The organism is Thalassotalea hakodatensis, from assembly GCF_030295995.1.
Classification (GTDB): Bacteria; Pseudomonadota; Gammaproteobacteria; order Enterobacterales; family Alteromonadaceae; genus Thalassotalea_C; species Thalassotalea_C hakodatensis.
The window spans coordinates 3863987-3919770 of the sequence record NZ_AP027365.1; the positions used below are offsets into that span (position 1 = coordinate 3863987).

The following is a 55784-nucleotide window of genomic DNA, read 5'->3' on the forward strand; positions in this document are numbered from 1 at the left end:
GCAGACGATGAACATTTAGCACGAAAAACCATTCAGTATTTATTGCAAAACCAAGCTGACATCGGCGATATTTATTTTGCTGAAAACGGAAATCAAGTCATTGAATTAGCGAAAAAGCATCACCCTGATATTATTTTCCTTGATATTCAAATGCCAGGAAAAAGCGGCTTACAAGCCGCAGAATTACTTGAAATAGATGCTGTTATTGTCTTTGCAACGGCGTTTGATCAATATGCTATTAGTGCCTTTGAACTAAACGCAATAGACTATTTACTTAAACCTTTTGATGATGACCGATTTTATCAGGCATTAGATAAAGCAAAGCGACAGGTTGCGAATAATCAAGTGAGTAACCTAGCGAATATTAATGAACTCATTATTCACTTAAAACAACAAGCAGACTCCCCTTTTAAAACGCAATTGGTGGTTAAAGATCCAGGTAGAATTCGTTTAATTGATGTTGACGATATTGAATATATTCAAGGCGCTGGCAATTATGCTGATATTCATTTAATCAATGGTGATCACCTATTACACCGAGCAACGTTAACAATGTTAGAAACACAACTAAACCCAAAAGAGTTTATTCGTATTCATCGTTCTTCAATTGTAAACCGTCAGTGCGTTCGTACATTAACGGCAACAGAGACTGGCGACTATTTAGTGCAATTAAACAGTAAATCGCAACTAACCTTAAGTCGGCGTAATAAAAATAAGTTAGACACGTTACTTAACCTAAACTCTGTTTAATAAAAACAACTTTAGTTTTTTTCATCCACTTAGGATCATCGTCATTGGAAATAGACTAAGTAAAAGGCAATCAAAAAAAGGGGCAACTATGTTGCCCCAAAATTCACTCATTGATTATTGATTTACAACCATATTGTCAACAAGCTACCTCACAAATTCAAGAATTCAGCTGTCCAAAGAGAATTTCTCCACTGCTCTTGATGCTATGCCACTGCTGTTCGTATTTGAATAATTAATACAACGCTACATAACAACCCTATAGTGACAAGTTATGCATTTTTTGCGAATAATTATTAAGCATAATTTATAACCTATTGCATATAAAGGGCTTTTTATAATGCTTATGCAACATGTTAATTAACGTTAAGCTAAAAATTTATCTAAAAAACAATGTTGATAAACGATGATCGCGGCTTATATTTACCCCAAATTGATTAATCGATAATCTCTTGTAAGAAAAAACTAACTAGCGACGTCATACTTATGAGAAGCGAAAAAAGGAGAATGTCGTTGAATAACAAAAACCAAAATGCCGCCATTGCCAAACTGGCAGATGAACATGGACGCTTGGTGTTTCATACAGCTTATCGCTTACTGGGTAACAGTCACTCGGCTGAAGACGTTACTCAGGAGGTATTTATTAAACTGTTTAAGAAACCAACCAATGCCTTCGACAGTATTAAAAATTGGCCGGCTTATCTGAGAACAATGGCTTCATCAGCGGCGATAGATCAACTAAGGCGTCGACAAAGGCTAGCGGAAGAGTCTATGGATTATTCCACTAATGATGAAGTGCCGTTACTTGATAAAACACAGCACAATGCAGACCCTTATCGAGAAATTGCTTTATCTAGGGATATCGAACAATTTAGCAGTGCATTAGCTGAGTTAACAGCGCAAGATGCACATGTGTTTTGTTTAAGGCACATAGAAGAATTTTCATATCAAGAAATTGCCGAACAACTAGGTATTTCAAATAGCTTAGTAGGCGTTACTTTACATCGCGCTCAGCAAAAGCTCTCACAATTGGTGGGAGAGTCACAATTTTTAGGAGCAGGTTATGAAATCACAGGATAATTTAAGCCCAGAGCTAAAGCATTATATTGCTTCAATAAAAGCACGTTCACCGTCTTCTATTGAAGATGAAAAAATGCAGCTAAACCTAGAAGCAGTCATTAAAGAAAATAGCGAAATAGCTGAAGCTAGTTCAATGAGAAAAGGTAATATATTAAGTAAAATCAAACAAAAACTATCACAAATATCATTGGTTCCCCTCGGCGGAGCTGTAGCAACATTAACGCTAGGCGTGATCACGTTATTACTATTAAGTGGACCTCCACGCGTCGCTTTTGCCTCTGTGGTTCAACAATTAGAGAAAATCACAAGCATGCGCTTTGTGTCCGAAATGAAGGCTTTTGACTCAGTATTCTCTCGATTTAAGGTTTATTACCGTGAACCTGGTTTAATACGTGTTGAAAGTATTCCACTGACCGAAGGTGGGGAAAATGCCAGAACCATCAATGTGATCAATACCAAGAAGGGCCAAGGGGTAATATTTCTTCCTGGGCCAAAGTTTGCTACGCCATTCAGTTTTGACCCAAAACAAGCTGAAGATTCTTCCAAGAATGATCCCCTGTATTGGTTTAACGCAATAAAACAATACAAAGGTGATGTTACAGAACTCGGTGAACAGGTCATTAATAATAAAACGGCAACAGGTCTGGCGTTCAAGGAATCTGGCACACACGTTACATTATGGATTGATCCTAGTACCCAACTTCCTATAAAAATCATTGTAAGTACTGCGACTGAAAATAATAAAACGGCATTTCAAATGGAAGCCGATGTGGAATTTAATCTGCCACTAAATGATGAGTTATTCTCACTTGAGATTGGTGAAAATTACCAGCAAAGAAGTCAAGAAGACTAGGCTTGTTAACAGCGCCCCTAAAAAATAACGTTTTTGGGGCGCTTTTTTATAATGCTTTTGCAACGTATTTAGCTAATGCTAAGCTCGACGTCAGTCCAGGAGAATCAATACCAAATAAATTAACCACGCCAGGAAAGCCGTGTATTGCAGATGTTTGTACGTAAAAGTCTTTAAACCCTTGATGTTCAGACTGCAACTTAGGACGTATTCCCGCATAAGAAGGTTGAAGCTTACTTCTTATGACAGCTGGAAAATATTCTTTTATCGCGTGATAAAACTTCTCTTGTAAATTTGGTGCTATTGTATAACTAAGCGCGGAAACATATTCAGTATCAGGACCAAACTTTAATTGCCCAGCAATATCTAACGATGCATGTATGCCTAAGCCATGATGTTGTGGTACAGGATAAACCAGACGGCTGAAAGGGCTTTTACCGCTATAACTAAAATAATGCCCTCGACACCAATGTATTTCAGGTATTTTATTTATAGGAAAATTAACAATATTGCTAGCAACATCAGTAGCATGCAAACCTGCACTATTGATAATTACCGGAGCAAGCACATGGGTTATCTCATTAACGCTTCTTAAGGTCAGTTGATAATTTTCATTTACTCTTTCAATAGCTAATAAATTGGTACAGGCTACATAAATACCGTCATTCTTTTCAAAATCAAATAAAAGACTTTGCATAAATTGATGCGTATCGATAATTCCCGTTGACGGAGACAATAGTGCCTTTGTAGCACGTATATTCGGCTCTAATTGCTTTGCTTGATTGGCCGTTTGCCATGCAAGGTCATCTACATTATTTTTACGGGCTTGTTGCCATACTTTTGCTAATACCGCTTCTTCGTTTTTCCCTGTTGCTACAAGTAATTTTCCCACACGTTTTACAGGCACACAAAAGCGATCACAGTGTTCGTATAATAAATGCTTACCCTCAACGCAAAGTTTTGCTTTTAAACTATCTTCAGGATAGTAAATGCCTGCATGGATCACTTCACTATTTCTGCTACTAGTTTCTTCACCAAATGATGTGTTTTTTTCAATAAGCAACACATGTTTAAACCGTTGACTAAGTTCCCTAGCAATCGCTAAACCTACCACGCCAGCACCGATAATCACCGCATCAAATCTTTCCATAAACTCAGCTCTGTCACTTATTTTATTATTGCTAGCTATTCCCTTATTTTAGTTTAAGTTCTACTAAAAATTCAGTTAATATGAATATCGCACCGCAATGTTTAAGCCGTAAGCTATGGCAGAACACACATTAAACGAGAAAATCATGTATAAATTATTCTTTGGGGCTATGTTACTATTCGCTAGCCACTCTAGTTATGCCTTAGGTAAGCTAGGACATCAGCTAGTATGTCAGCTTGCATATGAGCAACTTTCCACATCGACACAACATTCTGTCACAGCATTATTAGACCAAGTATCAAAGCAAGATCGATTAGCTATTAATCAATACCTAAGAAAAAAGAACGATACACCTTTAACATTTGCTAACGCCTGTACTTGGGCCGATGCCATTAAGCGTTTGCCTGAATATGATAAATATAAATCTTGGCACTATATTAACGTCGCCAGAAACAGCAAAGAAATTACCAAAAGCACCTGTCAAAAAAACTGCATAACGCGTGCAATTAAGATCCACAGCGAATTATTAATGGCTCATAAAACCAATGAGCAAAGTGCGAAAGCGCTAATGTTTTTAGGACACTGGTTAGGTGATATCCATCAACCTTTTCATGTCAGCTTTGCGAGTGATTTAGGCGGAAATCGTATAAAAGTTACGCCATTTAAAGGCAGATGCAATAACATACATTGGTATTGGGATGAGTGTCTGTTGTATCCGTCGCCACGCTCTAAAAAAGCACTAACAACATACTGGTTAAGTCGCCTTAACACGCTTATGCCAAACAACATAAAAAAGCAATGGCAACTATCAAACGAATTCGACTGGGCCAATGAATCATTAGCCATAGTGACCAGTAAAGAAATTGGCTATTGTCAGTTTCATGATGGGCATTGCCAACAGAATAACAATGTACCTTTTGTGATCACTGAACAATATCATTTAGCTCAACAGCAACAGTTAGCAACACGTATGGCGCAGGCAGCGACACGCTTAGCTGCACGACTAACTGATGTACTTAACACAAAAAACAGTTGATTTTTTAACCACTTCACACATACTAGATCGACGTTAATTCTGTCAATTACAGGGATGTTTATGCTTACACAACTTGAACAAAGTAAACAACGTTGGGGCGGACAAAATCAAACCATTGATAATTGGCTGCAGGAACGTCAAGCAGTGCTAGTGGCGTACTGTGATCTAATAGATTTGCAAAATAGTGATTCTATCGCGCAGAAAACACCGGAAAAAAGAAAAATTCAACGCTTTTGTCAATTATTGATGGACTACATATCAGCCAGTCACTTTGAAATTTTTCATGATGTGATAGAGCAATGCCAAAAAAAAGGGCCTGCAGATAAACAGAAAGCCGAAAAAATTTTTCCTACACTGAATAAATCGACAGACTTAGCACTTGCCTTTAATGATCAGTTTGCAGAAGCAACAAACATTAAATTGCCTGATAACTTTGATTTGCAACTTTCTACATTAGGTAGAGCGATGGAAGACAGGTTTAATCAAGAAGATCAATTACTCGCAATGCTGCATCGGTATTAGCTTTCAACGATTAGGGCATGTTTAATAGCAATTGAATTAAAAATTCGATCCACTTAGCACTTCATTAGCGCGCTTAGAACAAGTTGAATAATTATTGACAAAAACTAAAAAGCTTGGCGTTTGCCAAGCTTTTTTATCACTAACTTACTTTGACTTAGTGATCGTGGCCGTGACCTTCGCCACTTTCTGCATTTGCTTCTTTTTCTGCAGCCGCTTCTTCTGCTGTTTTAAAGTCGATTAATTCAACAACAAAATTAAGTACTGAGTTAGCAGGAATTTGAGGGGGTCTACCTTGAGGTCCATAGGCCAATTCACTTGGAATCGTAAAGTTATATTTAGCGCCTTTAGACATTAATTGAACACCTTCTGTCCAGCCAGGGATAACGCCGTTTAATGGAAACTCAATCGGCGCATTACGTTTGTATGAACTGTCAAATTCAGTACCGTCCATTAACGTACCTTGATAATGCACTTTTACCACATCTGTTGCGTTCGGTTTATCGCCTTCACCTTCCTCAACAACTTTGTACTGTAATCCAGACTCAGTCACTACTACGCCTTCTTTTTCTGCGTTTTCAGCTAAGTACGCTGCGCCTTTTTCTAGTGCTTCACTTGCTTGCTTTTCAGTAACGGCTTGTTGTTTTTCACGCATCGTTTTTTCTAGGTTCATCATTAACGCTTGAACTTCTTCTTGTTCAATTGCTGACTTACCAGCAAGGCTATCTTCTATGCCACGTAAAATTAACGATTGATCTAACGTTAACCCTAACGTTTCTTGTTGTTCTAAATTTCGCTGAGTGAACATACCAATTGAGGTACCTAACGCATAAGCTTGTTTTTGCACTTCAGTATCTAATACGACTGGTGCTTGCTCTTCTTTTTTCGCTTCTTGACACCCTACCACTGAAATTAACGCCAGTGCTACAACCGTAGGTTTAAATAGTTTCATTGAATTCTCCATTGATGCGGTTCAAATTAATATACAACCGCAATTATTGCTGTGACATACACATACGTTAAAAAAGAACATATACTAACGATAAATGCAGGTAGAAAAAAGCCCTTAATGAATATAGCCAAATTCTCAATACTATATATGCTGTTATTCGCGCTACTTTTAGCCGGATGCCAACCCGCTAGCGATGAGCCTATCCAACGATGGCAGCACGCAGCTAATGGTGCTTATGCGGCTAATATTTCAGATGACGCAAGCCTGAGTGCCGTCAGTTCAGTGCATCATGGCATTAGTTTATGGGACTTGAAAAACAACGCATTACTTTTTCAATGGTCACAACAACAAGACTCAGCCGACAACTTAGTGCTATCGTTAGATATTGCCCACGATAATAGTCATGTATTAACCGCAAGCCGACAAAATTTCTCGTTATGGAAGGTAAAATCAGGTAAGTCACATGGTTTCTGGCAAATAGATGGTTCCACCATTCGTGATGTTGCTTTATCAAATAATGGTAAAAATATCTTAATTGGAAAAAGCGATGGAACCGTGGTTCATTTTACGCCATCAACAGGTCGCCGCATTGAGTTTCTAGGCCACCAAGAGAAAGTAAATACGGTTGATATGTTACCAAACGGACGTATTGCTTTATCCGGTTCGAATGATTTTGTCGCTTATGTATGGGATACCCAAACTGGACAAGTTATTTACCGTTTTAATCATCCAAGCCGTGTCACTATGGTAGCCATTGACCCATATGGTCGTTACGCTTTTACCGCTGATAGTAAAAAATCAGCCAATCTATGGAACCTTAAAACAGGTAAGCTTATTAGCCAATTACAATATTCAAATAGACAAGAAGTATTTAGCACCGTGCAATTTTCAAAAGATGGTCATTTACTCGTTACTGGCGCTCCGTCACGCAAGGTAAGTATTTGGCGTATAAAAGACGGTGAACGCATAACAAGTTGGCGTGTAACACCAAAAGAAGATAATTATCCGGCTAGTGCCGTTGTGTACAGTGTCGCATTTAGCGATAATAACCATATTATCACCGAATCATCTTCAGGATATGCAGAATTATGGCAAGCCCAGTAGCAGAAGATATAATCAAACAATTAGAACAGAGCATTGAAGCGCTAGAGTCTCGCAATGCTTTTCAAGACGATGTTATAGAACAACTAAGCCAAGAGCTTACCGTGCATCAAGAAGAACTGTCAGCGTTAAAAGAGCAAATAAAGCTTTTAATTAACCGCGTTAAGCATCAACAAGCGCCAACACTGATGAGCCTAGAGGATGAGCCACCGCCCCCTCATTATTAAAGCGATACAGGCTCAACTTTTACACTAGGGCTTAAAAACACCGATGACCTGTTCATTGTTTCTGGTGTCTTTTTCGACGTGTTCTTCAGGTTGACTCATTTGATAGCCACACTTAACACAAGAAACTTTTTCCACATCATGCTCTTTAAACAACGCCATGGTATCTAAGGCATGACATTTGGGACAACTGGCACCCGCTATAAACCTTTTTTTACTCATCTTTCTTTTCACGATTGAGGTAAATTACCTATATTTTACCTTGAATTACACCTACAGGAAAAGCGACAATACGCGGGTTATTCAATAATTAGGTTGTATCATGATCACAGCGATAGAGTTAAGCTTGCACCGAGGGGTAAAAAGTTTAATTGAATCATCAAGTTTTACCATTCATCCAAACCATAAAGTTGGCTTGGTTGGCGCAAATGGCTGTGGTAAATCATCACTTTTTTCAGCCTTTTTAGGCAAGCTTTCACCAGACGCTGGCGACTTAAGCGTTCCTAGTCAATGGAAAATTGCCACGGTAAAACAAGAAACCCCGGCGTTAGATTGTTCAGCATTAGAATATGTTATTGATGGAGACACCGAGTACCGAGCCTTTGAAGCGGAGCTTAATTCAGCGCGCGAGCATAACGATGGCAATAAAGAAGCGACCATTATTAATCAAATTGATAGTATCGGCGGTTACAGTTTACCGGCTCGTGCTGGTGAGCTACTTCACGGTTTAGGCTTTTTACCCGAGCAACTCGCACTGCCAGTTAAAGAGTTTTCTGGTGGTTGGCGAATGCGCTTAAACTTAGCTCAAGCCCTTATTAGCCGTTGTGACTTGTTACTACTTGATGAACCTACCAACCATTTAGACTTAGATGCCGTTATTTGGCTGCAAAATTGGTTAAAGCGATTTGATGGTACCTTGATACTTATTTCCCATGATCGCGACTTCTTAGACGATGTTATTGGGCAAATACTGCACATCGAGCGTCAAAAAGCCAAATTGTACTCAGGTAATTACACCGCTTTTGAACGCCAGCGTGCTGAACAACTCGCTCAACAAGATGCACAATTTCAAAAGCAACAAAAAGAAGTGGAACACCTAACCGCCTTTGTCGATCGTTTTCGTGCTAAGGCAAGTAAAGCAAAACAAGCACAAAGCCGTTTAAAGCGATTACAAAAGCTGCCTGATTTAGCACCCGCACATGTCGATACGCCTTTTAGCTTTAGCTTCAAAAAACCTGACTATATGCCCTATCCACTGCTATCTATTGAGAAGGCAGCGTGTGGCTATGACCAAAATACAATTATTCTTAACGATACGAATATTTCCTTAGTACCTGGTAGTCGAATTGGCTTATTAGGTCGTAACGGTGCAGGTAAGTCGACACTAATTAAATCATTAGCTGGTGATATTGCCTTAGTAAGTGGTGAAAGATATCGTGCTCAAGAGTTACGTATTGGTTATTTCTCGCAACACCAGCTTGAACAACTTCATATGTCTTCTACCGCAATAGAACACATATTACGGGCTAAACCCACCATGACTGATTTAGAGGCCAGAGGTTATCTTGGTCGATTTGGTTTTAGTGGTGACCAAGCACTTGCTGTTGTTAACACCATGTCTGGTGGAGAAAAAGCACGCCTTGTACTGGCGCTTATTGTACTTGAAAAACCGCAATTATTATTGCTGGATGAGCCGACTAACCATTTAGATTTAGAAATGCGACAAGCATTAGTACTCGCATTACAGGATTTTGATGGTGCTATCATTCTTATTGCCCATGATCGTTATTTGCTTGAGTCTTGTGTTGATGAGTTTTATTTAGTTGCTGACGGTAAGGTCACTGAATTTAATGGCGATATTGACGATTATCAAAAATGGTTAACTGATGATAAAAAAACCAATACCAAAACGGCAAAAAGCGAAGCTACCTTCGATAAAAAACAACATAGACAACAACAGGCTGAGTTACGAAAAAAAGCCGCCCCACTTAAAAAGCAAGCACAAACACTTGAAAATAGACTTAGTAACACACAAAACCAATTAGACGATGTAGAGGCAATTCTTGCCGAGAGCGATATTTATCAACCTGAAAATAAACAAAAACTTACAAAACTATTAAAAGAACAAAGTCAGTTAAAGGCTAATATTGAACATTGTGAAATGGAATGGTTAACCCTTGAAGAAGAAATTGAAAAAATAATGGCTGAGCAATAAGCCATCTTAAAAATACATTGCTACACTTACTAGAGTACGTTGAGCCTTGCCGTTACATTTCCGCTCAAGTTAAACACGCTCTGAATAATAACAAACCAGAAAGGATGTTCTATGAAAAAATTTATGTCATTAGTCACAGTCATGATAATTGCTTGTAGTACAAGCTTTAGTGCCAACTCAGCAGATTTAGAAAAAGGTATTTTCGAATTGAACCGCGGCGAATTTAAACGCGCAATGGAAGAGTTTAAACCTTTGGTGGAAACAGGTTACGCACCAGCACAATATCAGATGGCATTGATTTATCAAAACGGTTGGGGATTACCAAAAAACAAAGAAAAAGCACTCGAATTAATGTCAATGGCCGCAGAGCAAAACTATGCGGATGCGCTTTTTTCACTATCGGTAATTTATTCCGAAGGTGAAGTAGTCGAAAAAGATCTAAAGAAGGCATTTCAACTGATGGAAAAAGCCGCTAAAAAAGACATCCCTAGCGCGCAATTTAATGTTGGCGTAATGTACGCTAACGGAACCGGTGTTAATAAAGATTTCTATCAAGCTGCCCAGTGGTATAAAAAAGCAGCGCGGCAAAACTATGTGCTCGCTCAGTTTAATTTAGCCGGCTTATATTTTGAAGGTGATGGTGTAGAACAAAGCTTAGAGCAATCGTACCTTTGGAACTATATAGCAGCTAAAAGTGGTTATGTTCCTGCACAAAAAAGCCGAGATATAGACGAACATAAACTCAGCGTTAAGCAAATTCAAGAAACCAGAGAAAAAGCAGAAGCACTATACGCGAACCTAGTTGAGCAACAAGAGCTCAAAGTAAAAGCACGTGAAGCAAGTAACCAGCTGTTTAACTAACTCATTCATGACTATGTCACCTACACATTAATAATTTGTAGGTGACACACGCCTATTATTTGATCTACGTCATAACATGCTTTTTCCATTAATTTAAAATAGCGTTGAAATCGTTATTTTAGTTAAGGAACACGTGATGAACTTTTTTACCATGTTATTTAATGACCCTATTGTCTACATTTCAATTATTGGCTTAAGTGTGGTACTCGGCATTTGTGGCTTTTATGTCTATTTTTTCATAAAAAATATTGAACAAAATAATTAGATAATTGCAAACAAAGCGTAACTCACAGAAGCATTCTCTTTTTTTATGCTGTTCTTTCAGGGCATCACATCCCAGTTTATTGTGCGTAAAATAGGCAATATAACGCTGCCTTTGCTATACTGTTCCAGTATTATTGTGATGAACGAAACACATTCTAGAAAAGGTTATTGTGATGGAACTATCAGTTAACAATACATCTAATGCGTTGAGTATTATTGAGCGCACACAACAAGAGCGTGAAGAAAAAAGCGAAAAGTTAGCCTCTGGTAAACGCATAACTAGTGCTGCCGATGATGCCGATGATGCCGCTGGCTTACAAATTAGTAGTCGACTGACCTCGCAAGTAAACAACTATCAACAACTCAGCGTTAATGCGCAAGATCAAGTTAACCTCAATAATGTGCAAACCGGTCAACTATCTTCAATTACTGAAAGTTTACAACGTGCGAATGTGTTATCGATTCAATCTGGTAACCCTTTATCTGATAATAACGCGATTCAAGGTGAGCTCGATCAGTTAACAGAACAAATTAATACCCTTGCTGATAAAGCATTAGGTAATGGCAACTTTGTCTCCGGTTTAGACGCAAACAACCCGCAAGCGACGCAACAATCAATAGAATCAGCTTTAGCTACCATTTCTGACAATGCCACAACATTAGAGGCTGAAAATAGTACTCTAGCCGCGCAAGTTAGCACGTACGAAGCGACACAAGTTAATGTAAGTGCAGCCAGATCTCGTATTGAAGATACCGACTATGGGCAAACGAGTAGTGAGCAACAGCAAGTTGATAGCCAACTACAAGCCGCAGTACTCAATAAAAAAGATGAAGAAACACGTAAAGGGTTACTGATAAACCAATTGGTTTAAATGCCGTTCTTACCTTCAAAGTGATCATTTATTTAACACACAGTGGCATAGTATCCGTTGTTATAACTATTTGGGTATAATAGGCCAATTCAGTTACACTACTGTGCCTAGTCATTAATTAACACATTTATGATCATTCCTTTAGATGCTATCGACTCAGACACACTTAATAATATCATTGAAGCATTCATCCTACGTGAAGGCACTGATTATGGTGAGCAAGAAGCAAGTATGCTGGAAAAAATAGCGATGGTAAAAATGCAGCTTCAACAAGGAAGAGCCGTTTTGGTTTATTCTGAGCTACACCAGAACGTTAACATTTTACCGGCAAAACAGTTTAATAAGGTACCTTCTTCATCCGATGATTATTAAATCGCTAGCTGGGATTAGTTAGACACGTCAATACCATCCATCACTAATCCCCAAGTTTGACCTATCGAGTAAAGCTTAAGGTAAATACAACCGGTACAGTATGACTTATACTTGGTAAGCCTGCTAATTCTTGCAATTTATTAATGCCTTTTACAAGGGCAAAATCTTGCGCTTTAATCAAAATAGGCGCTACGCTTGTGACCACAACTTTATTTTTCGCTAAACGGCTAACATTCACCTGTGCATTAATAGTTTGTTTATTATCATGTAACGTCATTTCACCTGTTAAGGTTAACGGTTTGATCTCGCCCATTTTCAGCTTCGAGAGAAATTCAGGCGATATTTTGCTAGTAAACGTTGCCTTGGGAAACATTTTCGTCGCAAATAAATGCTCTCCCATACGTTGATCACGTATCGGTATATTGGTATTGACGCTCGCGAGATCAATAGTTAACTCAACATCACCTTTATTTGAAATTTTGGCAGTCAGTGCGCTAAATGTGTGATTTTCAGCAATATGTTCTTTTTTAATCGAAGTAAAAACTAACGATGATTCATCAGTATTTAGCTGCCAATTAGCCATCGCGGGAAACATCAGTAAACTCGCTAATACGGTAATTATTTTTTTCATATACATAAATCCTTCTTGGTAAATTATCGGCGTGCTTGATGTGGAATAATCACATCTTGCCATGGAATGTCGTTCGACCCCAATGAGATGAAGTCAGGATTTAACAAGCTATCTCGTCTGTTATAAGACAAGGGGTTAAATTCACTATCAAGAATAGTACCACCCGCTTGCTCTAAAATACATTGGCTGGCTCCTGTATCCCATTCACCTGTTGGGCCAATTCTTAAGTAACAGTCTGCACCACCTTCAGCTATCAAACAATTTTTTAATGAGCAACTTCCCAATGCAATATGTTGGTATGAAAAGTCATCGCGTAGATATTGCCCCATGACATTTAATTTTTGTCGACGACTTACCGCCACTTTGATTTCACGCTCATCATCGTACCGTGCCACATTAATTTTTTCAGTACCCTTTACCTGTTCTTTATAAGCACCTGCCCCTTTTTGCCCAAAATAAGTCATTCGGTGATCGGGCGCGTGAATAACACCGATAACAGGTTTACCTTGTTCAATAAGAGCAACATTTACTGCAAAGTCGCCACTTCCGATAATAAATTCACCCGTACCATCAATCGGATCAAGCAACCAATAACGGTTCCAGCCTTTACGTTTATCAAAGGGTAATGCGCCAACTTCTTCAGAGATGATAGGAATGTTAGGTGTTAATCTTGATAGTTCAGCCATCAGTACATCATTCGCTGCAATATCGGCACTTGTTACCGGGCTATTATCTTTTTTCATTTCGGCAGTGAAATCACCTCGAGTATAATGTTTAAGCACTTCTACTCCAGCTTTTTTGCTACTATCAATGGCAATTGCTAATAGTGATTCTAAATTCATCCACCATTCCTTAATTTATCAACGAGTAACATGAGTGCCGCAATACTACGAGCCTCATTGAAATCTTCACGTGCGAGTAAATTACCATAATCGTCAACAGGCCAATGTATTAATTCCATCGGTTCGGGTTCATCACCAGGTAACGTTTGCGGATATAAGTCTTTAGCAATAAATATTTCCATCGTACCGCCAAAGAAAGCCGGTGCCATTGCAACGGTATGCAAAGGTATCAACTGCTTAGCGCCAAACCCCACTTCTTCTTTTAATTCACGATTAGCAGCTTCTATGGCTGTTTCACCCGGATCAATTAACCCCTTTGGAAAACCAAGTTCATAGCTGTGAGTGCCGGCACAATATTCTTTAACTAATAATAAACAGTTATCTTTAGTCAGTGACACTATCATCACTGAGCCTCGCCCAGCACCTTCCATTCGTTCATAAACTCTTTCTGCTCCGTTACTAAAGGTCAGTTCTAACTGCTCTATAGAAAAGAGTAAACTTTTGGCGATTGACGTACGTTTATTAATGTTTGGCAGTTGTTTATTTTTTGACATTATCACCAGAGTTGCCGTTATTATTTGGCAATGACCCTACAAGATTCGATATACTCCTATGATAAAGTGTTTTACTAGGAAAAATCTATGATAGATTGGTCAAAAATATCTACTGTGTTGTTAGATATGGACGGGACGATATTAGATCTGCACTATGACAACCATTTTTGGTTAACACATTTGCCTAAACGCATCAGTGAACAACAAAATATTAGTGTAGAAGAAGCAAAAAATTCGATGCTGGCTCATTACGAAAGAGTATCAGGAACGCTTTCTTGGTATTGCATTGACTATTGGGCAGAGCAAACCAATATGCCAATCAGTGAATTAAAACGCGAAGTTCAGCATTTGATTAACCTTCGTGAAGATGCACACGACTTTCTTACTGCACTTAAACAAACGGGTCGAGAAGTTATATTAGTAACGAACGCTCATCCTGATAGCCTTGCCCTTAAAATAGAGCGTACGCAACTAGACAGATACTTTGATACGCTATATTCAACACATGAATTTGGTGTCACTAAAGAATCACAATCTTTATGGCAAAAATTACAAGCTAAACAACACTTTGATGTAAATACCACGTTATTTGTTGATGACAGCTTACCGATACTCATGTCAGCACAAACATTTGGAATTAAACATATACTCGCAGTGGCAAATCCCGATAGCAAACAACCCGTCAAAAACATTGTTGAATTTCCCGCCGTAACTGACTATCGCACCATGCTTAGCGATATTTACGATACTCCGGTAGTTCGTTAACAATTAAAAGCGCAGTGGAAAACGTCCTTGGCTATCTTTTTTACTTACCATAGGTAAAACTTGCATAATCGCTTTGGGCGTTTTACTGGTGGGAGTTATATGCCCATTGCCATAAGCATAGCCATTTGCACCAATATTTACCGTAAAGGTTAACCCTATATCGTTATCACCGTTAACATTCAATACAGCTTCACCTTGTTGGCAACTCAGCTCACCGGTTAAATCAGCTAACGCTACTTTCTGCGATAATACGGTCACAGCAGCATTGGGCCAAGATACATTCCCCGTCAGCTGCTGACATACTGGTTTAGCCGCTTGAAATTTTTCTATCTTTATTTTGATGTGACGATGGGCTAATACTTCTACTGGTGTTGGAATTTGTTTTGCAATTAGTGCCGCTGGTAAATTCACTTCAACATGGGAAATAATTGGTTGTGAAAATAAACCTGATGCTGAAGCAAAGCCATCTATTGGACTCAAATTAGGATCGCCAAACGTCGCATTAATTTTAGGGTTAAAGCTAAGTAATGAGAGCAAATCTACATGAAGGTTAATTTTTTCTATTCGCGTGCCATTAATAGTAACACTCTCGATTTGTGGCTGCCAAATAGTGCCCTGTATACCAGTCACAGAGATATATGGTGGTAAAGTCACCCAGTTAGCAACAAATGCTGCAGGAAGTTTTACCAACAAAAAACATAAATAAAGAGTAATTAAACCTACTCCTAGAGTTAACCATTTTTTCACTATCACCTTCCCAACTGTAAACGTTTGACCGTTACACTTCCTGAAACACTGTCTTGGCTAATATCTATATTGATCACTTTCACACCATGGTCTTTCGATAAACGTGCCAACCACGTTAATAATTCATTAAAGTTAATGTTATCAACCCAAACCAGTACACCATCTGATTGTGGCTGTAACCGAGCGATTACTATTTGTGCTTGTTGAGCGCTACGATTAACAATACTGGCTAAACTGGCATTATTTGCACTCGCCGGCTTTGTTTGTTGGTATTGTGCAAGACGATCAGTTTCTTCTTCAACCCAAGATAGCAGGGCCTGTTGACGTTCAAGTTTTTGCTCAGCTTTGCTCACACCATTCGTTAAGGGTTGCCACACTAATTGATAAAAAACAAAAACACAAAAAACAGAACCTAAGGCTGCAACAAGCCGTTGCTCTCTTAGTTGTAAATTCACCCACCAATCTTTCATGAGTTTCCTCCGCTTTTTGCTTTAATGCTAATAGCACCTGTAACCGTGGTTCCTTGATTATTTAACGCACCTTGTGAAACCGTAAAGTTAGGTGTTAAAGCAGTATTAAATTTTTCAAAGTCTTGATAGCCTTTTGCCGTTGCTTGCATACGTAACTCTTTGCGTTTTCCGTCATACCTCAAGTTTTCAGGCTTTAATGTAGGCACTTGTGCAAATACTGGTTGAAGTTTCATCAACAATGCGAGAAAGTCGCCGTTGTTGTCAACGCCTTGAATAGTTGAAAGCTGTCTGCGCAATTGCGACTTCACCGTGGCAATACGTACACGTTGTGTTTGAGGGAAAGCGTGTTTGTAACGTTCAATAACTTTTGTTTCTACTGCTGCAATCTGGGAGTTTAACTGCATTAAAGTGATCGCTTTGCCTGCGATATTCAACACTAACGCCAGTAATGCTATACCCGCTACCAACCCCCATGTTTTAGCCAATGAAGAGCGCTCTTTCTTAGCAGCATATTCTCCTTGCAGCATGGTAAAACTTCGCGTATCCAAATGCTGCGCCATTAATGCTAACGGCAACTCTTCTGGAAGATAATTAATGTCTATATTATCCGCTTGATGCGCTATGGGAGAAAAAGCATCAATAGCAATATCATCATCTGCATTTAACCAAATACCAAGCATGTGTGGCCATAACGACTCATCAAGGGTGCAACCTTGCCATTGTCCCTTTCTAATGATCACTTGATTATCTATTGCAATCATTTGCCATCTTTCATCAGCTGGAGGCATTGCTAACACTTCAGGAATCACAAAATCAGCCTGGATAGAGGCGGTAGCTAACTGCGCTAGCCAATGGGTCATTTTATATTTTTCTACGAATGCTAATGGACAATTTCCTTCTGCTGTAGAAAAGTTTGCATAAGCAAAAAACAATGAATCAACATCTTGCGCAACATCATCCTCTATCACGAAAGGCGCAGCTAGTTGCACTGCTTTTTTCGATTTCGCCGGCACATTCAGTAGTTTAAGTGTTACATCACTACTGGGTAATATCACGACGACTTCTCGGTGCGCTGCTTTTGTGCTTAACTCACTTAAATGAGAAATAGTTGCAAGTTCACCGCTTGCAATAATATGTTCTTCAGACTTCGACCAAACCAACCAATGCACTTTGTCGGTATCTTGGCTCGCAAGTCGTATTATTAATTGTTCTGCCATCAATCACGTCCTATCGTGCGACTAATCACGTTTATTTGATTGTCTTCATTTACTTGCATCATTGATTGTAGATAAAAGTAACTTTGGTTAAATGTTGCTACAGCGCTTAGTGTAAAGTATTGGCTGTCAACTACAAACTGTTGTTTCTGTGCTTCGGTTATCTTTAATTTATTCACTTCAGGTAAATTGAAAAAAGCATCAATATTGTCAAAGCCATTAATATCTCTTGCCGATAAAATCTGTTGAGCTTCACTTTTCGAAATGTCGAGCAAAGCTTGCAATAGCTCGGGTTGTTCAGCTGATACAGTATTAATATTAATTTGGTGTAAATTGGTATTAGGTATTACACAAACATAAGGCTTTACGGCAGTGATAACCTCTTTAGTAAAGTGCTCTATAACTCGCAATTCATTCACGCTGGCAAGATAATAATTCGCTGGTAAATACGGAAATTCTTTTGCCGAATAATCGTTATCTTCTGCACCACCAGCACTAACAATACTGGTATCACTGTCTAACCAATCTGATAGCGCATCTGCCATATATTCCGCAGAAAACACATCAACCCCTTCAATATTCAACGCAATAATCAGCGCTTCAAATGCTGCACGCGCTGGAGTTTTTTCACGCGAAGTGTTTTCTGTTACTCGAAGCGCGTTTAAATTTAAACAGGCCTGTAAATCTGAAATTTCTCCAGTAATTTCACCGTAATCAACAGGATAAGTACTTTCTTCTTGTGCCCAAATTTGCGCTAACGTTGTTTTATCTGGAGACTCTTCAAAGCTGGTTTTTAATACTCTTTTAGCAAAAGCTTCTGCCCCCATTGCATACCAATAAGCTTGTTGATTAAAACTTACATTGGTAGATTTTTTTACTGCAATCTGTACTTTAGCCAGCATGTGCGTGGCTATGGTCGCAGCGAGTGCTACCACCAACATTACAGTGATCAGAGCAATACCTTTGTTTAACTTCATTGAGCAGCCCTTTGAGGACCATCAATGACTGCTTGTCCGTTTTCGGTACCTGTTGTTGCATTACTGTCATTGTTAAAGGGTTCAGCAATTATGAGAAATTTGCGTGTTAATTCGCCTAAATCTTCCGTGTCGATAATAAGTGCGATAGCCTCAGGCCATTGGTTTTCAATTAAGCTTTCTCGCCACTTTTTATCAACAAAAAACTGCACTTTAAAATCTGTTACGTCTTTAATAAGGGGTCTGATGATGGGCTCTTCACCAATCACAGGATCAACAAAATTAAAATGCATACGCTCTAATGTATTCTCTTGAATACGATAAGCAATAGGTTGCATGTCTGAGCGAGGTAAGATTAAATTAGGGTTGCTCCAGCCACCTCGAACAAATGCAATTGCCTGTTCACTTAACATCAGATCGCCATTATCAACATAAAAAAAGCCTGTTTGTGGCGCTTCACCTTCAACGCGAACTGAACGTCTAACAATTTGCAATAAATCTCGTTCGATGATGAGCCATGCCCGTTGTATTTCATTAAGCCTATTTTGCTTTTGCTCCGCACCTTCTTTTGTGCGAAGCACGCCATCTAAGATACTAAAACTAGCAATACTAATTACCGCAAAAATTGCTGTCGCTAATAACACTTCAATTAAAGTAAAACCACCAAGGCCACGTTGTTTCATTAACGGTTTTCCTTAGCAACGTATGTTGTCAAGCTCGCTACTGCCGACGTATCTTCTTCATCGCTACGTACTTCAATGGTAATGCTACGCATTTCCTTGTCTGCTGTCGCAACAACTTTTTGTTGCCAATGCCATTGTCTACCAGCTAAATCAACGTTGCCTTTTTTGTTCTTCGGTGGCCATTGCTCATCTAATGTAGCTTCCACCAACTGGTTAGAAGCTACCCACTGAGCCAGCATATTATTTTCGATATGATTTAAACTTGAAAAATGCGTATCCGACGTACTTAATAACGCAACTCCTGCAAGTGCAAACACTGACAAAGCCAGCAGCACCTCAATTAAGGTAAAGCCTGTTATTTTCAGTTTTGTGCGCATCAACAAACCATTAGTCATTAGTTGTTTTGCACCTGTTCTTGCTGTTCAAGAGCAACAGGCGTGTAAAATTTGCCTATCACATTGATGCTGAATGTTTCACTATTTTGCTCTCTTGTAGCAAAAGTTGCTTTAAAAGGAGTAATTTCACCACCCGTTAATAAATACACCTGCGGGATAATTAGTTTTTGTTCTTTTTCAAGTGCATCTTCCATTGCTGACACTTGCTCTTCATCAGGGATGAATAATTCACGATCGACAAGCGTATTTTCTTCTGGCGCTAAGCCATCAAACGATAAGGATATAGTGATATCATCGGCTAAAGTGTAACGCTCAAATGTTTTTTCATTTGGAAGGTTCGTCCACCGAGAACCATCGTAACCGAGAAATTGATAGCTGTTTTCTTCAACATATAACCCTATCTCAATATTATTTAATAGGCCAAAATCTGCGGCTAAATTAAACATGCCGGCAAACCTTGTAGCTTCTTCTGTTACTTGTTGTTCAGATTTATTCGAAAAGAAGTTAAGTTGTACTGCAGCAACCATAAAGCCAATCACCACAATAACCATTAATATTTCAATTAAGGTAAAGCCTTTAATTTGAGAAGAGCGCTGCTGTACTAACATAATATTAAAGGCTTAAGTCATTATTGGTAGTCTGCAAGGTTCCAGTTACCAATATCATCATCAGTAGCTGCTTCACCATCTGGTCCCATAGAAAATACATCCATCTTGCCATGTTCACCTGGATTTAATAGTTGATAATCATTACCCCAAGGGTCTTGCGGTAGACGCTTGATATAACCACCTTCTTGGAACCTACGAGGAACAGGTTCAATAGTCGTTTGTTCAACGAGTGCTTCAAGCCCTTGCTCTGTTGTTGGATAATCATAATTTTGTGAACGATATAACGCTAAGGCTGACTCTAAAGAGCCAATATCAATAACCGCCTTTTGTGACCTGGCAGTATCTTGACTTCCCATTAAGTTAGGCACCACCATGCTGGCAATAATACCGATGATCACTAATACAATCATGACCTCTAATAACGTGAAACCTGAAACTTTTTTCATGAGAATTCCTTCTTAAATTTAACTAAATGCCAATTAATGTGTTCATTTTCAAAATAGGTTGCAGTATCGCCATCACAATAAAAAGTACGATTCCCGCCATTGTCACCATTATCGCCGGTTCAAACGCTTTCAATGAGATATTGATCAAGGCTTCAAACTCTCTGTCTTGATTATCAGCAGCTCGGCCAAGCATATGTTCAAGCTGACCACTTTTTTCACCGCTGGCGATCATATGTAGCATCATCGGCGGAAATAACTGAGTTTGTTCTAATGATAAACGCAAGCTACTACCTTCTCTTACTTTGACCGCGGCTTGTTTCACTTTATCTTTAATGTAAACATTTCCCAGTACTTCGCCTGCAATGCTCATACTTTCCAATAAGGGAACTGCACTAGCAGTTAATATGCTAAGTGTACGAGCAAAGCGAGCGGTGTTTACGCCACGCGCCACCTTACCAATACCAGGTAGACTAAGCAGCTTTTTATGTACTTTATATTTGATATCAGCTCGCTTCATTAACTGTATAGCGAGTAATATCAAAAAAATAAACACCACAAATAAGTAGAAACCAAAGTTCTGCAAAAATTCACTTGTCGCGATTAAAAACTGAGTTGTTTGCGGTAAGTTAGCACCAACATCGTCAAATTGACTGACTATTTGCGGTACAACTGACGTCAAGAGTACAACAATAACGCCAATGGCAACTACAGTCATTATTGCCGGGTAAACCAACGCTTGGATCATTTGTGAACGTAGTTGTTGACGCTGTTCAGTATAATCCGCTAAACGATTGAGTACTTTATCTAAATAGCCCGACTTTTCGCCTGCCGCGACCATAGCACGAAAGAGATAATTAAAAACCTGAGGATATTCCGCCATACTTTCAGCTAAGCTATACCCTTCAGTAACTTTTGTACGTACCGCCATCACCATACTTTTCGTGACATCTTTTTCTGACTGTTCGGCTACCGCTAATAACGCCTCTTCTAGCGGTAAACCAGATTCAACAAGTGTTGCAAGTTGTCTCGTTAAAATAGCTAATTCACTTGCTGATATTTTCTTACTGCGGGTAAATGAGCTTTTTGTGCTTTGCTGCTTATTTTTTTTTAAACTTGTTGTTACTTCAGTAGGCATTAAGCCCTGATCTCTTAACAAAGACCGAACATGACGAGCAGTATCACCCTCGATAATACCTTTTTTAAGTTTACCATTTCGGTCTACTGCTTGATATTCAAATGCCGCCATATGTTTTTACTTAATCTTCCTTTGTCACACGTAACACTTCTTCAAGCGTTGTGATACCTTCCAGTACTTTGTCAAAGCCGTCACGGCGAATACTTGGTGTATGTTGTCGAACAGAGCGTTCTATATCTTGCTCACCTTTACCGTTGTGTATGAGTTCACGCACTTTATCATCAACTAAAAGCAACTCATGAATACCTGTTCGACCTTTATAACCTTTAAAGTTACATTCGTTACAACCGGTAGCACGATAAATATACTGCTGTGTATTTGCTGATAAGCCAAGTAAATTTAATTCTTCTTCGTCAGCTAAATGCGCTTCTTTACAATGATGACAAAGCGTTCTAACAAGACGTTGTGCAAGTACGCCTAATAAACTAGACGATAGCAAAAATGATTCAACGCCCATATCTTCCATTCGAGTAATTGCACCTGCTGCGGTGTTAGTGTGTAACGTTGAAAGCACAAGATGACCGGTTAAACTTGCTTGTACACCAATCTGGGCGGTTTCTAAATCTCGAATTTCACCAACCATTACTACGTCAGGATCTTGCCTTAAAATCGCACGTAACCCTCTAGCAAAGGTCATATCAACTTTCGTATTTACCTGTGTTTGACCTATGCCTTCAATGGCATATTCAATCGGGTCTTCTACAGTAAGAACATTCCGTTCCCTACTATCAATTTGGCTTAAGCCGGCATATAACGTGGTAGATTTACCGGAACCTGTTGGCCCGGTGACTAAAATAATGCCGTGTGGCTTATCGATTAATTGAGAAAATTTGACGCGATTGTTATCGGTCATACCTAAGTCTTGTAAATCAAGCCGTGCAGCGTTTTTATCTAATAAACGTAATACTACACGCTCTCCGTGACCAGTAGGCATTGTAGATACACGAACATCTACCGCTCGCCCTGCAATTCTTAACGAAATACGGCCATCTTGTGGCACTCGCTTTTCTGCGATATCTAATTTCGCCATCACTTTGATACGTGAAACAAGTAACGAAGCGAGCTTGCGATTAGGTCTTAATACTTCACGTAAAACACCGTCAACACGAAAACGAATTTGTAGCGATTGTTCAAAAGTTTCGATATGTATATCAGAAGCACTTTCTTTTATTGCTTCGCTCAGCATCGCGTTGATCATTTTGATAATCGGCGCATCATCTTCATTTTCAAGTAAGTCTTCGGTTTCAATGAGCTCATCAGTAATGGAATATAAATCAACTTCATTACCAATATCTTCCATCATTTGTTTCGCTTCTGATGAATCTCGTTGATAAGCATTTGTTAGTCGAAGTTCAAATTGCTCTGGAGAAACAAACACCATTTTAAACGCACGTTGAACAACTCTTCTGACTTCTAATAATACCTGTTCATTAATCGTGTCTAAACAATATAAAATCACTTCGTCATCTTCTTTCCCAACTAAAACGCTATGGCGCTTAGCAAAACCAAAAGGTAGTTGTAAAAAGCGATGACTTTGCTCTGGCGTTAACTCAAACTGTGGGTCGTTATTTTCCACTAATGATTCCAATGAAGTTTGCAACATAACGGTTATTGTCCACGCTCTTCAATAGTTTCTTTGTCTTCCGATTTTTGCTGATATTCATTAAATGTTGGCGGCAATGACAATTCATCGTTCCATTTAGGTAATAATGGCAATTTTTTATCTTTCATCAACGACAAACCTTCTTCACGCTTACGCAGCTCATCTGCTCGGATATAATTGTATTTCTCTTTACTGATGTCGTTCATCAGTTTTCCGTCTCGGATCACGGTAGGGCGTAGAAATACCATTAAATTACGTTTACGTTTACTGTTATTTGTTGATTTAAACAAATGGCCAATAATAGGTATATCGCCTAATAGTGGTACTTTTTGCACGCTCTCTTGTACATCTTCATCAATTAAGCCACCTAAAATAACGGTAGCGCCATTATCAGCTAACACCGTCGTTTTAATTTCGCGTTTATTGATTGAAATATCCACTCCTGTTGAACCGCTTACCGACGAAACTTCTTGTTCAATGGTTAACTGAACACCTGAACCTTCGTTGACTTGTGGCGTCACTTTTAATTTGATACCCACTTCTTGACGTTCAACCGTTTGAAAAGGGTTACTGTTATTATTACCTGTTGTTGAACCAGTAATAATAGGGACTTCTTGGCCCACTAAAAAGTGTGCTTCTTCGTTATCTAGCGTAGTAATACTTGGTGTAGCCAAAATATTAGAGTTAGTGTCAGCGCTTACTGCTTGAACAATTGCTCCCCAGTCATCTTTCACTAAACCAAACATCATACCGTTAACCGATCCTAGTAACTTCGCGAGTAAACTATAATCCCCATCGGTATCAGGGTTCGTTGTTGTGACCGGGTTACCATTGCCATCTATAGTGGTAACTGTGGTACCTGGTTCACCTCTTGCCGCTACTGCCGCCGCGCCAACTGATGTGATTGGTACAGTACCATTGGTAAATTGTGTAGCACCACCATTTTCGTGATACCATTGCACACCTAGATTAACACCATCACTTTCAAATACTTCGACAATAATCGCTTCAACAAGTACTTGCGCTCGGCGTACATCTAACTGTCTTATCACCGCTTCTAATGAGCGTAGCATGTCTGGTTGCGCGGTGATCACGAGAGTATTAGTATCTGAATGTGCTTCAATGCTGATGTTACGCTTTTGTTTATTACGACTATTGGTTTGCGTAGCGTTTTCTTCCGCCTCTATTGATTCGCTAACGCCTGTTAACACATCTACTAAATCTTCAGCTTTTGAATATTTAAGATAATAAACACGGGTGTTGCCGTTAGTCTCTAATTCGCTATCTAGTCGTGATACCAGTTTAGCAACACGTTCGCGCGCTTGCTTTTCACCACTAACAATAACGCTATTGGTACGTTCATCAGCGACAATTTTAGGAATTAAAAAACTGGGCGTGCCGGCTTTACCATGACTTGATTTATTAAGCGCTTCAACAATACGTACCATTTCGCCAGCAGAAGCATGTTCTAGACGAATTATTTGCTCGTATTGATCACCTGCTCGGTCAACACGTTTAATGATATTGGCTAAACGGTTAACTACTGCAGCTGTCCCTGTCATGATAAACACATTAGCAGGGTCATAGTTAACAACAGTTCCGCCACCCGCTTGATCTGACATTTGTCTTAATAATGGTGACAACTCACGTACAGTCACATTCTTAACTTCTACTACCCGTGTCACCATTTCATCCCCAACACCAGGGTTATCATCATCAACCAAAGGTGTTGCTTCAGATTTTGCTTTTTTATTACGAATAATTTTTACAATATTATTGTCCATTTCAATGGCAGCAAAACCATAAACTTCAAGAACATTTAAGAAAAATTGATAATATTGATCTTCTGTTAATAAATCGTAGCTACGAACATTTACTTTGCCGCGAACATTTGGGTCAACGATCATCGTTTTCTTAAGGTTTTTACCGACAATATTTATAAACTCTTTGAGGTCAGTGCCTTTGAAGTTAGGTGAATATTGCGCTGCAAACGCGGATTGAGCGCTAAAGAGTATGCCGTTAAAAAAACAAACAGTTGCTAAGGTAATCAACCATTTTTTTGCCCACGTTTTTGCATGCGATTTGCGCATGGATAATTCCTTATTGTTCATTATTGAATACTAAATAATATTTCTGTTAATGATCCATTACGATTTACCAGTAACGATATCTCAGTTTCTTCTTTTAATGCTTGTACTGCTTGAGCAGCTTCACTAGGTAACGTTAAATCGTAACCATTCATTTGTACCGCGATATCACCTGATTTTAGCCCTGAAGATCTAAAGAAATCAGGTTCTTTACCCGGCATTAATTGATACCCGATGATGTCACCATTTTGTCGTTTTGGGCTGACTTTCAAGTAGTCAAATATTTTCCCAGGGTCAGTATTAATATCTTGTTGTAGCTGCATCGCGGTTTCAGATAAAACATCATTTTCACGCTGATCTACGGTATTAATATGATTGCTTACTACCTGAATTGGTTCCGCTCTTTTATTTTCTCTCGCTTTATTAACCTTACTGTATTTAAAACCATCTAACATTAATGTTTCTAAACGCCCAGACTGCTTAATAATAACTCTATCGGTGGCAACCGATTCTAATGTGGCTCGCGTGCCAGAGATTTTATCGCCTATTCCGTAAGTTTCTTGTTGACCATTATTTTCAATAATAGCAGCAGCAGTATTTTGATCGCTACTTGCAACAGTGCCTGTTAATGTAAGGCGTAATTTAGTTTCTGGTGCATCTTGCACTTTTACAGGCACTTGTTCTACAGCAGCTTCTTTAGTACCAAATAAATTCAATTGTTTCAGTGCTGATAAATCTAATGATGCGTTTTGTTGTTGTACATCGTTTACATTAGCAACAACCGTTGAGTTGATATGGGCATTTGATGGTAATAACTGCCAAGTAAACTGTGCTAAAATATAGGCGATATAACAAAGCAACATCGCGCTTATAAAAAAAGCGACTTTTTGCTGAGGCACTTGGCGAATAAATTGTTGAAGCGACGATAGTTCTGTCGATATACGCATATTTGAGGTTATCAATCTTTATATTTTTCTTCGTTGATGATACTTGAGCAAAACAGCTAGAACAAGAAAACTGCTTTATTTTTAACTATTATTTACAAATATTCGCAAGATATGGCGTAACAATACAACCTATGCTAACTTGCGCGACATTCTGTTCGGCAAATATGACAAGAAAATGAAACAAAGTAAAAATACTTCTGAATCTACCAATATACGCCTCGACAAGTGGCTTTGGGCGGCAAGGTTTTACAAAACAAGAGCCATCGCAAAGCAGATGATTGATGGCGGTAAAGTATTTTATAATGGTCAACGTTCTAAGTCGGGTAAATTCGTGTCAACAGGCGATACAGTAAGAATTCGCCAAGGGTACGAAGAGAAAGAAGTCATTATCATCGCCCTTGCTGATAAACGAAGAGATGCTACCTTCGCCCAAACCCTATATAAAGAAACAGAGCAAAGCATTGAAACAAGAGAAAAAAATGCGCTTGCACGTAAGCAAGGACTACTGCTCAACCCAGGGACCGACAGCAAACCTGATAAAAAACAACGTAGACAAATTAGACAATTGAAAGAAAGGATATAACTGTGACCTTGCCTGCTGATGAATTAAATCGCTATTTATTCGATGATTTACATGTTCGTGGCGAACTTGTGCAATTAAGTACCACTTACCAACATATTATAAACGGCCATAATTACCCTGAAGGCGTTAAAAAGCTTTTGGGCGAACTGATTGCCGTTACTAGCTTACTCACGGCAACGTTAAAAATTGAAGGTGAAATTGCCGTACAATTACAAGGTGATGGACCGGCAGATTACTTTGCAGTTAACGCAAATCATAATCAAGAAATAAGAGCTATCGCTAAAGTTAATGAATCGGCAACAGGTTCAGGCTTAAACGATCTGGTAGGCAAAGGGAACATGATTATCACTATTAGGCCAGAGGTTGGCGAAGCCTATCAAGGCGTGGTTGCGTTAGAGCATGATGCACTTGCTGATTGTATTGCCCATTATTTTGAAGTATCAGAACAAATTCCAACAAAAATTTGGTTATTTCACAATCATGAGACGAACCAAATAGCCGGCTCCCTCATTCAGTTATTACCAGACAGCGGTGACAAAGATGAACAAATGAATGATTTCGAGCACTTATGCCAAATTACTTCAACCATAAAAGATGAAGAAATTTTCACCTTAGACGCGCAAACGCTTTTGTATCGGCTTTATCACCAAGAAAAAGTAAGATTATTTGAACCACAATTAGTCATTAACACGTGTAGCTGTTCGAAAGAAAAGTGCTTAACGGCTCTTTCTCAACTTGGGCAACAAGAGATTGAAAGCATTCTGGCTGAACAAGGCAGCGTTAGCATGACTTGCGATTATTGTTTAACCACCTATACCTTTGACCACTCAGATTTTTCTGAGTTATTTAACCAAACAAGACATTAACAATTATAAGAGTGAACGCTTTAAGTCACCATCAAATTCGCATCAAGTATTAGTTGATATTAAAAATAAAGATAAAGTATCTGCAGTAAACAACTTTCAAAACCTAATAGATGAAAAAGCAGCATTAGGAAATTCATGGGGAGGCCTCTCTAGACTCGCTATTTCCATATTTAACCTGCGGAAAGATCGAAGCAAAGGCCTGCTGCAACTTAATATTAATTTAGTAAAAAAAATGCCAACCAGTAAAACTGGTTGGCATTTTTAATTTAACGCCTAGTTATTAAACTAATCAATTAAAATGAATAGTGTGCAGATAACTGAACATAACGTCGTGGCTGATAACCAGTCGGGCGTAAAAAGTTCGCGTTAATACCTGTGTTACCACGTGCTAAATCTTTTTGTTGGTCATACGTATCAGGACGCTGTGTATTAAACACATTGTAAACACTTGCACGTAAAGTTAAACCTTCAGACCAACCTGGTTGGTAAATAACACTCATATCTGTATTAAATAACCAATTAGAGCGACCTTCATCACCACGTTTGTTAAGCTCTTGCTCACCATCTTCACCTACACAGTAGAATGAAGAAGCGCCATAGCGGTTAAAGTTACCGAAATCGTATGACGTAGAACCATCACCAACCAACATACCATCTGTACTTACAAAACCTTGACAGCTTAATGGAATACCAGAAGTTGCAGAGAAATTAACTGATACAGCAAGTTCATCATTAACTTCGTACAAGCCATAGGCTTTTAACTGATGTGTTCTATCAGTTGGAAGGTTACCATAGGCACCTTTCATAAAGTTAGCATGGTCAAAATCTTGCGTTGCACCAGCATCTTCTTGAGCAAGTGAAGAGTTAACATAACCTTCTACGTTACCCCATGTTCTAGATAGAACATATGAGAAATTAGCTTTCCAGTTATCAGAAAGAGCTTTTTCAGCTGTTAATTCTAAACCTAAATAATGGCGTTTGTACTCTGGTAAACCATGATATTCTGCTGGGGTAGTGGTTTTAACTAAGTTACCATCGTTTTCTAGGTCCATGAATATAGTGATATCTTCACCTGGATTAACGATTATACAACCAGCAAGTGAATGCGGGTCAAAGTTATCATAACCATTGTCTGCAGCCCAGTTAGTAAAACCGTCATTCGCACAAAAATCATCCATACCATTACCAACAGTACGTCCCATGAATTTCGCACCTAGAGTCCAATCTTCATTGTATTCTTGTTGATAACCAATGATAATTTCATCTTGATACATCGGTTCAAGGTTTTGATCAGAAATTACTTGTGGGTTAGGAATCTGAAGATCACGCACGATTGGACCAAACTGTTCGCCTAAGCCACCAACTGGAGAACCATCAGCATTCCAACCACCTGAAACTTCATAATAGTCAATATTCTGTTCTTCTTGACGAGTAGCACGAATATTTGTATTAGACGCAACTGGAATATAGTAACGACCTAAAGTACCGTATAATTTCTTACTGCCGTCACCATCAACATCCCATGAAAAACCAACACGAGGAGCAACTAACGTGTCAGATTCTAAGAAAACGTCTCCGTTACCGTCTAAGTTACTAAACGTTTCACCACGAAGACCACCGTAAATCACTAGGTCGTCACTGTAGCGCCATGAATCTTCAAGATACCAAGCCGTATTTTCAACACCAAACGTTGCTGTTTGAGTGTTATATGTGATAACACGAACCGCTTCTGTGCCACAAGGTAAGACCGTTTGGTTAACAGTACAGTTATTGTTTTCATGGGCCGTAAAATAACGGTAATAAATATCACCTGAATATTTCACACCTGGTGAAGTTGAATCATACTCTTCAGAGTTATAACCAAAACGTATAGTATGATCACCAACTACCCAATCAACATCAGCCTTCCAGCTAGTACGTTCATCCACATCATCAACTTGATCTGTCACTAAACTTTGAACAGGAGCATTCCAACAGCCAATTGCATTACGTCCAGACCAACCTGAACCGTTTGTTGTATCCCACGCATAAGGACAATCATCACCTGAAAGATTTGGTACTTTTAAGTATTGATGCTTCAACTCACCGTACATCAAGTTTAAAGTTAGGTCATCTGTAATATAACCGGTGTATGACAATACGTTAATGTCACCACCCTCTTTATAGGTGTATTGAGAAGTTTGGTTGCCATGATGGCCAACGGTTCTTACATCTTCAGCATTTTGATAGTTAGTGCGATCCCACTCAGTTTCATTATTGATATGCGTAAAACGTAATAAATGATCATCAGTGATGTACCAATCAAGCTTTGCTAAGTAATTAGGCGTATCTGTTTTCGAATTAGAGCTATCAATTAACCCGTAGTTATCACTTTCGTAATCTTGACCTTCAACATTAGCAAAGAAAAATAGCTTATCTTCAATAATTGGACCGCCAGCATAGAAGTTATATTTTAAACTATCTCTTTTGTCTTCGCTATTATAGCCTGAGATATCAACATCGCCATTAACTTTAACATTTGTAACATTTTTTTGACTAGCGCGTAGTGAATCAGGGCTATAATATGCTGAACCACCAAATTCCCAATCATTACTACCTGATTTAGTAACGATGTTAACAATACCGCCTAATGCACGACCATATTCTACGCCATAACCACCTGATTTAACCTGAGTTTGAGCTATAGCATCTTGAGGTAAATTCGCAAATTGTAATAAAGAACGTAAATTAGTTACATCCATACCATCAATGTAGTAACCATTTTCACCAATTGATGAGCCACCAAATGAAGGCAAGTTACGACCAAAATTAGAGCCACCTTGTATTGCACCAGGAGTTAATAATGCCACTGCCACTGAATTTCGAGGAAGAGGTAGCTTTTGAATTTCATCAAACGTAAAGACACTTGTAGATTCTACAGAAGAAGTATCAATAGCGTTAATAGCTCGACCTACAACTTCAATAACTTCAGTCGAGGTAAAATCAACACTTGAACCTGTGCCAATAACTACTTGAATAGTTTTTGTATCGCCCGCAGCATTAGTAACTTTATAGGTACCAGCTGGAACACTACCTACACGAAATCGACCATCTTCACCTACGGTAATTGTACGTGAAGAGCCTGTTTTTACATTCGTGTATGTAATTTTGGTATTAGCTGTGGCTTCACCATTAATTGAACCCGCAGTGTTACTTGCCGCAATTGCAGGCATAGCTACGCCCAACGAAACAGCAACAGCAGCAGCTGTTACAGAACGTTTAAACGACTTTGCAATGATATTATTCATAATATTATTTCTCTCTGGACTAAGAATGGATTTTCAATTCTTGTTCTTATACATATTTATGTGTCAATGTTACAGTTTGTAACAATCCACATCATTCTTGCCTGATTTATGAATAATTTCAACCTGTTTTTTAGATCTTTGAAAAAGTTCCATATTTTTTTAAAATTTTTTTAATAGATTGAAATTACAGATAATTATTTGATTTAATCTATTTTTACAAATTAACAAGTCGTAATTTTGTACGCTTTTTTGTACGTATCACTATCATATTTGATCAATTTTTAACTGTTTTTTTACATTTTGACGTAAATGTAACAGATAAATCAAAGCGCATTACTATTTGGTAATGGAGAGCATACTCAAGAGATGGAAAAGTAGCACCAACGAAATAGTTGATTCTTAGTGTTATGACGGCTTACTATAAAGGAATGTAAGCGAAGGATAATTATAATGGTTACAGACACTGACGGTTACGTTCATATCATTGAATATTTAACTGAGCACTTATCACTCTTTGAAAATACAGCGAGTGACAATAGTGGTACGTTATCAGTTATGGAAGTTATCGAACAAGAATTAACAGAACAAATTATTTTAGTGTGTAGTCAAAATGAAAGTCTTAGCTTTAATCAACGTAATACGATTATTCGAGAAGTAGACAATATTGTTCATGATCTACAAGAAATCCTTTCCGGTGTTGTTAACAACTCTGTGACTACCCATCAACAAGAGTTCTTAAAAGAATTCGCACTTCTTATTAAGAATTTATTCGATACAGAAATACATTCAGGCGTTCTTAGTTAAGACACCTGCTTTGTAAAATCAATTTATTTATTTGGAGAATTTATGCAAGCTGAAGTTAAGTGGATCGGCGAAGAAATGTTTGCCGGCATATCAGAAAGTGGACACACAATAGTACTGGATGCGAACAGCGGTGCGCTAGCGCCAAGCCCTTTAGAAAATGTGTTACTGTCTTTGGGCAGTTGTTCTTCTGTCGATGTCGTGAGTATTCTCAAAAAAGCTCGTCAACAAATCAGTGGCTGTAAAGTACAATTGTCTGCCACGCGTGTAGAAACGACCCCTAAATTATTTTCTGATATACATCTTCATTTTGTTATTTCAGGTAAAGATATTCAGGAAAAACATGTTGAACGTGCTGTCAGTCTCTCAGCGGATAAATATTGTTCAGTTGCGTTAATGTTAAATAAATCAGTCAATATCACGCACGATTATTCTATTACTTCAGAATAAACCAATCAATTGAGCCTACTAGGTTAGGCTCATAAATCACTCATCCAATCCAACTGCTTATTTGCTTGGTTTTTCTTTGCCATAATTTCTTTGATTAAAGGGGTTAAAATTAGCTCCATCGCTAAACCCATTTTACCGCCGGGTACCACCAGGGTATTTACACGCGACATAAAAGAACCTTCGATCATAGATAGATAATAAGGAAACTTTACATTGTTTGCCTCTCTAAACCGAATAACCACAAAGCTTTCGTCTAAAGAGGGGATAGCCTTAGCACTAAAGGGGTTAGAAGTATCTACCGTGGGAACACGTTGAAAATTAATATGTGTTTTTGAAAACTGTGGAGTTATAAAAGAGATATAATCTTCCATACTTCTTACAATACTTGCTGTGACGGCTTCCCTGCTATGCCCTCGTTGGTTAGTATCACGAATAATTTTTTGAATCCATTCAAGGTTAACTATAGGTACCATACCAATTAATAAGTCAACATATTGGGCAACATCATTATTTTCGGTGACAACACCACCATGTAATCCCTCATAAAATAATAAATCTGTACCTTCACCGAGGTCTTCCCACGGAGTAAACGTACCAGGCATTTGATTATATGGCACTGCTTGGTCGAAGGTATGTAAGTACCTTCTCATTTTGCCCTTACCTGTTTCTGAATAATCTTTAAATAGCTTTTCTAATGCATCAAAGTCATTCGCCTCATCACCAAAGTAGCTTATTCTCCGTCCTATTTCTTTTGCTTTTCTTTTTTCTAGGTCCATTTCTTGTCGAGAATAGCGGTGAAAGCTGTCACCTTCCACTTTGGCAGAAGTGATATCTAAAGAACGAAAAATATGTTCAAAAGATTCAGACGTCGTTGAGGTTCCTGCACCTGATGAGCCTGTAACTGCAATGATCGGATTTCGTGAAGACATAGCGTAAACCGGAAAAAGAATGAGCTAAAAGTTATACGGATAAATTAAACTAAGATCAACTTTTTAGCCAACAGAAAACAAAAAAGCGAGGCAATGCCTCGCTTTTTCATCTGAAAGCTCAACTAGTTAAGCTTCTGCACTTGCTTCTTCTGTCTCTTCAACTACTTCTTCAGTTGCTGGACGATCAACAAGTTCAACGTAAGCCATAGGAGCTTTATCACCAGTACGGTAACCGCATTTTAAAATACGTGTATATCCACCTGGACGTTCTTGGTAACGAGGACCAAGTTCGCTAAATAATAAACCTACTACTTCTTGATTACGTGTACGAGCAAACGCTAAACGACGATTTGCTACACTGTCGGTTTTGGCCAAAGTAATTAATGGCTCAACAACGCGACGTAATTCTTTAGCTTTAGCAACCGTTGTTTTAATAACACCGTGCTTTACTAAAGAACTTGCCATATTGCGGAACATCGCTTGGCGATGACTGCTATTACGGTTTAACTGGCGACCGCTTTTACGATGGCGCATAAGTTAATCCTTATCTCAAACTAATAAAAATGATGACCGACTTAGTCGTTATCAGCAATGCTTTCTGGTGGCCAGTTTTCTAAGCGCATACCTAGAGACAAGCCACGAGACGCTAACACGTCTTTGATTTCAGTCAGAGACTTCTTACCTAAATTAGGTGTTTTAAGAAGTTCGACTTCTGCACGCTGTACTAAATCACCAATATATTGAATCGCTTCTGCTTTTAAGCAGTTCGCAGAACGAACAGTAAGCTCGAGGTCATCAACTGGACGAAGTAAAATTGGATCGAAAAGAGGTTTTTCTTCTTTCGGTTCAACTTCTGTTACATCACGTAATTCAACAAATGCATCAAGCTGTTCAGCAAGAATTGTTGAAGCACGACGGATTGCTTCTTCTGGATCTAACGTGCCGTTAGTTTCCATGTCTATGATTAATTTATCTAAATCTGTGCGTTGTTCAACACGCGCAGAGTCAACATCATAAGCAATACGAACAACAGGGCTGAAAGAAGCGTCAACAAGTAAACGACCAATTGCACGATCTTCATCTTCGGCTTCGCGGCGAGTAGAAGCAGGAACGTAACCACGGCCCATTTCTACTTTAACGCGCATACTGATAGAACCGTCACCAGTTAAGTGACAAATCACATGTTCAGGGTTTGCAATAGTTACATCACCGTCATGTTGAATATCAGCTGCCGTAACAGGGCCTTCACCTGACTTAGTTAAGGTAAGAACTGCTTCAGTTTTGCCTTCTAAACCTATCGCTAGTCCTTTAAGGTTTAACAGTATTTCGATGATATCCTCTTGAACACCTTCTTTACTACTGTATTCATGTAATACGCCGTCTATCTCAACTTCAGTGACGGCACAACCCGGCATTGAAGATAATAAAATACGACGTAAGGCATTACCTAAAGTGTGACCAAAACCACGTTCAAGTGGTTCTAAAGTAACTTTAGAACGGGTAGCACTAACAGTTTCGATGTCTACCATTCGTGGTCTTAGAAATTCGGTTACAGAACCCTGCATTATGTCCTCTCTTAAAGTTCAGCTTTACTTAGAGTAAAGTTCTACTATCAACTGTTCATTAATTTCAGCAGATAAATCTGAACGATCAGGAACACGTTTAAATACGCCTTCCATTTTCTTATTATCTACTTCAACCCAGACTGGCTTTTCACGTTGCTCAGCTAATTCTAAAGCAGCAATAATACGTGCTTGAGTCTTAGATTTTTCACGAACAGAAACCACGTCTTCAGCTTTAACAGTGAAAGATGGAATATTTACAACTTTACCGTTTACTACGATCGATTTGTGACTTACTAATTGACGCGCTTCTGCACGAGTACTAGCAAAGCCCATACGATATACAACGTTATCTAAACGCTTTTCTAAAAGTTGTAACAAGTTTTCACCTGTATTACCTTTTAAGCGTGCAGCTTCTTTGTAATAGTTACGGAATTGTTTTTCTAATACGCCATAAATACGACGTACTTTTTGCTTCTCACGAAGCTGAACACCATAGTCAGACAAACGACCGCGACGTGCGCCGTGCTGACCTGGGATCATTTCGAATTTACATTTAGTGTCAATTGCTCGAACACCGCTTTTAAGGAATAAATCGGTTCCTTCACGGCGACTAAGCTTTAACTTAGGACCTAAATATCTTGCCATTTTCTTTCTCCAACTATCCTATTAAACGCGACGTTTCTTAGGAGGACGACAACCATTATGAGGAATAGGTGTTACGTCAGTAATGTTGGTGATTTTAAAACCAGCAGCATTTAAGGCACGGATTGCAGATTCACGACCTGGACCTGGACCTTTAACGAACACTTCAATATTCTTCAACCCAAACTCTTGCGCAGCTTTACCCGCACGGTCAGCAGCTACCTGAGCAGCAAACGGAGTAGATTTACGTGAACCACGAAAACCTGAACCACCTGCAGTTGCCCAAGATAATGCATTACCTTGACGATCTGTCAGAGTTACGATTGTGTTGTTGAAAGAAGCATGGATATGAGCCATGCCATCAGCAACTTGTTTTTTCACGCGTTTGCGTGAACGAACTGGAGTTTTAGCCATTTTCTATCCCCTCGCTACTTCTTGATAGGTTTGCGAGGACCTTTACGGGTACGCGCATTTGTTTTCGTGCGCTGACCACGTAGAGGTAGACTGCGACGGTGGCGTATACCACGGAAACAACCTAGGTCCATCAAACGTTTGATGTTCATTGAAACTTCACGGCGTAAGTCACCTTCTACAGTGTACTTATCCACTTCTGCACGAAGCAAATCGATTTGTGCTTCGTCTAATTCACTGATCTTTGTAGATTCTGCGATACCAGTTGACACGCAAATTGCTTTTGCGCGTGTTGCTCCGATACCGTAAATCGCAGTAAGGGCAATTACTGCATGTTTACGATCAGGGATGTTAATGCCAGCGATACGGGCCACTAACACATCTCCTATATTTAATTAATTAATAACCACAGGTTGAAAAGCCCGTTAGGATACTCAACCCGCCCATCTTTTGCAAATTAAAGTGTCACTAATTCGTAAAATCAATGACACTTCAAAAAGATTAACCTTGGCGTTGCTTATGCTTAGGGTCGGTCTTGCAAATTACTCGAACAACACCAGCACGTTTAACAACTTTGCAGTTACGGCAAATCTTTTTTACGGATGCACGAACTTTCATTTTCTACTCCGTTAATTAACGTCAGCAAGCTTATCGGCCATAGCCTTTAAGGTTTGCTTTCTTAAGTACGCTGTCATATTGATGAGACATCAAATGCGTTTGTACTTGAGCCATAAAGTCCATAATAACAACAACAATGATCAGTAACGATGTTCCACCGAAGTAAAACTGTACATCCCATGCAATCATCATAAACTCAGGAACCAAACAGATAAAGGTAATATAAAGCGCACCTGTTAAGGTTAAGCGTGTCATTACTTTATCTATATACTTTGACGTTTGTTCACCAGGACGAATCCCAGGAATAAACGCACCAGATTTTTTCAGGTTATCTGCGGTTTCACGCGGATTAAATACCAATGCCGTGTAAAAGAAACAGAAAAATATTATCGCAGCAGCAAGTAGCATAACATATAGCGGTTGACCTGGAGAAATCGCAATTGATAACTCCTGAAGTACGTCCGCTATCATTCCTTCACCTTGGCCAAACCAACTCGCAATAGAGCCAGGGAATAGCAAGATACTAGAAGCAAATATGGGTGGTATAACACCCGCCATATTTACTTTAAGTGGTAAATGCGTACTTTGTGCAGCAAACACTTTTCTACCTTGTTGACGTTTAGCGTAGTTAACAACGATACGACGTTGCCCACGTTCAACAAAAACAACAAAAAATGTTACTGCAAACACAATTACTGCAATCAGCAATAATACTAAAATGTTAATTTCACCTTGACGCGCCATCTCAGCTGTTTGACCAACAGCAGAAGGCATACCAGCAACAATACCAGCAAATATCAAAATTGAGATACCGTTACCAATACCTCGTTCTGTGATTTGCTCACCTAACCACATTAAAAACATGGTGCCAGTGACTAGCGATACAACAGCGGTAAAGTAAAAACCAAACCCTGCATCCATTACCAAACCAGGCATCATACCCGGTAAGCTTTTGGCTATCGCTATTGATTGTACTGTTGCAAGTACTAAAGTACCGTAGCGCGTATATTGACTTATTTTTCTACGCCCTGCTTCACCTTCTTTTTTAAGCTCTGCCATTGTCGGGTGAATCACCGTTAATAGCTGCATAATAATTGAAGCTGAAATATAAGGCATAATACCTAGAGCCAATACAGAGGCACGCTCAAGTGCACCACCAGAGAACATGTTAAACATTTCTACAATGGTGCCCTTTTGTTGTTCAAACAACTGAGCTAATACAGCGGCGTCAATACCAGGGATTGGCACAAATGATCCTAGTCTAAACACAATAAGTGCTAATAGTACGAACCATAATCTTTGTTTCAGTTCAGACAATCCGCCTGAACCTTTGTTATCCATTCCTGGTGTAGCCATAACCTGTATTATTCCTCGATCTTGCCACCAGCAGCTTCAATAGCTGCACGAGCACCTTTAGTAACACCTAAACCACGAATTGTAACAGGTTTAGTGATTTCGCCCGAAAGCATAACCTTAACTGTTTCAATGTTACGTGTGATTAAGTTCGCATTTTTAAGCGCGTAAATATCTACAACATCTGCATCTACATTGTTTAATTCGTGTAAACGAACTTCAGCATGTACTAATGCTTTGCGAGACGTAAAACCGAACTTCGGTAAACGTTGTTTTAAAGGCATTTGACCGCCTTCAAAACCTGGACGAACACTACCACCAGAACGTGACTTCTGACCTTTGTGCCCGCGACCAGCTGTTTTACCTAAGCCAGAACCAATACCACGACCTACGCGTTTCTTGGCTTTTTTAGCGCCTGGTGCAGGAGATAAAGTATTTAAATGCATTATTAATCCTCCACCTTAATCATGTAATGTACTTGATTGATCATACCACGTACAGATGGAGTATCTTCTAACTCAACTGTATGATTGATACGACGTAAACCAAGACCTTTCAATGTAGCTCTATGTTTCGGTAAACGACCGATAGAACTTTTAACTTGAGTTACTTTAACTGTTTTAGCCATGGTAATTACCCCAAGATCTCTTCAACGCTTTTACCACGCTTAGCTGCAACAGTTGCTGGCGATTTCATATTCGCTAGCGCTGAAACAGTAGCACGTACTACGTTGATTGGGTTAGTAGAACCGTATGCTTTAGACAATACGTTCTGTACGCCTGCAACTTCTAGTACTGCACGCATCGCGCCACCGGCGATGATACCTGTACCTTCTGACGCAGGTTGCATGTAAACTTTAGAACCAGAATGACGACCCTTAATAGGGTGTTGAAGAGTTGTACCCTTCAAGTCAATGGTTACTAAGTTACGACGAGCCTTTTCCATTGCTTTTTGGATAGCAGCAGGCACTTCACGTGCTTTACCGTAACCAAAACCAACGCGGCCATTACCATCACCAACTACTGTTAGTGCTGTGAAACTGAAAATACGACCACCTTTAACCACTTTTGACACGCGGTTAACAGCAATCAACTTCTCAGCTAAATCACTTTGTTGTGTGTTTTCTACATTAGCCATCATAAACTCCTAGAACTGAAGGCCAGCTTCACGAGCTGCTTCAGCTAACGCTTTCACGCGACCGTGGTAACGGAAACCTGAACGATCAAATGCTACTGACTCTACGCCTTTAGCTTTTGCACGTTCTGCGATTGCTTTGCCAACAGCTTCAGCTGCAGCAATGTTACCTGTTTTTTCAACTTGTGCTTTCACTTCTTTATCTAAAGTTGAAGCTGATGCTAAAACTTCAGAACCAGTTGGAGCGATAAGTTGCGCGTAAATATGACGAGGAGTACGGTGAACGACTAAACGATTCGCACCCAACTCGCTGATTTTTGCACGTGCACGCTTTGCACGGCGTAAACGAGATGTTTTCTTATCCATCGTATTACCCTACTTCTTCTTAGCTTCTTTACGGCGTACATGTTCATCGCTATAACGAATACCTTTACCTTTATAAGGCTCAGGCTTACGATATGCACGAATGTTCGCTGCAACTTGACCTATCAACTGTTTGTTAGCACTTTTCAGTACAATTTCAGTCTGACTAGGAGTCTCACATGTAACCCCTTCAGGGATTGCATGATCTACTGGGTGTGAAAAGCCTAAAGAAAGGTTTAACACCTTACCAGCAGCTTTTGCACGGTAACCAACACCGTTAAGAATCAATTTCTTTTCGAAACCTTTGCTCACGCCAACAACCATATTGTTGATGTTAGCACGTGCAGTTCCGGCTTGAGTCCATGCTTCTTTACTTTCTGCAGCTACGTCTGTCTTGATAGAGTTTTCTTCTTGAGAAACTGTAACAAGACCATGAATAGTTGTAGATAGTTCTCCAACAGGACCTTTAACTGTGATGTCTTGGCCTGATAACGTAACAGTAACGCCAGCAGGAACTTCGACAAGTGCTTTTGCAACACGAGACATAATTTAGCTCCTTACGCTACTGTACCAAGGATTTCGCCACCTAGACCCGCTTTACGAGCGTCGCGATCCGCCATCAAACCTTTAGAAGTAGAAACGATAGCGATACCCATACCAGCTAGTACTTTAGGAAGCTCAGTAGCTCCTTTATAAACACGTAGGCCAGGACGAGAAACACGTTTAATTGTTTCGATTACTTCTTTACCTTCAAAATATTTCAATTCTACAGTTAATTCTGGTTTTACATCACCAGACACTGAATAATCTGAAATAAAACCTTCTTCTTTAAGCAAGTTAGCAATAGCAACTTTAAGCTTAGAAGATGGCATTGTTACTGCAGCCTTTGCTGCAGATTGACCGTTGCGGATGCGTGTAAACATGTCCGCGATAGGATCAGTCATCATAACCATTTACTCCCGTGAATTACCAACTAGCTTTCTTAAGACCAGGAACTTCACCGCGCATCATGTGCTCACGTAATTGAATACGGCTAAGGCCGAACTTACGTAAGTAACCATGTGGACGACCCGTCACGTTACAACGATTACGTTGACGTGATGAACTTGAGTCACGTGGTAAAGTTTGAAGTTTTAAAACGGCATCCCAACGCTCTTCTTCAGAAGAGTTAACGCTTGAGATGATTTCTTTTAAAGCACGACGCTTTTCAGCGTACTTTGCAACTAGTTTAGTGCGATTTGCTTCACGAGCTTTCATTGACGATTTAGCCATAACTCTACACCTTATTTCTTGAACGGAAAGTTAAAGGCAGTCAGCAAAGCATGACCTTCTTCATTAGATTGCGCAGTAGTAGTGATAGTAATATCCATACCACGAATCTTATCGATTTTATCATAATCGATTTCTGGGAAGATGATTTGCTCTTTCACGCCCATGCTATAATTACCACGACCATCGAACGACTTAGGGTTCAAGCCGCGGAAATCACGAATACGAGGAACTGAAATAGAGATTAAGCGCTCTAAAAATTCCCACATTCTTTCGCCGCGTAAAGTTACTTTTGCGCCAATAGGATAGCCTTCACGGATCTTAAAGCCAGCAACAGATTTGCGTGCTTTAGTGATCAGAGGCTTTTGACCTGAGATTGCAGTAAGATCATTTGTGGCAGCTTCTAAAACCTTTTTATCGGCAATTGCTTCACCAACACCCATATTAAGGGTGATCTTTTCAATCCGAGGGACTTGCATGACACTTTTGTAATCAAACTTCTTTTGAAGTTCAGCTACAACTGTATCTTTGTAAAAATCATGCAGTTTCGCCATCGTTTACTCCAATTAAAATTAAACTAATTCGTTATTAGATTTGAAAAAACGAACTTTCTTGCCGTCTTCAATTCTAAAACCAACACGATCTGCCTTGCCAGTAGCAGGGTTTACGATCGCAACATTAGATACGTTTATAGGTGCTTCTTTTTCTACGATGCCACCAGCTTGCTGTAACTGAGGTACAGGCTTCTGATGCTTCTTAACTAAGTTAACACCTTCTACAAATACTTTGCTGTCTTCAACAAGAACTTTAGTAACTTTACCAGTTTTGCCCTTGTCTTTACCTGCAAGTACGATTACTTCATCATCACGACGAATCTTATTTGCCATTATCGTGACTCCTTATAGTACTTCTGGTGCAAGTGACACGATTTTCATGAACTTTTCAGTTCTTAATTCACGTGTTACCGGCCCGAAAATACGAGTACCAATTGGCTGTAAATTTGCATTAAGCATTACAGCCGCGTTGCCGTCAAAGCGAATGGCTGAGCCATCCTGGCGACGAACGCCCTTTTTAGTGCGCACCACTACCGCATTTAGTACATCACCTTTTTTTACTTTGCCGCGAGGAATTGCTTCCTTCACTGCAACTTTGATGACGTCACCTATGCGTGCATAGCGACGGTGCGAGCCACCAAGGACCTTAATACATTGCACGCGTCGAGCGCCACTGTTATCAGCAACGTCTAGCTGTGTTTGCATTTGGATCATTTTATGTGCTCCGCTGTTATAAAATTCAAGGCCAGAAATTTGACCCGTCACTGCCTTTAAAACCCATCCGTTATTCGGAGGGCGCGAGATTATAACACCACTTATTTCAAAATGGTACTTTAAATAAACAATTTTCTTTACTGTAGCTGAGAAAATTTAAGGCGTGCTTTTTGAAAGTTATTTCTATGTCATTTATAGCGCAGGTATGCGCGATTTACTTTCCGAAAAAATCATTAAATTAACGTTTACTCTCTTTATCAATTGTATGAATTTCCATCCGATTAACACCCTCAATACTTACAGATATTATGGTACTTTTATGAATACCTATCAAAGAGATAGTGATGATTAACCTTAGTTTCACCCCCTGAGTAATAATACCAATTCGTATAAATATTCGGTCATTCAGCGAGGTTTAAACGCTTTAGAGGCACGGTGTTGATTGCAGAGAATAGGTTATTCAGGAGAACGTGCTCCTGCGTTTTCTAATAAGCTACATCCTTGTAGCGTCCTTTTCAAAATCAACAACACAGACTATGAAGCGTTTAAACTCGCCCTTTGGGAGCGTATTAGAGGCGCGATAACTGCGCAAAACCTGTTTGATGTAGAAACAACTATGCCTACACACGTTTCGCTTATTCTTCCACCTCTGACATCGCTCTGAACTGACTTAATCTTTATGCGAATTGGTATAAGTCGCGTTTTAATCTTTTTTAAACGGAAGAATCTACTTTTTAATAATCACACTAATTAAGTGGTCACGTACATTTATCGTTCAAGGAAAATAAATATGAATAAATTTTTAAGGCATAGCCTTTTAATGAGAATTAGTGATTAAAAGTAGAAGGTTTTCTATTTAGCAAAAAAAAGGCTCTGCTATTACTAGCAGAGCCTTTTATATTGTACTTATTGTGATGTTAAATCAGCAATTACGCTTTTTCAACTACGTCTACTAATGTCCAAGATTTACTCTTAGAAATAGGAGCACATTCACGAATAGTTACAATATCACCCGCATTACATACGTTAGCTTCATCATGTGCTTTCAACTTAGTTGAACGCGAAATGAACTTACCGTAGATAGGGTGCTTAACACGACGCTCAATCAGGACAGTGATAGACTTATCCATTTTGTCACTGATTACACGACCTTGTAGTGTACGAATTTTATCGCTCATTACTTACCAGCCTTCTCAGTTATGATAGTCTTAACACGTGCAATATTGCGACGTACCGTTTTTAGCAAGTGAGTTTGTGCTAACTGACCTGTGCTTGCTTGCATGCGATAGTTAAACTGTTCGCGCATAAGCTCAAGTAATTCAGCATTTAACTCTTCAATGCTTTTGTCTTTTAATTCGCTAGCTTTCATTACATCACCGTTCTAGTTACGAAGGTTGTTTTGAACGGAAGTTTAGCTGCTGCTAAAGCAAATGCTTCACGCGCTAACTCTTCTGATACACCTTCCATTTCATAAAGAACACGACCTGGTAGAATTTGACATACCCAATATTCCACAGAACCTTTACCTTTACCCATACGAACCTCAAGAGGCTTCTTGGTAATTGGTTTGTCTGGGAATACACGGATCCAGATTTTACCTTGACGCTTAACGTGACGTGTCATTGCACGACGTGCCGCTTCAATCTGACGAGCAGTCATACGACCACGCTCTACAGATTTAAGGCCGTAAGTACCGAAGCTTACAGTGCTACCAGTGTTCGCAAGACCACGGTTACGCAATTTAAATTGCTTACGGAATTTAGTACGTTTTGGTTGTAACATTACTTATCCCCTACTTGCTCTTGCGGTTGTTTCTTTTCTTAGGTTTAGCTGGGGCTTCTACCTGTGCAGGCATACCACCAATTACTTCACCTTTAAAGATCCAAACTTTAATACCGATTACACCATAAGTAGTGTCAGCACGTGCAATTGAATAATCAATATCTGCACGTAAAGTGTGAAGAGGTACACGACCTTCACGATACCACTCTGAACGAGCAATATCTGCGCCGCCTAAACGACCGCTAACTTCTACTTTGATACCCTTAGCACCTAAACGCATAGCGTTTTGAACAGCACGTTTCATTGCACGACGGAACATAACACGACGCTCTAATTGGCTCGCGATGCTGTCAGCAACTAATTGTGAATCCATTTCTGGCTTACGTACTTCTGCAATATTAATTTGTGCAGGTACACCAGCGATTTTAGATACTTTTACACGTAATTTTTCTACGTCTTCGCCTTTCTTACCGATAACAACACCAGGACGAGCCGTGTGAATTGTTACGCGGATAGATTTAGCTGGACGCTCAATCACGATTTTTGATAATGATGCACGCTTAAGTTTTTCAGATAAGTATGCACGAACTAAATGATCGCCGTGTAAGTTATCTGCAAACTCTTTGCTACTTGCAAACCAAGTAGACGCGAAAGGTTTAGTGATACCTAAGCGAATACCATTTGGATGGACTTTTTGACCCATTCTAATATCTCCTAGCTATCAGCAACAATCACAGTAATGTGACTTGTACGCTTCAGGATACGATCCGCGCGACCTTTCGCACGAGGCTTAATACGCTTCATTGTAGGACCATCGTCAACCATAATGGTTTTAACGAATAAATCATCAATGTCTGCACCTTCGTTATGCTCTGCGTTAGCAATTGCTGAGTTAAGTACTTTCTTTACTAATACAGCAGCACCTTTGTTGCTGTATTCTAAGATTTCCAAAGCTTTCTCAACATGCAAGCCGCGGATTTGATCCACAACTAAACGTGCTTTTTGAGCAGAACCACGGGCAAATTTATGTTTAGCAATAGCTTCCATTTAACTTCCCCTTACTTCTTCTTCGCTTTCTTATCAGCAGCATGGCCGCGATAAGTACGTGTTGGTGCAAATTCACCCAATTTGTGACCGATCATTTCTTCGGTAACAAATACAGGAACGTGTTGACGACCATTATGGACAGCGATAGTCAATCCAATCATATTAGGTATGATCATTGAGCGACGGGACCAAGTTTTGATTGGCTTTTTATTCCCGCTTTCCACCGCTTTCTCTACCTTCGTCAACAAGTGTAGGTCAATAAAAGGACCTTTCTTGAGAGAACGTGGCATGGTGATTCCTCTTTAATTAATTAAGCACTAATTACTTAGTACGACGACGTACGATAAATTTATCTGTACGCTTGTTCTTACGAGTCTTATAACCCTTAGTTGGTACACCCCAAGGAGATACCGGGTGACGACCGCCTGAAGTTTTACCTTCACCACCACCGTGAGGGTGATCAACTGGGTTCATGGCTACACCACGAACTGTTGGGCGAACACCACGCCAACGATTAGCACCAGCTTTACCCAGAGAGCGAAGCATGTGTTCAGCGTTGCCGATTTCACCTAAAGTTGCACGACAATCTGCTTCTACTTTGCGCATTTCGCCTGAGCGAAGACGTAAAGTTACATAAGCACCGTCTTTTGCAACTAACTGAGCGTAAGTACCCGCCGCACGAGCGATTTGAGCACCTTTGCCAGGCTTAAGTTCAATTGCGTGTACAACACTACCTAATGGTGCGTTGCGCAATGGTAATGTATTACCTGCTTTAATCGGTGCATCTGCACCAGACTGTACTGCATCACCAGCTTTTAGGCCTTTTGGCGCTAAAATATAACGACGCTCACCGTCTGCATATAATACTAATGCAATATTAGCTGAACGGTTTGGATCATATTCCACACGTTCTACTTTTGCAGGGATACCATCTTTAGTACGCTTAAAGTCGATTACGCGATAATGATGCTTATGACCACCACCAACGTGACGAACAGTAATACGGCCCGTGTTATTACGACCACCAGACTTAGAGTTTTTCTCTAAAAGAGGTGCGTAAGGCTTACCTTTATATAGGTCCGGGTTAGTCACTTTTATTACGTGGCGACGACCCGGAGAAGTTGGTTTACATTTAACAACTGCCATTTTGCTTCTCCTATGCTTCTGCGCCAACGAAGTCGATGTCACTACCTTCAGCAAGAGTTACATAAGCTTTTTTCCAGTCACTACGACGGCCCATACGAGCTCCCGTGCGCTTAGCTTTACCCTTAACATTTAAAGTACGAACACCGTCAACTTTTACGTCGAAAAGTTTCTCTACTGCCGCTTTGATTTCAGCTTTCTTAGCATCAGTGGCTACTTTGAAAACAATCGTGTTGTTTGCTTCTGCAGTCAATGTTGCTTTTTCAGAAATGTTTGGTGCTAAAAGCACTTTTAACAAACGTTCTTCGCTTATCATGCTAACATCTCCTCGATTTGCTTAACCGCGTCAGCAGTCATTAATACTTTTTCGAAACCAACTAAAGAAACAGGGTCAATCGCTTGTACGTCAACTACGTCAACTTTGTATAAGTTACGAGCAGAAAGGAATAAATTCTCATCTACTTCTGGTGTAACAATTAATACATCTTTAAGCTCTAAACCTTTTAACTTAGACACTAAGTCTTTCGTTTTAGGTGTATCAACTGAGAAGTCATTTACAATCACTAAACGTTCTTGGCGTACTAACTCAGATAAGATGCTTTTGATCGCACCACGATACATTTTACGGTTTACTTTTTGGCTGTGATCTTGAGGACGAGCAGCAAATGTAACGCCACCTGTTCTCCAAATTGGACCACGAGTTGTACCAGCACGCGCGCGACCAGTACCCTTTTGACGCCATGGCTTCTTGCCACCACCGCTAACTTCAGAACGGTTCTTTTGCTTAACAGTACCTTGACGAGCACCTGCTGCATATGCAACAACTACCTGGTGTACTAAAGCTTCGTTGAACTCACGTCCAAAAGTTGCTTCTGAAACTTCAAGAGCGCCTGACGCGTCTTTTAATGCTAATTCCATCAAAATTCTCCTCAGACGTTAGGCTTTTACAGCTGGCTTGATGATTATGTCAGCGTTAACGTGACCCGGAACTGCGCCTTTAATAAGAAGCAAGTTACGTTCAGCATCTACGCGAACTAATTCAAGGTTTTGAGTAGTAACTTTCTCAGCACCCATGTGACCAGACATTTTTTTGCCTTTAAATACGCGACCTGGTGTTTGACATTGACCGATTGAACCGTTTGAACGGTGAGACAATGAATTACCATGAGTCATATCTTGAGTACGGAAATTCCAACGCTTAATACCGCCTTGGAAACCTTTACCCTTTGATGTGCCTGTCACGTCAACTAAATTTGTGTCGTTGAAAATCTCAACTGTGATTTCACTACCAGCAGCTAAATCAGCACCTTCACCGTTGTTTAAACGGAATTCCCACAAACCACGACCAGCTTCGATACCTGCTTTCGCAAAGTGACCTGCTGTAGGTTTGTTAACACGGTTGGCTTTTTTAGTACCCGTAGTAACTTGAATCGCTGAATAACCGTCGTTGTCTACAGTTTTTACCTGAGCAACTCGGTTGGCTTCAACTTCTAGGACTGTAACTGGAGTAGATGCGCCATCTTCAGTGAAGATACGAGTCATACCAACTTTACGTCCGACTAGACCGATAGTCATGTCTAAAACCCCCTATTAACCCAAGCTAATTTGAACGTCGACACCAGCTGCTAAGTCTAAACGCATTAATGCATCAACAGTCTTATCAGTAGGTTCTACGATATCAATTAAACGCTTGTGAGTACGGATTTCGTACTGATCACGCGCATCTTTGTTAACGTGTGGAGAAATCAAAATAGTGAAACGCTCTTTGCGCGTAGGTAATGGAATTGGACCACGAACCTGTGCACCAGTACGTTTAGCAGTATCAACGATTTCTGCTGTAGATTGATCAATCAAACGATGATCAAACGCTTTCAAACGAATGCGAATTCTTTGATTTGACATTTATCAAATCCCCTAATAAAAGAACGAACAAAGTACAGCCCATCTCCTTTCTTATTGAGAAAGGGGGGAGTACCGATTAAATCATTCAACTCCAAATCGGAGTTGCTGTTATTTCCTGCGTAGCTTAAAAAATAAGAACGCTCCTGAAGACATTGTCAATCAGGAGCGCGTATTATACATAATCTTGCTTTTTAAGCAACAAAATATTTTTAAGTCTGCAGTTTTTAATTAATATGTTTAGTTGCTACTAGATTTCTTGTTTTTTGTTGAGCTAGCTTTAGGGGCTGAGCTACTGCTATATGTTGGAGATGGATGTCTATCTGCCCTCATTTCATGTACCCTTTTACCCTTTATGCCTATATTATAGTTATTACCCTGTATACGCTTACGTAACGTCACCCCTCTCCGCCCATGATAACGCCTACCTGAAAGTTCAGATTTTCGAACAATCGCTGTACCAGTTTTTAAAGAGTCTAATGATAGCAATAATTCAAATGTTATCTTTGATTCATTGGCTAGTCGGCTTATTACGACATCGCCGGAATTAATACCCGTGGAAAGATAATAAGCATTAAGCAAAAGCATGAGTCGTTGATATTCAAACTTAAGCTGCTTCGGCATAAACGCTTTTTCACGTTTAATATCAACCAATAGGGTTTCATTGGCTAAATGATTAAAAGAGAACGCCGATTCGGGTATTAAGTTTGGATAATAGTCATCAGACAAAATCTTTTTGTTACCGTCACGTTCAACTTCAAAGCGAATAGTATCGGAAAAATCTAAAGCATATAAATAGTCATCTAACGTGCTTTTAGCGTTGCGTTTAAACCCTCGCTCATCTCCTAAAGAAAGAATTATATCACCGGATCGTAACCCTAAATTATATGCTAACGAAAACGGTAAAACCGACAATATCTTGATCGATTTTTTATCATATTCTTTTTCGTCCAGTACTAAACCAAAGTATTCATCAGGCTCTAACGCAAAAAAGTCTCCTGATTTATAGCTTTTCTTGTCCTTATAATAATTAGTTATTTTACCAAAGACTTTATTTAATTGATCTTCGATTGCCTGCGGAAAAGGATCAGTCTTTAGAATAAGTGCACGCGTTTGTCCAAATACTTCAGTTTTATTTGTAATATGGCATTGCTTTTCAGTCTCATTTTTGACACTAATGCTATTTGAATTCGCAGTGGACTTTATCGATAACGTATAGTGACGGTTCGCTTTAAAATTAAAAAGAAAAGGAACTAATTCATGGATCTTTGGTCTGCCGAGTTCTCCTTCAATATCGGACTCTAATTCAATTACGTTACCGAAAACATTAAAGTGTACTGTACGAAGTCCAGGCTTAAATTTATATACAATTTTCTTTTCCGCTAGCTTTCCGACATCAAATTTACGATCATCAATTCTATTGTCAATAATAAACGGCGTTCCTATCTTTGTATAACTTGAATCAAAAGAAACCGTAGCGCAGCTATTACTTCCAGCTTCACTAAATATAGAGACCATAGCTATCATAGCACTGAACCCTACTTTATATAGAATTTGCATGATTCCTCCTTAAGGAATTCACCGTTAGATTAGCAATGAGTTCTTTTCGTTTCTGTAAAATCTTAATTTTGGCCTCGTGTGTTTTGGCTTCTTGAAGTTGAATATCTAGAAAATAGAGCTCACCTAAAGTTCCTATATCTCTATAGAGCAAGTTGTTTTCTTGTAGCAGCCTTTCTTCTAACAGCCTATTTACTTGAAGTATTTTTTCCATTTCCATATTAGTCAATTTGTGCTCTACACCGATAACACTGACAGCTAGAACACCACTTAAAACCATCACTCGCTTAATATAATGAATTTCAAAGACATCACGAAAAACAAGTTTAATTTTCGAGATTACATTCCAAGATAAAAGCGTTGACACCGTTCTAATTTTTGAACCTCTATTTTGCTTAGCTGATTGTTCAATCAATTTCGTTAAAACAATTGGTGAGGGGGCTTCTATTGTGATGTTTTTTGCTGATTCACGCAGTACTCTTAGCTTTTTCTGTTCGTCTTCAGATAGTGAGCACTCCCAATTACTGTCATTATTTGACTCTTGCATTGCTTTTCTCCTGACTAACAATACGTATTTTTTTTAATCCTCTAGAGACAATAGATTTAGAATAACTAGGGGATTTATTAGTTAATTCCGCTATTTCTTTATGACTATATTGTTCAACAATATAAAGCCAAATCACAGCTCGCTCTTCATATCCGCAAACTGAAAATAATTCATCAATTACTTTTAAATCATCAATACTTTTTTCAATGTTTAACTCCAATACTTGCTCTACCACTTCGTCATCACAGTAATTAGCTTTCTTTTTCATGGTTCGGAAAAAACTAATTGTGGTATTGAAAGCTATTCTTTTAGCCCATGCGACAAACAAACCTTGTTCTCTATAACTGTGTATGTTTTCAAAAATAATAATAAACGTATCATGCAATAGATCCTGCGCCACCTCATGGGATTGACAAATTTTAACAATTGCAGTGTACAGTTGTGGAGCTAAGAAGTGATAGCATTGTTCACGAGCATCTTTATCTCCTAAAGCTAAGCTCTCTAAAAATTGTTCATCACACCAATCCAAAATACTTCCCTTTTGTGCGTCCTTACTTTTATAAACGTTTAATATTTAAAATTCGTCGCAATAAAATGAAAATTAACGCAACTATGTAAAAATTAAACGATAAAACAAGCTTACTCAGCAAAATTCACACCAAAACATAAGCTTCAATGATGTTTATTTATAGTACTTTTGTTGAGTTGATATAATGTTCAGAGCGGAATAAATAGCGCTATTCAACAATTAATAAAATGTGATTATCGTTAGTTTAAGCAGGGATGTAAAAGAAAGACGAAGGTGGTATATGAATCAAGAAACAATTAGGCTGACACAAGTATTATCCCACAGCCAGCCTAAATACTGTTAATTACTCTGACTTACAATATTTATTAATGTAATCAGCTTGCGTCATTGCCATTTTTGCAGATTCTACTATTACTTGTTTGATATCTTTAATGAACCTTTTGTGCTGGACTTTTGGCCTTAGATCAATGAGAGGGTCATAATTTTTAGGTATTATATTTTGGCCAACTAATACAGCAACCCAATTGGCTTCTCTAAATAAATCAGTTTCGCGTGCGACAATTCTACCGTTGTGAGCAAACTGTTCAATTTTATAACGCAGTGAATCAGGAATATTGGTTTGCGCGCACATATGCCAAAACTCACCTTCTTGACGTTGATTCGCATAATAATGCAGTATCAAAAAGTCTCTAACTTCGTCATATTCATCACTCGTTAAACGATTGTATTCTTGCGAAGATAACACATCTTCACTATCACTAGGAAACAAAGACAAAAATCGACTAATTGCCGTTTGAACTAAGTGTAAACTTGTGGACTCTAAAGGTTCAAGAAAACCTGATGACAACCCTATTGATAAACAGTTTCCCTTCCAAAATTCAGTACGCTTACCAGCTTTAAAGTGTACCACTTTGGGCTCAGTAAGAAGATCGCCATCTATATTTTCTATAAGTTCATTTTTCGCTTCTTCATCTGTAATAAACTTAGAGCAATAAACATAACCATTTCCCATGCGATGTTGAAGAGGTATTTGCCACTGCCACCCAGCAGGTCGCGCAATAGATTTTGTGTAAGGTGAAATTCTATTACTGTGTGCACTTTGAACAGCGACAGCTCTGTCACATGGCAACCAATGCCTCCAATCTACATAACCACTATTTAATGCTTTCTCAATTAACAGACTTTGAAAACCTGTACAATCTATAAAAAAATCAGCTGAAATAGTCTTCCCTGACTCTAGCGTGAGCGATTTGATAGTGCCTGATTGATGATCTACATATACACTTTCAACAGTTCCTTCAATCCTTTCTACCCCTTTAGCAGTTGTATACTTTCGTAAATAATCTGCGTACAAGTTCGCATCAAAATGGTAAGCATAGTCAAATGTGGACATAATATAACTAGGGTCTGTCTGTGGCCGTTCAAACTTTGCATTTTTTGCTAAGTGCCACGCCATAGAAAAGTCATTTAATGACGATCCATGCTTTTCTTTCAACCAAAACTGATAAAATGGTATGGGATCGAAATTAACACCATAGCTACCAAACGGATGGAAATAGCTGTGTTCGTCTTTAGCCCAATTGACAAACTCAATCCCTAACTTGTACGTCCCTTTAGTTGCTTTTAAAAATTCATGTTCATCAATACCAAGTGACTTATTAAACCCCTTGATTGGCGGAATAGTCGCCTCTCCGACGCCGATAGTTCCAATTCTATCAGATTCAACCACAGTGATTTTGCAATTATCTTGGATTGCATTGGCTATTGAAGCTGCGCTCATCCATCCAGCGGAGCCACCTCCTAGTATAATAATATGCCTAATAGAAGAGTTCTGCATTTACATGTTTCTCACTTTTAATGACTCACCATATGTAACAAACTGTAACAAATATTAACAAATTCAAGCAAACATAAATTTATGCAAATTACATTGTAAATATCTTACTCATGTAAATTGCACTATATTTTCACCGTAATAATATTAACTCAACAGATTAATTTTAAACTTTCATCACTCGATGTTATGAATATCAGCAAAGCAATAAAGCCAAAACTTACGAACCTCTATTAATAAACAGCAAAATTTTCTTAGCAATAGTTATTTTTGTTTAACGTAACTTCTGGTATACTCGCGCGGTTTTTATTCACTAACCCTTTAGAGCAAAGCAATGTCAGATTTAAGCAAATACAGAAATATTGGTATTTTCGCTCACGTTGATGCTGGTAAAACCACAACAACTGAACGAATTTTGAAACTTACAGGTAAAATCCATAAACTTGGTGAAGTTCACGATGGTGAATCTACTACAGACTTCATGGAACAAGAAGCTGAGCGCGGTATTACTATCCAATCAGCTGCAGTAACATGTGAGTGGAAAAAGCACCGTTTTAACGTAATTGACACTCCTGGTCACGTTGATTTCACCGTTGAAGTATATCGTTCATTAAAAGTGCTTGATGGTGGTATTGGTGTATTCTGTGGTTCTGGTGGTGTAGAGCCGCAATCAGAAACTAACTGGCGCTATGCTAACGAATCAAAAGTAGCTCGTTTAATATTTGTAAACAAGCTTGACCGTTTAGGTGCAGATTTCTACCGTGTTAAAGACCAAGTAAAAAATGTACTTGGTGCACGCCCACTTGTCATGACTTTACCAATCGGTGAAGAAGATGACTTCGTTGGCGTTGTCGATGTTTTATCTCAAAAAGCGTACATTTGGGATGATTCAGGTCAACCTGAAAATTATGAAATACAAGATATTCCTGCCGATATGGTAGACGACGCTGCAATGTATCGTGAAGAATTAATCGAAACTGCTCTAGAAGCAGATGAAGATTTATTAATGGAATACTTAGAGGGTGAAATTACCCCTACTGAAGAACAAATCAAAGCATGTATTCGTAAGGGTACAAATGAGCTAATGTTCTTCCCAACATACTGTGGTTCTGCATTTAAGAACAAAGGTATGCAGCTTCTTCTTGATGCTGTTGTTGACTACTTACCAGCACCAACAGAAGTTCCACCTCAGCCGTTAACGGATGAAGAAGGTGAACCAACAGGCGAATTCGCTATTGTTGATGCTGATAAAGAACCGTTCCGTGCGTTAGCGTTTAAAATTATGGATGATCGTTTTGGTGCCCTTACGTTCGTACGTATCTATTCAGGTCGTATCAAGAAAGGTGACACTGTACTTAACTCATTCACAGGCAAAACAGAACGTATCGGCCGTATGGTTGAGATGCAAGCTGATGACCGTACCGAGTTAACAGAAGCACAAGCGGGTGACATTTTAGCAATCGTTGGTATGAAGAATGTTCAAACAGGTCACACACTATGTGACGTTAAGAACCCTTGTACACTAGAAGCAATGGTATTCCCAGAACCAGTAATCTCAATTGCTGTAGCACCTAAAGATAAAGGTTCAACTGAGAAAATGGGTATTGCTATTGGTAAGATGGTTGCTGAAGATCCTTCTTTCCAAGTTGAAACAGATGAAGATTCAGGTGAGACCATCCTTAAAGGTATGGGTGAGCTTCACTTAGATATCAAAGTAGACATCTTGAAGCGTACTTACGGTGTTGAACTTGAAGTAGGTAAGCCACAAGTAGCATACCGTGAAACAATCACACAAGAGATTGAAGATTCTTATACGCATAAGAAACAATCTGGTGGTTCTGGTCAATTCGGTAAAATTGATTACCGCATCAAGCCAGGCGAGCAAAACTCAGGTTTCGTATTCAAATCAACTGTTGTTGGTGGTAACGTTCCTAAAGAATTCTTCCCTGCCATTGAAAAAGGCTTCAAGGGCATGATGGATGAAGGTGTTCTTGCTGGTTTCCCTGTATTAGATGTTGAAGTTGAATTATTCGACGGTGGTTTCCACGCGGTGGATTCATCAGCTGTTGCATTCGAAATCGCCGCTAAAGGCGCATTCCGTCAGTCAATCCCAAAAGCAGGTGCACAATTACTTGAACCGGTAATGAAAGTTGATGTGTATACTCCTGAAGACAACGTAGGTGACGTAATTGGTGACCTTAACCGTCGTCGTGGTATGATCAAAGACCAAGAAGCTGGCACTACAGGTGTTCGCATTAAAGGTGACGTACCACTTTCTGAGATGTTCGGTTACATTGGACACTTACGTACAATCACTTCAGGTCGTGGTCAATTCTCGATGGAATTCAGCCACTACTCAGCTTGTCCAAGCAATGTAGCTGAAGAAGTAATTGCTGAAGCAAAAGCACGTAAAGATGCTAAGTAATTTAGCCCTTTAACGCTTTTTGAAAAGCCTCGCTCATGCGGGGCTTTTTTATGTGCTTTGTCTTATTCTAAAGTTTCACACAACACTTTAATTTGCCATAAACGTTAAAAAACCTCGCACAATATATTCACAACATTAATACAACCTTCCATTATTTTTATAAATATCAATAAAATAGAATTAATTATATTTTTATTCGTTTAACACCACTTGCCCATTGAATATTAGCTATCTACCTTAATTTGACAGCAGGGATCACATGAGCCCGCGAGGACAGTTTTAGCGATTAAGGAAGATAGGTGTCACAATTATTTAGAAAACAAGCGGTAGATGCACAAGGACAGCGCCTCGTGGGCTCAGTCACCTTAGCACAACCCATCCCTCTTAAACTGACCGTGTTAGTCATTTCGATTACAGTGTTAGTTACCTTAATATTTCTGTTCAATGCCGAATATACAAGGAAAGAAACTGTTATAGGTTTTTTAAGGCCTAATAAAGGGCTCATCAAAAGCTTCTCAGAAAAAACCGGCACAATCAAAGAAGTACTAGTATCGGCAGGGCAGTTAGTCGAGAAAGGAACCCCTTTAGTATCTATCGTCAGCAACAGAGCCTTAGAAAATGGTGACGATGTTAATCAACAACTGATTAAAGACGTTGAACTACAAATAAGCCTTCAAAGCCAAGAACTCTCTGAGTTACCTCTGTTAGAAAAACGTTCAACTGATGAATTAAATCAGCAAATAGTATTAGCACATCAATCATTAGTGGCACTACAAGCACAGAAAGCGTTAATAGATGAAAAATTAGCATTGTTAGAAAAGCAAACATTGCAACTAACGTCACTACATCAAAAAGGATATATTTCAACTCTCGATATACAACAACAACGCGAACGGCATTTAACAGTCAAACAAGAGTCAGAGCAGTTAGTGACATCACAAGTTAGCTTACATCAAAAAATTAGCCAATTAGAAAACCAGCAACTTTCACAACCATTTGAATTCGCTTCCAAACGCAGAATATTACAGCAACGTATTTCTACCTTTAATAGTCAATTAACTAACATCAAAAATAACTT

General features: G+C 39.1%; 70 protein-coding genes (2 of these 70 running past the window's edge). 18 read left to right on the forward strand and 52 right to left on the reverse strand.

Annotated features, from left to right (window positions below; translation table 11 throughout):
- The 3 genes from QUE72_RS17080 to QUE72_RS17090 all read left to right on the forward strand — a co-directional run.
- Window positions 1-750, forward strand: partial view of a LytR/AlgR family response regulator transcription factor gene (locus tag QUE72_RS17080; protein WP_286270339.1) — the 3' portion only. It extends 18 nt beyond the left edge of the window; only the last 750 of its 768 coding nucleotides appear in the window; its start codon lies off the left edge, out of view; it ends in the stop codon at window positions 748-750.
- A 510-nt stretch (window positions 751-1260) separates the two neighbouring features.
- Window positions 1261-1827: an RNA polymerase sigma factor gene (locus tag QUE72_RS17085; RefSeq protein WP_286270341.1), complete on the forward strand. Its 567-nt coding sequence runs from the start codon at window positions 1261-1263 to the stop codon at window positions 1825-1827.
- The gene (locus QUE72_RS17090) at window positions 1811-2680 is read left to right on the forward strand and encodes a LolA family protein (protein WP_286270343.1); all 870 of its coding nucleotides are present in this window, start codon (window positions 1811-1813) and stop codon (window positions 2678-2680) included. Before QUE72_RS17085 ends, QUE72_RS17090 begins: the two co-directional genes overlap by 17 nt.
- A gap of 46 nt (window positions 2681-2726) precedes the next feature.
- Here the strand turns inward: QUE72_RS17090 and QUE72_RS17095 are convergent, their stop codons facing one another.
- Entirely contained in the window at window positions 2727-3827 is a 1101-nt protein-coding gene (locus tag QUE72_RS17095) for an NAD(P)/FAD-dependent oxidoreductase (protein ID WP_286270344.1), read from the reverse strand.
- A gap of 145 nt (window positions 3828-3972) precedes the next feature.
- Here QUE72_RS17095 and QUE72_RS17100 point away from each other — a divergent pair, with 145 nt between their 5' ends.
- Together QUE72_RS17100 and rsd are read left to right on the forward strand one after the other, a co-directional pair.
- Complete coding sequence (locus tag QUE72_RS17100) at window positions 3973-4863, forward strand: S1/P1 nuclease (RefSeq protein WP_286270345.1); 891 nt, start codon at window positions 3973-3975, stop codon at window positions 4861-4863.
- Between the two features lie 60 nt (window positions 4864-4923).
- Window positions 4924-5385: a sigma D regulator gene (rsd, locus tag QUE72_RS17105; protein ID WP_286270346.1), complete on the forward strand. Its 462-nt coding sequence runs from the start codon at window positions 4924-4926 to the stop codon at window positions 5383-5385.
- Window positions 5386-5539: 154 nt separating this feature from the next.
- On the opposite strand, the gene fkpA is transcribed toward rsd, so the two are convergent.
- Window positions 5540-6334 (reverse strand): FKBP-type peptidyl-prolyl cis-trans isomerase, encoded by a 795-nt coding sequence (gene fkpA / locus QUE72_RS17110; RefSeq protein WP_074496126.1) that lies wholly within the window; start codon window positions 6332-6334, stop codon window positions 5540-5542.
- A 117-nt stretch (window positions 6335-6451) separates the two neighbouring features.
- Between fkpA and QUE72_RS17115 the strand changes: the two genes are divergently transcribed.
- Both QUE72_RS17115 and QUE72_RS17120 read left to right on the forward strand, forming a co-directional pair.
- A complete protein-coding gene (locus QUE72_RS17115) occupies window positions 6452-7438 on the forward strand; it encodes a WD40 repeat domain-containing protein (RefSeq protein ID WP_074496128.1) in 987 nt (328 codons plus the stop codon).
- Complete coding sequence (locus tag QUE72_RS17120; RefSeq protein ID WP_074496130.1) at window positions 7423-7662, forward strand: SlyX family protein; 240 nt, start codon at window positions 7423-7425, stop codon at window positions 7660-7662. Before QUE72_RS17115 ends, QUE72_RS17120 begins: the two co-directional genes overlap by 16 nt.
- Before the next feature lie 24 nt (window positions 7663-7686).
- Here the strand turns inward: QUE72_RS17120 and QUE72_RS17125 are convergent, their stop codons facing one another.
- Window positions 7687-7881, reverse strand: coding sequence for a YheV family putative zinc ribbon protein (locus tag QUE72_RS17125; RefSeq protein WP_074496133.1), 195 nt, complete (start codon window positions 7879-7881; stop codon window positions 7687-7689).
- A 100-nt stretch (window positions 7882-7981) separates the two neighbouring features.
- Between QUE72_RS17125 and QUE72_RS17130 the strand changes: the two genes are divergently transcribed.
- From QUE72_RS17130 to QUE72_RS17145, 4 genes are all read left to right on the forward strand, one after another.
- Window positions 7982-9874 carry an ATP-binding cassette domain-containing protein gene (locus QUE72_RS17130; protein ID WP_074496135.1) on the forward strand — a complete coding sequence of 631 codons (1893 nt, stop codon included), beginning with the start codon at window positions 7982-7984 and terminating at the stop codon, window positions 9872-9874.
- A gap of 111 nt (window positions 9875-9985) precedes the next feature.
- Complete coding sequence (locus tag QUE72_RS17135) at window positions 9986-10735, forward strand: tetratricopeptide repeat protein (protein ID WP_074496137.1); 750 nt, start codon at window positions 9986-9988, stop codon at window positions 10733-10735.
- A gap of 437 nt (window positions 10736-11172) precedes the next feature.
- A complete protein-coding gene (locus QUE72_RS17140) occupies window positions 11173-11871 on the forward strand; it encodes a flagellin (protein ID WP_286270350.1) in 699 nt (232 codons plus the stop codon).
- A 129-nt stretch (window positions 11872-12000) separates the two neighbouring features.
- A complete protein-coding gene (locus QUE72_RS17145; RefSeq protein WP_286270351.1) occupies window positions 12001-12243 on the forward strand; it encodes a YheU family protein in 243 nt (80 codons plus the stop codon).
- A gap of 61 nt (window positions 12244-12304) precedes the next feature.
- On the opposite strand, the gene QUE72_RS17150 is transcribed toward QUE72_RS17145, so the two are convergent.
- From QUE72_RS17150 to nudE, 3 genes are read right to left on the reverse strand one after another with little or no spacing between them, the layout of a single operon-like run.
- Entirely contained in the window at window positions 12305-12874 is a 570-nt protein-coding gene (locus QUE72_RS17150; protein WP_074496143.1) for a YceI family protein, read from the reverse strand.
- A gap of 23 nt (window positions 12875-12897) precedes the next feature.
- Entirely contained in the window at window positions 12898-13716 is an 819-nt protein-coding gene (gene cysQ, locus QUE72_RS17155) for a 3'(2'),5'-bisphosphate nucleotidase CysQ (protein WP_074496146.1), read from the reverse strand.
- Entirely contained in the window at window positions 13713-14270 is a 558-nt protein-coding gene (nudE, locus tag QUE72_RS17160) for an ADP compounds hydrolase NudE (protein WP_074496148.1), read from the reverse strand. Before nudE ends, cysQ begins: the two co-directional genes overlap by 4 nt.
- Window positions 14271-14357: 87 nt before the next feature.
- On the opposite strand from nudE, the gene yrfG reads away from it, so the two are divergent.
- Complete coding sequence (gene yrfG / locus QUE72_RS17165; protein ID WP_074496150.1) at window positions 14358-15035, forward strand: GMP/IMP nucleotidase; 678 nt, start codon at window positions 14358-14360, stop codon at window positions 15033-15035.
- Between the two features lie 3 nt (window positions 15036-15038).
- Here yrfG and QUE72_RS17170 read toward each other — a convergent pair whose 3' ends face one another.
- The 12 genes from QUE72_RS17170 to gspC are packed head-to-tail and all read right to left on the reverse strand — an operon-like array spanning window position 15039 to window position 26404.
- The gene (locus QUE72_RS17170; protein WP_286270356.1) at window positions 15039-15782 is read right to left on the reverse strand and encodes a type II secretion system protein N; all 744 of its coding nucleotides are present in this window, start codon (window positions 15780-15782) and stop codon (window positions 15039-15041) included.
- A 2-nt stretch (window positions 15783-15784) separates the two neighbouring features.
- Window positions 15785-16252 (reverse strand): type II secretion system protein GspM, encoded by a 468-nt coding sequence (gene gspM / locus QUE72_RS17175; RefSeq protein WP_074496154.1) that lies wholly within the window; start codon window positions 16250-16252, stop codon window positions 15785-15787.
- Entirely contained in the window at window positions 16249-17469 is a 1221-nt protein-coding gene (gene gspL, locus QUE72_RS17180) for a type II secretion system protein GspL (protein ID WP_286270357.1), read from the reverse strand. Before gspL ends, gspM begins: the two co-directional genes overlap by 4 nt.
- Window positions 17469-18443 carry a type II secretion system minor pseudopilin GspK gene (gspK, locus tag QUE72_RS17185; RefSeq protein ID WP_286270358.1) on the reverse strand — a complete coding sequence of 325 codons (975 nt, stop codon included), beginning with the start codon at window positions 18441-18443 and terminating at the stop codon, window positions 17469-17471. Before gspK ends, gspL begins: the two co-directional genes overlap by 1 nt.
- Window positions 18440-19123: a type II secretion system minor pseudopilin GspJ gene (gene gspJ, locus QUE72_RS17190; RefSeq protein ID WP_286270359.1), complete on the reverse strand. Its 684-nt coding sequence runs from the start codon at window positions 19121-19123 to the stop codon at window positions 18440-18442. The genes gspK and gspJ overlap by 4 nt, the downstream gene beginning before the upstream one ends.
- The gene (gene gspI / locus QUE72_RS17195) at window positions 19123-19518 is read right to left on the reverse strand and encodes a type II secretion system minor pseudopilin GspI (protein WP_286270363.1); all 396 of its coding nucleotides are present in this window, start codon (window positions 19516-19518) and stop codon (window positions 19123-19125) included. The genes gspJ and gspI overlap by 1 nt, the downstream gene beginning before the upstream one ends.
- Window positions 19518-20126: a type II secretion system minor pseudopilin GspH gene (gene gspH / locus QUE72_RS17200; RefSeq protein WP_286270365.1), complete on the reverse strand. Its 609-nt coding sequence runs from the start codon at window positions 20124-20126 to the stop codon at window positions 19518-19520. Before gspH ends, gspI begins: the two co-directional genes overlap by 1 nt.
- A gap of 20 nt (window positions 20127-20146) precedes the next feature.
- On the reverse strand, window positions 20147-20572 hold the full coding sequence (gene gspG / locus QUE72_RS17205) for a type II secretion system major pseudopilin GspG (protein ID WP_286270366.1): 426 nt from the start codon (window positions 20570-20572) through the stop codon (window positions 20147-20149).
- Between the two features lie 22 nt (window positions 20573-20594).
- Window positions 20595-21818, reverse strand: coding sequence for a type II secretion system inner membrane protein GspF (gene gspF / locus QUE72_RS17210; protein WP_286270368.1), 1224 nt, complete (start codon window positions 21816-21818; stop codon window positions 20595-20597).
- Between the two features lie 10 nt (window positions 21819-21828).
- The gene (gene gspE / locus QUE72_RS17215) at window positions 21829-23370 is read right to left on the reverse strand and encodes a type II secretion system ATPase GspE (protein WP_286270370.1); all 1542 of its coding nucleotides are present in this window, start codon (window positions 23368-23370) and stop codon (window positions 21829-21831) included.
- A 5-nt stretch (window positions 23371-23375) separates the two neighbouring features.
- Entirely contained in the window at window positions 23376-25460 is a 2085-nt protein-coding gene (gene gspD, locus QUE72_RS17220) for a type II secretion system secretin GspD (protein WP_286270372.1), read from the reverse strand.
- A gap of 20 nt (window positions 25461-25480) precedes the next feature.
- Window positions 25481-26404 (reverse strand): type II secretion system protein GspC, encoded by a 924-nt coding sequence (gene gspC / locus QUE72_RS17225; RefSeq protein ID WP_074496169.1) that lies wholly within the window; start codon window positions 26402-26404, stop codon window positions 25481-25483.
- 175 nt (window positions 26405-26579) lie between these two features.
- Between gspC and hslR the strand changes: the two genes are divergently transcribed.
- On the forward strand, window positions 26580-26987 hold the full coding sequence (gene hslR / locus QUE72_RS17230) for a ribosome-associated heat shock protein Hsp15 (RefSeq protein WP_074496170.1): 408 nt from the start codon (window positions 26580-26582) through the stop codon (window positions 26985-26987).
- 8 nt (window positions 26988-26995) lie between these two features.
- On the forward strand, window positions 26996-27853 hold the full coding sequence (hslO, locus tag QUE72_RS17235) for an Hsp33 family molecular chaperone HslO (protein ID WP_286272999.1): 858 nt from the start codon (window positions 26996-26998) through the stop codon (window positions 27851-27853).
- 293 nt (window positions 27854-28146) lie between these two features.
- On the opposite strand, the gene QUE72_RS17240 is transcribed toward hslO, so the two are convergent.
- Window positions 28147-31140, reverse strand: coding sequence for a TonB-dependent receptor (locus tag QUE72_RS17240; protein WP_286270374.1), 2994 nt, complete (start codon window positions 31138-31140; stop codon window positions 28147-28149).
- A gap of 450 nt (window positions 31141-31590) precedes the next feature.
- Here QUE72_RS17240 and QUE72_RS17245 point away from each other — a divergent pair, with 450 nt between their 5' ends.
- Together QUE72_RS17245 and QUE72_RS17250 are read left to right on the forward strand one after the other, a co-directional pair.
- Window positions 31591-31944, forward strand: coding sequence for a DUF3802 family protein (locus QUE72_RS17245; protein ID WP_074496172.1), 354 nt, complete (start codon window positions 31591-31593; stop codon window positions 31942-31944).
- A gap of 42 nt (window positions 31945-31986) precedes the next feature.
- The gene (locus QUE72_RS17250) at window positions 31987-32391 is read left to right on the forward strand and encodes an OsmC family protein (protein ID WP_286270377.1); all 405 of its coding nucleotides are present in this window, start codon (window positions 31987-31989) and stop codon (window positions 32389-32391) included.
- A gap of 29 nt (window positions 32392-32420) precedes the next feature.
- Here QUE72_RS17250 and QUE72_RS17255 read toward each other — a convergent pair whose 3' ends face one another.
- The 33 genes from QUE72_RS17255 to QUE72_RS17415 all read right to left on the reverse strand — a co-directional run bounded on the left by QUE72_RS17255 (window position 32421) and on the right by QUE72_RS17415 (window position 52284).
- A complete protein-coding gene (locus QUE72_RS17255; protein WP_286270379.1) occupies window positions 32421-33320 on the reverse strand; it encodes a phosphoribulokinase in 900 nt (299 codons plus the stop codon).
- A gap of 126 nt (window positions 33321-33446) precedes the next feature.
- The gene (rplQ, locus tag QUE72_RS17260; protein WP_074496175.1) at window positions 33447-33854 is read right to left on the reverse strand and encodes a 50S ribosomal protein L17; all 408 of its coding nucleotides are present in this window, start codon (window positions 33852-33854) and stop codon (window positions 33447-33449) included.
- Window positions 33855-33895: 41 nt separating this feature from the next.
- The gene (locus tag QUE72_RS17265) at window positions 33896-34885 is read right to left on the reverse strand and encodes a DNA-directed RNA polymerase subunit alpha (RefSeq protein WP_074496176.1); all 990 of its coding nucleotides are present in this window, start codon (window positions 34883-34885) and stop codon (window positions 33896-33898) included.
- 24 nt (window positions 34886-34909) lie between these two features.
- Entirely contained in the window at window positions 34910-35530 is a 621-nt protein-coding gene (gene rpsD / locus QUE72_RS17270; protein WP_074496177.1) for a 30S ribosomal protein S4, read from the reverse strand.
- A gap of 21 nt (window positions 35531-35551) precedes the next feature.
- Window positions 35552-35941 carry a 30S ribosomal protein S11 gene (gene rpsK / locus QUE72_RS17275; RefSeq protein ID WP_074496178.1) on the reverse strand — a complete coding sequence of 130 codons (390 nt, stop codon included), beginning with the start codon at window positions 35939-35941 and terminating at the stop codon, window positions 35552-35554.
- 14 nt (window positions 35942-35955) lie between these two features.
- Window positions 35956-36312: a 30S ribosomal protein S13 gene (rpsM, locus tag QUE72_RS17280; protein WP_074496179.1), complete on the reverse strand. Its 357-nt coding sequence runs from the start codon at window positions 36310-36312 to the stop codon at window positions 35956-35958.
- A 127-nt stretch (window positions 36313-36439) separates the two neighbouring features.
- Window positions 36440-36556, reverse strand: coding sequence for a 50S ribosomal protein L36 (rpmJ, locus tag QUE72_RS17285; RefSeq protein ID WP_074496180.1), 117 nt, complete (start codon window positions 36554-36556; stop codon window positions 36440-36442).
- A gap of 30 nt (window positions 36557-36586) precedes the next feature.
- Window positions 36587-37912, reverse strand: coding sequence for a preprotein translocase subunit SecY (gene secY, locus QUE72_RS17290; RefSeq protein WP_074496181.1), 1326 nt, complete (start codon window positions 37910-37912; stop codon window positions 36587-36589).
- Window positions 37913-37920: 8 nt separating this feature from the next.
- Window positions 37921-38355, reverse strand: a complete 435-nt coding sequence (gene rplO / locus QUE72_RS17295) for a 50S ribosomal protein L15 (protein ID WP_074496182.1) — start codon at window positions 38353-38355, stop codon at window positions 37921-37923.
- 2 nt (window positions 38356-38357) lie between these two features.
- Window positions 38358-38537 (reverse strand): 50S ribosomal protein L30, encoded by a 180-nt coding sequence (gene rpmD, locus QUE72_RS17300; protein ID WP_074496183.1) that lies wholly within the window; start codon window positions 38535-38537, stop codon window positions 38358-38360.
- A 5-nt stretch (window positions 38538-38542) separates the two neighbouring features.
- Window positions 38543-39046, reverse strand: a complete 504-nt coding sequence (gene rpsE, locus QUE72_RS17305; RefSeq protein ID WP_074496184.1) for a 30S ribosomal protein S5 — start codon at window positions 39044-39046, stop codon at window positions 38543-38545.
- Between the two features lie 9 nt (window positions 39047-39055).
- Entirely contained in the window at window positions 39056-39409 is a 354-nt protein-coding gene (rplR, locus tag QUE72_RS17310) for a 50S ribosomal protein L18 (RefSeq protein ID WP_074496185.1), read from the reverse strand.
- Between the two features lie 9 nt (window positions 39410-39418).
- Entirely contained in the window at window positions 39419-39952 is a 534-nt protein-coding gene (gene rplF, locus QUE72_RS17315; protein ID WP_286270383.1) for a 50S ribosomal protein L6, read from the reverse strand.
- Window positions 39953-39963: 11 nt separating this feature from the next.
- Window positions 39964-40353, reverse strand: coding sequence for a 30S ribosomal protein S8 (gene rpsH, locus QUE72_RS17320; RefSeq protein ID WP_139302537.1), 390 nt, complete (start codon window positions 40351-40353; stop codon window positions 39964-39966).
- 19 nt (window positions 40354-40372) lie between these two features.
- Window positions 40373-40678, reverse strand: coding sequence for a 30S ribosomal protein S14 (rpsN, locus tag QUE72_RS17325; RefSeq protein ID WP_074496187.1), 306 nt, complete (start codon window positions 40676-40678; stop codon window positions 40373-40375).
- Between the two features lie 11 nt (window positions 40679-40689).
- On the reverse strand, window positions 40690-41229 hold the full coding sequence (gene rplE / locus QUE72_RS17330) for a 50S ribosomal protein L5 (RefSeq protein ID WP_074496188.1): 540 nt from the start codon (window positions 41227-41229) through the stop codon (window positions 40690-40692).
- A gap of 18 nt (window positions 41230-41247) precedes the next feature.
- Window positions 41248-41562 (reverse strand): 50S ribosomal protein L24, encoded by a 315-nt coding sequence (gene rplX, locus QUE72_RS17335; RefSeq protein WP_074496189.1) that lies wholly within the window; start codon window positions 41560-41562, stop codon window positions 41248-41250.
- Window positions 41563-41574: 12 nt separating this feature from the next.
- Window positions 41575-41943 (reverse strand): 50S ribosomal protein L14, encoded by a 369-nt coding sequence (gene rplN, locus QUE72_RS17340; protein WP_074496222.1) that lies wholly within the window; start codon window positions 41941-41943, stop codon window positions 41575-41577.
- A gap of 929 nt (window positions 41944-42872) precedes the next feature.
- Complete coding sequence (gene rpsQ / locus QUE72_RS17345; protein WP_074496190.1) at window positions 42873-43121, reverse strand: 30S ribosomal protein S17; 249 nt, start codon at window positions 43119-43121, stop codon at window positions 42873-42875.
- On the reverse strand, window positions 43121-43312 hold the full coding sequence (rpmC, locus tag QUE72_RS17350) for a 50S ribosomal protein L29 (RefSeq protein WP_074496191.1): 192 nt from the start codon (window positions 43310-43312) through the stop codon (window positions 43121-43123). The genes rpsQ and rpmC overlap by 1 nt, the downstream gene beginning before the upstream one ends.
- Window positions 43312-43725 carry a 50S ribosomal protein L16 gene (rplP, locus tag QUE72_RS17355; RefSeq protein WP_074496192.1) on the reverse strand — a complete coding sequence of 138 codons (414 nt, stop codon included), beginning with the start codon at window positions 43723-43725 and terminating at the stop codon, window positions 43312-43314. The genes rpmC and rplP overlap by 1 nt, the downstream gene beginning before the upstream one ends.
- A gap of 10 nt (window positions 43726-43735) precedes the next feature.
- A complete protein-coding gene (gene rpsC / locus QUE72_RS17360; RefSeq protein ID WP_074496193.1) occupies window positions 43736-44428 on the reverse strand; it encodes a 30S ribosomal protein S3 in 693 nt (230 codons plus the stop codon).
- An 11-nt stretch (window positions 44429-44439) separates the two neighbouring features.
- Window positions 44440-44772 (reverse strand): 50S ribosomal protein L22, encoded by a 333-nt coding sequence (rplV, locus tag QUE72_RS17365; protein ID WP_074496194.1) that lies wholly within the window; start codon window positions 44770-44772, stop codon window positions 44440-44442.
- Window positions 44773-44783: 11 nt separating this feature from the next.
- Window positions 44784-45062 carry a 30S ribosomal protein S19 gene (rpsS, locus tag QUE72_RS17370; RefSeq protein ID WP_074496195.1) on the reverse strand — a complete coding sequence of 93 codons (279 nt, stop codon included), beginning with the start codon at window positions 45060-45062 and terminating at the stop codon, window positions 44784-44786.
- 31 nt (window positions 45063-45093) lie between these two features.
- Window positions 45094-45918: a 50S ribosomal protein L2 gene (gene rplB / locus QUE72_RS17375; protein ID WP_074496196.1), complete on the reverse strand. Its 825-nt coding sequence runs from the start codon at window positions 45916-45918 to the stop codon at window positions 45094-45096.
- 10 nt (window positions 45919-45928) lie between these two features.
- On the reverse strand, window positions 45929-46231 hold the full coding sequence (gene rplW / locus QUE72_RS17380) for a 50S ribosomal protein L23 (RefSeq protein ID WP_074496197.1): 303 nt from the start codon (window positions 46229-46231) through the stop codon (window positions 45929-45931).
- Window positions 46228-46833 carry a 50S ribosomal protein L4 gene (gene rplD / locus QUE72_RS17385; RefSeq protein ID WP_074496198.1) on the reverse strand — a complete coding sequence of 202 codons (606 nt, stop codon included), beginning with the start codon at window positions 46831-46833 and terminating at the stop codon, window positions 46228-46230. Before rplD ends, rplW begins: the two co-directional genes overlap by 4 nt.
- 18 nt (window positions 46834-46851) lie before the next feature.
- Window positions 46852-47490, reverse strand: coding sequence for a 50S ribosomal protein L3 (gene rplC, locus QUE72_RS17390; protein WP_074496199.1), 639 nt, complete (start codon window positions 47488-47490; stop codon window positions 46852-46854).
- Between the two features lie 15 nt (window positions 47491-47505).
- The gene (gene rpsJ, locus QUE72_RS17395) at window positions 47506-47817 is read right to left on the reverse strand and encodes a 30S ribosomal protein S10 (protein WP_074496200.1); all 312 of its coding nucleotides are present in this window, start codon (window positions 47815-47817) and stop codon (window positions 47506-47508) included.
- A gap of 237 nt (window positions 47818-48054) precedes the next feature.
- The gene (locus QUE72_RS17400) at window positions 48055-49374 is read right to left on the reverse strand and encodes a PDZ domain-containing protein (protein WP_286270391.1); all 1320 of its coding nucleotides are present in this window, start codon (window positions 49372-49374) and stop codon (window positions 48055-48057) included.
- Window positions 49358-49918 (reverse strand): hypothetical protein, encoded by a 561-nt coding sequence (locus QUE72_RS17405; protein WP_286270393.1) that lies wholly within the window; start codon window positions 49916-49918, stop codon window positions 49358-49360. Before QUE72_RS17405 ends, QUE72_RS17400 begins: the two co-directional genes overlap by 17 nt.
- A complete protein-coding gene (locus QUE72_RS17410) occupies window positions 49902-50447 on the reverse strand; it encodes an RNA polymerase sigma factor (RefSeq protein ID WP_286270394.1) in 546 nt (181 codons plus the stop codon). The genes QUE72_RS17405 and QUE72_RS17410 overlap by 17 nt, the downstream gene beginning before the upstream one ends.
- A gap of 343 nt (window positions 50448-50790) precedes the next feature.
- Window positions 50791-52284, reverse strand: a complete 1494-nt coding sequence (locus tag QUE72_RS17415; protein ID WP_286270396.1) for a tryptophan halogenase family protein — start codon at window positions 52282-52284, stop codon at window positions 50791-50793.
- 331 nt (window positions 52285-52615) lie between these two features.
- On the opposite strand from QUE72_RS17415, the gene fusA reads away from it, so the two are divergent.
- Both fusA and QUE72_RS17425 read left to right on the forward strand, forming a co-directional pair.
- Window positions 52616-54706, forward strand: coding sequence for an elongation factor G (gene fusA / locus QUE72_RS17420; protein ID WP_074496205.1), 2091 nt, complete (start codon window positions 52616-52618; stop codon window positions 54704-54706).
- A gap of 299 nt (window positions 54707-55005) precedes the next feature.
- Window positions 55006-55784 carry the 5' portion of an HlyD family secretion protein gene (locus QUE72_RS17425; protein WP_074496206.1) on the forward strand. Its footprint extends 469 nt past the window's final position, so only the first 779 of its 1248 coding nucleotides appear in the window; it begins with the start codon at window positions 55006-55008; the stop codon falls past the right edge of the window.

What these genes read in the sequence shown, in the direction of transcription:
- QUE72_RS17090 (WP_286270343.1), top strand. Translation starts at nt 1,811, where the DNA reads ATGAAATCACAGGATAATTTAAGCCCAGAGCTAAAGCATTATATTGCT.
- QUE72_RS17265 (WP_074496176.1), bottom strand. Translation starts at nt 34,885, where the DNA reads ATGCAGGGTTCTGTAACCGAATTTCTAAGACCACGAATGGTAGACATC.
- yrfG (WP_074496150.1), top strand. Translation starts at nt 14,358, where the DNA reads ATGATAGATTGGTCAAAAATATCTACTGTGTTGTTAGATATGGACGGG.
- gspE (WP_286270370.1), bottom strand. Translation starts at nt 23,370, where the DNA reads ATGTTGCAAACTTCATTGGAATCATTAGTGGAAAATAACGACCCACAG.
- rpsH (WP_139302537.1), bottom strand. Translation starts at nt 40,353, where the DNA reads ATGATGACTGATCCTATCGCGGACATGTTTACACGCATCCGCAACGGT.
- rplR (WP_074496185.1), bottom strand. Translation starts at nt 39,409, where the DNA reads ATGGATAAGAAAACATCTCGTTTACGCCGTGCAAAGCGTGCACGTGCA.
- QUE72_RS17405 (WP_286270393.1), bottom strand. Translation starts at nt 49,918, where the DNA reads ATGCAAGAGTCAAATAATGACAGTAATTGGGAGTGCTCACTATCTGAA.
- rpsE (WP_074496184.1), bottom strand. Translation starts at nt 39,046, where the DNA reads ATGGCTAATGTAGAAAACACACAACAAAGTGATTTAGCTGAGAAGTTG.
- QUE72_RS17400 (WP_286270391.1), bottom strand. Translation starts at nt 49,374, where the DNA reads ATGCAAATTCTATATAAAGTAGGGTTCAGTGCTATGATAGCTATGGTC.
- QUE72_RS17250 (WP_286270377.1), top strand. Translation starts at nt 31,987, where the DNA reads ATGCAAGCTGAAGTTAAGTGGATCGGCGAAGAAATGTTTGCCGGCATA.
- gspI (WP_286270363.1), bottom strand. Translation starts at nt 19,518, where the DNA reads ATGACTAATGGTTTGTTGATGCGCACAAAACTGAAAATAACAGGCTTT.
- rplN (WP_074496222.1), bottom strand. Translation starts at nt 41,943, where the DNA reads ATGATCCAAATGCAAACACAGCTAGACGTTGCTGATAACAGTGGCGCT.
- gspF (WP_286270368.1), bottom strand. Translation starts at nt 21,818, where the DNA reads ATGGCGGCATTTGAATATCAAGCAGTAGACCGAAATGGTAAACTTAAA.
- rplE (WP_074496188.1), bottom strand. Translation starts at nt 41,229, where the DNA reads ATGGCGAAACTGCATGATTTTTACAAAGATACAGTTGTAGCTGAACTT.
- QUE72_RS17150 (WP_074496143.1), bottom strand. Translation starts at nt 12,874, where the DNA reads ATGAAAAAAATAATTACCGTATTAGCGAGTTTACTGATGTTTCCCGCG.
- gspM (WP_074496154.1), bottom strand. Translation starts at nt 16,252, where the DNA reads ATGAAAGATTGGTGGGTGAATTTACAACTAAGAGAGCAACGGCTTGTT.
- rsd (WP_286270346.1), top strand. Translation starts at nt 4,924, where the DNA reads ATGCTTACACAACTTGAACAAAGTAAACAACGTTGGGGCGGACAAAAT.
- rpmD (WP_074496183.1), bottom strand. Translation starts at nt 38,537, where the DNA reads ATGGCTAAAACAGTTAAAGTAACTCAAGTTAAAAGTTCTATCGGTCGT.
- QUE72_RS17145 (WP_286270351.1), top strand. Translation starts at nt 12,001, where the DNA reads ATGATCATTCCTTTAGATGCTATCGACTCAGACACACTTAATAATATC.
- QUE72_RS17135 (WP_074496137.1), top strand. Translation starts at nt 9,986, where the DNA reads ATGAAAAAATTTATGTCATTAGTCACAGTCATGATAATTGCTTGTAGT.
- gspK (WP_286270358.1), bottom strand. Translation starts at nt 18,443, where the DNA reads ATGAAGTTAAACAAAGGTATTGCTCTGATCACTGTAATGTTGGTGGTA.
- rpsJ (WP_074496200.1), bottom strand. Translation starts at nt 47,817, where the DNA reads ATGTCAAATCAAAGAATTCGCATTCGTTTGAAAGCGTTTGATCATCGT.
- rpsS (WP_074496195.1), bottom strand. Translation starts at nt 45,062, where the DNA reads ATGCCACGTTCTCTCAAGAAAGGTCCTTTTATTGACCTACACTTGTTG.
- rplF (WP_286270383.1), bottom strand. Translation starts at nt 39,952, where the DNA reads ATGTCTCGTGTTGCAAAAGCACTTGTCGAAGTTCCTGCTGGCGTTACT.
- QUE72_RS17240 (WP_286270374.1), bottom strand. Translation starts at nt 31,140, where the DNA reads ATGAATAATATCATTGCAAAGTCGTTTAAACGTTCTGTAACAGCTGCT.
- rpsN (WP_074496187.1), bottom strand. Translation starts at nt 40,678, where the DNA reads ATGGCTAAATCGTCAATGAAAGCTCGTGAAGCAAATCGCACTAAACTA.
- gspD (WP_286270372.1), bottom strand. Translation starts at nt 25,460, where the DNA reads ATGCGCAAATCGCATGCAAAAACGTGGGCAAAAAAATGGTTGATTACC.
- rplD (WP_074496198.1), bottom strand. Translation starts at nt 46,833, where the DNA reads ATGGAATTAGCATTAAAAGACGCGTCAGGCGCTCTTGAAGTTTCAGAA.
- rpmJ (WP_074496180.1), bottom strand. Translation starts at nt 36,556, where the DNA reads ATGAAAGTTCGTGCATCCGTAAAAAAGATTTGCCGTAACTGCAAAGTT.
- rplP (WP_074496192.1), bottom strand. Translation starts at nt 43,725, where the DNA reads ATGTTACAACCAAAACGTACTAAATTCCGTAAGCAATTTAAATTGCGT.
- rpsK (WP_074496178.1), bottom strand. Translation starts at nt 35,941, where the DNA reads ATGGCTAAAACTCCAGTTCGTTCACGCAAACGCGTGAAAAAACAAGTT.
- fkpA (WP_074496126.1), bottom strand. Translation starts at nt 6,334, where the DNA reads ATGAAACTATTTAAACCTACGGTTGTAGCACTGGCGTTAATTTCAGTG.
- secY (WP_074496181.1), bottom strand. Translation starts at nt 37,912, where the DNA reads ATGGCTACACCAGGAATGGATAACAAAGGTTCAGGCGGATTGTCTGAA.
- QUE72_RS17100 (WP_286270345.1), top strand. Translation starts at nt 3,973, where the DNA reads ATGTATAAATTATTCTTTGGGGCTATGTTACTATTCGCTAGCCACTCT.
- QUE72_RS17140 (WP_286270350.1), top strand. Translation starts at nt 11,173, where the DNA reads ATGGAACTATCAGTTAACAATACATCTAATGCGTTGAGTATTATTGAG.
- gspL (WP_286270357.1), bottom strand. Translation starts at nt 17,469, where the DNA reads ATGGCAGAACAATTAATAATACGACTTGCGAGCCAAGATACCGACAAA.
- gspG (WP_286270366.1), bottom strand. Translation starts at nt 20,572, where the DNA reads ATGAAAAAAGTTTCAGGTTTCACGTTATTAGAGGTCATGATTGTATTA.
- rplC (WP_074496199.1), bottom strand. Translation starts at nt 47,490, where the DNA reads ATGACTATCGGTCTAGTCGGACGTAAAGTTGGTATGACTCGTATCTTC.
- rplQ (WP_074496175.1), bottom strand. Translation starts at nt 33,854, where the DNA reads ATGCGCCATCGTAAAAGCGGTCGCCAGTTAAACCGTAATAGCAGTCAT.
- fusA (WP_074496205.1), top strand. Translation starts at nt 52,616, where the DNA reads ATGTCAGATTTAAGCAAATACAGAAATATTGGTATTTTCGCTCACGTT.
- QUE72_RS17125 (WP_074496133.1), bottom strand. Translation starts at nt 7,881, where the DNA reads ATGAGTAAAAAAAGGTTTATAGCGGGTGCCAGTTGTCCCAAATGTCAT.
- QUE72_RS17415 (WP_286270396.1), bottom strand. Translation starts at nt 52,284, where the DNA reads ATGCAGAACTCTTCTATTAGGCATATTATTATACTAGGAGGTGGCTCC.
- QUE72_RS17120 (WP_074496130.1), top strand. Translation starts at nt 7,423, where the DNA reads ATGGCAAGCCCAGTAGCAGAAGATATAATCAAACAATTAGAACAGAGC.
- gspC (WP_074496169.1), bottom strand. Translation starts at nt 26,404, where the DNA reads ATGCGTATATCGACAGAACTATCGTCGCTTCAACAATTTATTCGCCAA.
- rplW (WP_074496197.1), bottom strand. Translation starts at nt 46,231, where the DNA reads ATGATAAGCGAAGAACGTTTGTTAAAAGTGCTTTTAGCACCAAACATT.
- rplO (WP_074496182.1), bottom strand. Translation starts at nt 38,355, where the DNA reads ATGCATTTAAATACTTTATCTCCTGCACCAGGCGCTAAAAAAGCCAAG.
- nudE (WP_074496148.1), bottom strand. Translation starts at nt 14,270, where the DNA reads ATGTCAAAAAATAAACAACTGCCAAACATTAATAAACGTACGTCAATC.
- cysQ (WP_074496146.1), bottom strand. Translation starts at nt 13,716, where the DNA reads ATGAATTTAGAATCACTATTAGCAATTGCCATTGATAGTAGCAAAAAA.
- rplV (WP_074496194.1), bottom strand. Translation starts at nt 44,772, where the DNA reads ATGGAAGCTATTGCTAAACATAAATTTGCCCGTGGTTCTGCTCAAAAA.
- hslR (WP_074496170.1), top strand. Translation starts at nt 26,580, where the DNA reads ATGAAACAAAGTAAAAATACTTCTGAATCTACCAATATACGCCTCGAC.
- QUE72_RS17255 (WP_286270379.1), bottom strand. Translation starts at nt 33,320, where the DNA reads ATGTCTTCACGAAATCCGATCATTGCAGTTACAGGCTCATCAGGTGCA.
- gspH (WP_286270365.1), bottom strand. Translation starts at nt 20,126, where the DNA reads ATGTTAGTACAGCAGCGCTCTTCTCAAATTAAAGGCTTTACCTTAATT.
- rpmC (WP_074496191.1), bottom strand. Translation starts at nt 43,312, where the DNA reads ATGAAAGCTAGCGAATTAAAAGACAAAAGCATTGAAGAGTTAAATGCT.
- rpsC (WP_074496193.1), bottom strand. Translation starts at nt 44,428, where the DNA reads ATGGGTCAAAAAGTCCATCCAAATGGTATTCGCTTAGGTATCACTAAA.
- QUE72_RS17245 (WP_074496172.1), top strand. Translation starts at nt 31,591, where the DNA reads ATGGTTACAGACACTGACGGTTACGTTCATATCATTGAATATTTAACT.
- rplB (WP_074496196.1), bottom strand. Translation starts at nt 45,918, where the DNA reads ATGGCAGTTGTTAAATGTAAACCAACTTCTCCGGGTCGTCGCCACGTA.
- rpsD (WP_074496177.1), bottom strand. Translation starts at nt 35,530, where the DNA reads ATGGCAAGATATTTAGGTCCTAAGTTAAAGCTTAGTCGCCGTGAAGGA.
- QUE72_RS17115 (WP_074496128.1), top strand. Translation starts at nt 6,452, where the DNA reads ATGAATATAGCCAAATTCTCAATACTATATATGCTGTTATTCGCGCTA.
- QUE72_RS17095 (WP_286270344.1), bottom strand. Translation starts at nt 3,827, where the DNA reads ATGGAAAGATTTGATGCGGTGATTATCGGTGCTGGCGTGGTAGGTTTA.
- rpsQ (WP_074496190.1), bottom strand. Translation starts at nt 43,121, where the DNA reads ATGAGCGATAAAATTCGTACACTACAAGGTCGTGTAATCAGTGACAAA.
- gspJ (WP_286270359.1), bottom strand. Translation starts at nt 19,123, where the DNA reads ATGAAACAACGTGGCCTTGGTGGTTTTACTTTAATTGAAGTGTTATTA.
- QUE72_RS17130 (WP_074496135.1), top strand. Translation starts at nt 7,982, where the DNA reads ATGATCACAGCGATAGAGTTAAGCTTGCACCGAGGGGTAAAAAGTTTA.
- rplX (WP_074496189.1), bottom strand. Translation starts at nt 41,562, where the DNA reads ATGGCAAATAAGATTCGTCGTGATGATGAAGTAATCGTACTTGCAGGT.